The sequence below is a fragment of the Fischerella thermalis PCC 7521 genome (genome assembly GCF_000317225.1).
GTDB lineage: Bacteria > Cyanobacteriota > Cyanobacteriia > Cyanobacteriales > Nostocaceae > Fischerella > Fischerella thermalis.
This window is the reverse complement of record NZ_AJLL01000023.1, coordinates 57,672-115,342: the sequence shown is the minus strand read 5'-3', so window position 1 is coordinate 115,342 and position 57,671 is coordinate 57,672. Positions and strand designations below refer to the sequence as shown.

Genomic DNA, 57,671 nt, shown 5'->3' with positions numbered 1-57,671 from the left:
ATTAATTAGCTACAATACGTGGGCAACGCAGCGTGCAGACACAGGGCAAAAAACCGCTTTCACAGTGATCAATAACTGATAACTGATTGAAACAGTTTAGTTACAGGCAAGTTGCGGGCAACTCAATTGCTTAGTCTGATAATATTTATCGAAATCGTGTTAAGTATGAAATTAGGCTTTTCAAACTTTTTTTAATGACTGAGTACGTAAGTATATATACTTTTCAAAGATAAATGTAAAAGATAATTGAAATTAGTTGTCAAATTAATTTATTAAGTTAGAAACTAGAGTTATAAATACAAGCAATTATTTATTTACCATGAATACTGTTTCTAGTTTCGGCTTCAAGCGTCCGACTTTGCAATCAATTGTGATGCTAACTTTGGGCTTCTGGCTCAGTGCTAGTTTGCTTTTAGACTGGGTGATTATGCCTAGTCTTTATGTGTCTGGTATGATCACACAAGCCAGTTTTGCTACAGCAGGTTACGTTATTTTCTGGAATTTTAACCGTATAGAATTATTGGCTGCTGGTTTGGTGTTAACTTGTGTTTTAGCTCTTAATCAAACTCAATCTAACTGGCGGTCTGGTAGCCTGATTTTATCAATACTGCTGTTAGCTATATCACTCACTACCACCTATTGGTTAACACCGGAAATGTCTGCTATCGGAATGCAACTAAACCTATTTGAGACGACAACAAAAGTCCCAGCGAATATGAATTTATTGCATGGTGGTTATTGGCTATTGGAAGTTATCAAATTAGTAGCAGGTGGTACGCTTTTAAGCTGGTGCTGGCGGCAATAGAATTTGTAGAAACGCACTATATATAGTAGGGCGTCTCTACAATTCATCTTGAGAAGTTTCATCTTTAAACCACAGCAGGCGTACAGCAAGTATGGCAAATCCCACAGCTGCGATCGCTTTCAACAACCTCGTGGGTAAAAATTCTGCCACAGCCCCACCTGCTAATGCTCCCAACAAACTAGTTAACAGTAACGCCCCAGCAGTTCCAAAGAACACAGCGCGAGGAGATTGGCTACGACCAGAAAGAGCGATCGCGGCTAGTTGACTTTTGTCGCCTAACTCAGATAGAAAAACGGTGATAAAGCTCAATCCTAAAAGATGCCAGTTCATAAATTTTGTTGGTTGGTGATTGGTAGTTGGTGGTTGTTTGAAGTTTTGCAACCAACAAAGAACAATTAAGAAATTACATCCCAAAACAGCATCAGGGAAATCAACAGCAGCATTACTCCTGCTGCTTTTTCGACAGTTTTTGGAGAAAGGCGACTAGCAATCCAACTACCTAGAAGTACACCTAATAAACTAGTAGTAATCAGTGCTGCTGCGGAACCGACAAAAACAACCCACGGTGAATGTGATTCTGCACTCATGAGTAAAGTGGATAGCTGTGTCTTATCACCAATTTCCGCTAGAAAAATGGTTAAGAAAGTGGTGGCGAAAATAGTTATGGGTGACTGCTTTTGAGTACAATCAGCAACAGCAGGTGATGGTGAAGTGACTGTAGTAATACTCGTATTGCTATCAAGATTTTCTGTTATTTGTTGCTGACTTTTAGAATATAGAGATGCGCTAGGGCGAGTCTCCACAGAGTTGTACTGAGATGTACTAGCAGCACTCATGGGTAGGGAATCAAGTTTCACAGGCAGTAGTTTGATCTAATTATTTTTCATATTCTTCTCATTTTCTCAGATTGTTGTTACAAATTGCAACCCTGCAATTAGAAAATTATTGCCTCTCACCACATCTGTCCTAAGGAACAAAGGCGGGGATTGATATCATATCCGACTAATTGCCTATGATATAAAGCTTGGGCATTAAGCATTACCATTACCTATTACCCATTACCCATTACCGACTCCAACGAATAATATGAGTGTTCAACTAGCAAGGTGTTAACTCACCAGCACTCACAAACCGTTCCACTGTAGAAACCAGTTCCTGTTCTACATAAGGTTTGGTAAGATAGGCGATCGCTCCCAGATGTTGGGCCATTTGACCGTAAATTTGCACACTGCGAGATGTCAGAATAATGACAGGTCTACGTCCTACCTGAGGATGCTGTTGCAGGCGACTGAGGAATTCCAGTCCATTCATATGTGGCATTTCTAAATCAGAAATCACTAGCTGAATTTCAGGATGTTGTTGTAATTTTTCTAGTGCTTCTAGACCATTTTCTGCTTGCAAGACTTGATAACCAAATTTTTGCAAAGTCAGGGAGAGAGTTTGACGAAAGCTAAGGTTGTCGTCCACAATCAGTATGACTTTGGATGCAGATGGTGACACTGAGTTTAACAATGGCAGAGATTGGGTCGTGTCCGTAGAGAGTTGGAAGCAACTGTTTTGTTGCAGAATCTCTGCTACTGGTAGTCGCATGTAGTCTAACTGCGGTTGTATTCTTTGTTGTGTTTGTGTTAACAAAGCGCCATCAATTACTAAAACCAGCGTCCCATCTGCCAAGGTTGTACAGCCATAAACGTATTTTGGTGGTGCGATCGCGCTTCCCAAAGGTCTAATTACTAGTTCTTGTTCACCAATGATTTGGTCAACAACTAAAGCTAAAATTTCTTGTTGACAACGTAATAACAATACAGGTGAATTAAGCGATTCTAGAACAGGAGATTCGCGATCGCAGTCACTATAAGGCATTAACTGTGCCATTTGCTGTAAAGTGACTATGTACTCATTTTGTTCTGTTTGCAAGTAAAGAACTTGTTTACCATCAAATACTTTGATTTGCTCAGGAGTTGGTATGAGGATTTTCTCGATACTATCCAATAGTAGTGCGTAAGTCACACCCTCTGCTTGCACCAGCATCAGTTTTTCTGTAGTCATAGAAAAAGGAATCGTCAGGATAAATGTTGTTCCCTGTCCGGGTAGAGATTGCACTGTCACTGAACCATTGAGTGCTTGTAATTGCGATCGCACAATATCTAAACCTACTCCCCGTCCGGAAATTTCGCTGACTTGATCAGTGGTAGAAAATCCTGGTTGAAACAAGAATTCGAGGAGTTGATTTAATGTAATAGAAGTGTTGTCTGCACTCACCAAACCAAGTTGTACGGCTTTGGTGTAAATCTTGTGGAAATTTAATCCTTGTCCATCATCTCGGACTTCAATCACTGTTTGGCTACCGCGATGGTAAGCAGAAATTTCAATTACACCTTGTTCTGGTTTACCTTGTTGACGGCGGACTTCTGGAAGTTCAATACCGTGGTCAAAAGCATTACGCAATAATTGCAGCAGGGGATCATATAATTTTTCAGCGATCGCCTTATCGACTAAAACTTGTGTACCAGTCAGTTGCAACTGCACCTGCTTGCCATATACTTGGCTCAGATGTTGCAACATGTGGGGAAAACGCTCTACAACGTATCCCACAGGTAACATCCGTGCTGATACCAGCTGATCAATCACATTGAGTACTAAAGATTGCTGCTTGTGTTGCATTTGCTGGGATTGTTGTAACACTGCATTGAGAGAATCTGCTGTCTTTTGTAATTGCAATGTGTCTTCTAATCCATTTTGATGTTGATGTAATTGCTGCAACAACTGTTTGATAATGTCTTTGAGTTTTTCATTTTGCAAATTGTAGCGTTGTTCGCTAATCAATAATTCTCCAACTAAATAATCAAGGCGTTGTAAATCTTCAACATCCACACGCACGAAGGTTTTTTGACGCGAAATGCTTAACACATCTGGTTTCACGTCACTTTTGGGAATAATTTTAGACTCTGCCGTGACAGTAGAACAAATATTTTTTGGTGTTTCTGGTATTGGAATTGAAAATTTTTCTAAGTCTAATTTTTGTATCTGGTTACTCTGATAACTCTCGTTATCGATAACTAATTCTTGTAATTGATAATTTTCTTCTATAATTTTATTATTAATGCTAGGTAATATAATTTGCGAATTTTTAATTAAATCCTGTAATTTCCGACTTGTAAACCATTGTTTTTCTTGACAATTTACAGGCGGATATTGCTTGTATTCTTGGGCTATAGCTTTAATTTGTTCGGCAAGTATTTCTAATACAACATTTTGAACTTTTCCTTTTTGAGCTTGTAGGCGTGTCACTGCTAAAATAACAGTCAAAATTACGCCTTGGCGATAAAGATTTAGGCTATAACTATCTTCCTTATCAGCGATAAATTGCCAAAATTTTTGTAGCCACTCGGGCAAATTATCGTGTGTATGAAGATTGACAAATTGGGGAACAAGTAATGATAAATTAAGTTCAGAAGTAGGAATTTTGAATTCCTGTTCAAACCAAGCTAAAAGATAGTAGACAATTTGGACATATAACTTTGCTGTTTGAGGTTTTAAACACTTACCTTTAACTTGAAAGTGTTGAGTTAAAAATTGATATAATTCTTCAATTTCTGCATTTAAATCAATTTCATTTGCTGGTTGGATTTTTGTTGTCAATTGTTGCAAAGCCTGAGAAAGTGTGCCACCTTGAGTGCGATCGCCTGCTAACACATCACTTTGGGCTTGTTGTAAATCAGCTAATGCTGCTGCTGCTATTTGGAAAACTTCCTGTGGATGGGTTTCTAATGCCTTGATGATAGCTTCAGCAATATTACATAATCCTGGTAAACTTAACGACTCACCCAAGCCAAGGAATACCTCTGCTTCGGAACGTAATAACTCAGCGATCGCTTCAGCATCTGTAGTGGATTGCAATGCTGTTGCGATCGTCTCTAGCCTTTGTTGGACACCAGTTTCAAAAATTGACTGAATAATGTCAAATCCTAATTCTGCGGATGTGGGAATATGATTACTATCTGTAAATGCATCTCCTAGTTTTTCTTGTAACTTCGCGAACACTGTTGCTGAACGTTGCAAAATCTCTTGTTCATCGATTGTCGTTCCTGTCAATTCTGCTGTAATTGGTAAACGTAGACACTCATAAGCCTCTACCAGCAATGTTTGCAGTTGGGCATCTATAACAACATCAGGATGATAGAGAGATTTGACTACATCTTCTAGGTAATGGGCTACTTTACTAATGACGTCCAATCCGACATTAGCAGCTCCACCTTTGATTGTATGGGTTGCCCGCATCAAATTATGTACTTTGGCATTACTAAAATCAGTTGATAAACTCAACAGTTCTTGTTCAACTTGATGCAGTAATTCTGGTGCTTCTGCCAGGAAATAGATGTAACCTTGTTCGCGAATTGCAGGGTCTGTGATCATGGTATCACTCGGGAGGTGGGGAGGTGGGGAGGTGTGGGGAGGTGTGAGGAGTGGGGGGAGTAAGTAGTTTAAAGAACAAGTAACTACTAACCACTAACCAATGTACAGACGTGCCATAGCACGTCTGGTACAACCAACAATCAATAACCAACAATCAACAACTAACTAACTTTAAATTGACTGGCTGTTGTGAGTAATTCTTTGGCTGTTGCGAGAAGTTGTTGAAATACGGCGGCTAAAGCTTGGGCTTGGGCGACGGTATTATGGGAAATTTCAGCGACTTGTTGCATGGAGGTGGTAACAGAAACAGATCGTGTGGTTTGAGTTTGGGTAGCTGCGATAATTTGTGCAATTAATTGACTGATATTTGTTGTGGCTGCTACTATCTCGTTGAGGTTATGGCGGGTATTGTTAACTAGGTTGGTTCCTTCTAGTACTTGTTGAATACCTGTTTGCATTGCCATTGCTACGTCTGTGGTTTCTGCTTGAATCTCTTGCACCAGTTTTTCAATTTCGGTTGTAGCCGCCGCTGATTGGCGAGACAGAGAACGAACTTCATCGGCAACGACTGCGAAACCTTTGCCGTATTCGCCAGCGCGAGTGGCTTCTATGGCTGCGTTCAAGGCTAGGACATTTGTTTGGGTGGCAAAGTTACTAATTAAGTTGACTACTTTGGAGATATTCTGAGAAGATTCGCTTAAACGCTGAATTTTTCTGCTGGTTTGGGCGACGGTTTCGCGAATTGCTTGAATTGCTTCAACTGTCTGGTTCATGGCGCGATCGCCAGCTGTCAAAGTTTGGTTTGCTTTCTCTACAGCGACTTGGACTAAATCAGCACTGTTAGCGACTGCTTGGCTGGAATCTCCCATCAGTTGAATTTCAGCTAAGGCTACAGAGATTTCCTGGGACTGTTGCTGTGCCAAATTGATCACGTCTACAAGGGATGCGTCGCTATCTTGAGAAGTTTGGGCGACTTGCTGGGCGGCTTTTTGTACTTGTATGACTATCTGTCGCAGTGCTTGCAAGGTGTTGTTATAAGCATCGGCAATTGTCCCCAACTCATCATCTGTGATCGGGGCGCGGACAGTCAAATCTCCTCCTAAGGCTGGACGAAGGGCTGTGAGGGTTTGAATGCAACGTTGTTGGAATAACTCTTTTGCTGCTTTTTCTTTGGCAGCTAATGCTGCTAGTTGGGTTGACTGGGTTTGGAGTTGTTGCAGATATTCAACTTGTTGTAACGCCAGTCCTAACTGATCGCCGACTCTGGCAAGTAAGTTGATTTCCCACTCTTGCCAATGGCGGGGTTGGGAATTTTGATAGGCGGCGAGAATACCCCACAATTTGTCCCCAAAGAAGATCGGTGAAACTACATAGGCTTTGGCTTCAAATTCTTCTAGTAGTTCGATGTAACAAGCTGACAATCCTTGTTGATGGATATCATGAATGGCAAGGCTTTCACCCTTTGCCAGTCGTCCCCCTTTGGTTTCCTGCAAATAGGTGTCTTCCCAGAACTTGTTAACTTCTGTACCTACCAAGCGCCCCCAAGCACTAGCAACAGATTCGGCAATAAATTCGCCACTCCAATCATCACGGAAACGGTACACAGCCACGCGATCGCAACGTAATTGTTGGCGGAGTTCTTGAGTTGTGGTTTTGAAAATCGTGTCTACATCTGGTGATTGCCGCAGGCGATTGGTAATCTTACTGTAAGCTTTTTCTTGTTCGGCAATTTGGGTTAACTGGTCTGATTTTTCTTGCAACTTTTCCAAGTACTCAGTCTGAATGATGGCGACACCAAACCCCATACCGATCTGAGCTAAAAAACTAATTTCCCATTCTTGCCATTTTCTCGCGCCAGAGTTTTGATAAGCTGCTAGCAGTCCCCATAATTTTTCTCCAGAAAATACGGGCGCGATCATGTAAGCTTTGGCTTCAAATTGTTCTAAAATATCTATATGACACTGGGATAATCCTGCTTTGTAGATGTCCTCAACTGTAAAGCTTTCACTACGAGCATAACGTCCGCCTTTGGTATCTTGGAGATGGGTATCTGCCCAGACTGTTCTAATATCAGGTCCTACCAAACGCACCCAGCCATTACCAACCGATTCCGCAATAAATTCACCACTCCAGTCAGACTTAAATTGATAAAGGGCAACGCGATCGCAACGCAGTAAGTTACGCACTTCTTGAGTGGAAGTTTGGAAAAACTGATCAACGTTGGCAACGCGGACAATTTTATCAATCACCTTACCAACAGCTTTTTTTGCCTGGGCTTGCTGTTGCTGTTCCTTTTGAAATTGAAACCTCTGCAAGGCATAGGTCAATTCTGTCGCCACTTGTGTCAGTAAATTAATTTCTGCTTCTTGCCATTGGCGCGACATCCCACATTGATGAACTGCTAACAATCCCCACAATTCATCTTCTACAAGAATCGGTACTGACACACTAGCTTTGACTTGAAATTTTTCCCACAACTGACGTTGATAAGGAGTAGGTTCTACCTGGTTGATATCTGTAATTGTGATCGGTTCTGAGTAATCTGGAGTTGGGTCAACACCAAAGACAATGGTAGGCAAGTTTTCACCAAATGCAGGTGTCCAACCAATAGTTTTGGACTCAGCCAACACCACACCTGTATCTAAATTGTGCCAACGATAAATTAAGGCCCGATCGCCTGCGATGATTTCCCGTACTGCTTTGGTTGTGACTTGAAACAGTGTATCTGCATCTGTGGCTTGTCGCATCTGCTTTGCGATCGCTTGCCATTGTTTTCGCCAATTTTTAAATGCTTGAGAGATATCTGTTGTTTCTAAAATTTCTTCTTGATTAACAACAAAACTATTTTCTTGATAATTGTCATAGGTAATTGTCATGAATAGAACCTCTATTTATATGAATATGTTTATTAACCTTCAGCATCTATAAGCAGTCCATGAAATACCTTTCCTTGTCATCCTTCTGGTTTCCTACCCCAACCTGTGCTTGAAATATTGCTTTTGTATTCAAACTAATTAATATTTCTTCACTAGGACTGATAAAGTAACCTTGTACAAAAGGAGATAATTCCAGAGAAAATAAATGTTCATCTGGTGATTTCATAAACTGTATATCCAGATTTTCAATATCTCGAATTTCACGTACCAAAATTCCCAAAGACTTGCCTTGATACTGGAGTTTTATCACCATCAATTTAGAAAATAAATCTGTTTGTGATCCTAAAGGAAGATAGCCAAACATCCTTTCCAAATCAACTAGCCATAGCATCTCACCACGCCAATTGTATACACCGACAACACAACTAGGCATCTGTGGTACTCGACAAATATTTGTCAAGTCAATGGTGAATATTTCCTGGACATGTTCTAAGGTGATAAGTGCTATGTATTGATCCTTTAAAGTCAAGCTTAGATATCTTTGCTTGTTTTCTGTTTTCATCTCTTGCCGATCACTTAATTAATTGCTTCACTGTAACCACAAGCTCATCTTGATTGATTGGTTTACTGAGATAAGCATCACCGCCTAACATATTGCCCCATAACTTATCAACTTCGCTATTTTTCGTAGAACAAAAAATTACAGGAATTTTATTTGTGGCAGGGTTACTTTTAATTTCTCGACATATCTCAAAACCACTTTTACCTGGTAAGATTACATCGAGAAAAATTAAATCTGGCTGACTTTGTAACAGCTTTTCTTCTGCTTCTTCACTACTTTTTGCTTTAATAACGGAATATCCAGCTTGTTGTAAGCAATTACAAATTAGTTCTAAATCAGTTAATCCATCTTCTACAACTAAAACAGTATTCATAGCAAAATCAAATCTTTTTTGCAAAAAGATCAATAACATGTATTAGCAACAGTTTGGAGATATTATAGTAGGGTGATAGGAAAAAATATTTATCATATCTCCACTGATTTTTTTATTCTGAGATATTTGTTGTTAAATAGGTTCAGTATCAATACGTATAATTTATAAAGTTTACATTTTTTAATACAGATAATAATCTATTTTATTCAGATATCCTAATTAAGTATTTTCCTAGATTCAAAATTATGAATAACTTCTTGAATTGATATTTAACACATAACCAATTTATAACTTACTAAGATTAGCAAAAGACTGCACTGGCAAATATTTGTTTAGCATAGCCATAACTTGATCAACTACAATTGGCTTATTGAGAAAATCTGTAGAGCCTACGACTTTAGCGCGAGTTCTGTCAAAAATTCCATTGCTACCAGTTAAAATAATTATTGGCGTCTTAGCAAAAAAAGAAATTTTTCTTAATTGAGCGCAAATTTCATAACCACTAGTGTATGGCATTATTAAATCTAAAAAAATTAAATCTGGCTTTTGCTCAATTAAATTAACTAAAGCTTGTGTAGAGTCTTGAATATGAATAAATCTCAAACCATGATCAATAATAATTTTTCCCAATGTCTGACCTAATTGTGGACTATCATCTACATAAGCAACTAGTTGATTTCTCTTTGGTATTAGATATTTATCTACAGATGTTGCAGCGTTATTAGATAAATTTAAGTACCAGTCTTTAACTTCTTTTAGTTGAATTTTTCCTTGGTTTATATGTGGTGATAAATAAAGAGTAATAGGCAAAATATTTTGTTTTGTTTTTATTGCAATATCATACAAAGTATAGTTACCATTAAGCAAATTTATAAAACTTTTGTATGCACTTTGACTAACTTGGTGTTGCAGTTGTTCTGGTTGATTTAGGGAAGGTGCTAAATTAGGAGAAATTGCTGCTAAACCCGCTTTTGCCCAATTCTGCCATAATTGATATGTGCGACGCAAAATAATTTCTGTGTTTGTAAGAATAATCGGTGCATCTAAAACAATTTCTGAACAGCGATCGCAGAATACGTGGGTACAATGTGCCTCTTGGATGATATCAAATAATATTTCTGTAACGGTATTCTCTACAATTGTATTTATTTGTGACCATTCTATTTTTTGCATTTGATGTAAGGTTCTCAATAACTGGTAATCCCAGTTATTGATTGATAGATTTTGCCAACGCCATTGTAGACTCTGTAAATCAACTTGTGGAAAATTTTGAGCCATATGTCTGCGAAAGCGCCGATGGGGGTGAACACCACCTGTTCCCCAAATAATACTTCCTTGATGATAGTAAATACGAAATTTCTGAAGATAACTAGTTGTAATATCTAATGTGCCACTATAGAGCGTCTGATTAAAGTGTAAGAATTCCAATAGTAAATTCTTCACATTCATCTGTTGAGGAAAATTCATTTTTACTTTCTCCTAAGTATATGTATGTTGTATTACATCAGAATTATTGATAACAAAAATAAGGTAATTTATAGTTGCTTTCTCTAGCTTATACAAATTTTTGGATGTAGATTATTGATATATAAAATGTTTTCAAAAATAGAAAGTTTTGGGAAATTTATTCACACCTCTAACTCTGTCATACCGTACCTGAACTACAACAACCTAAGCCTAATCAGCCTTGTAAATTTAGTAGTTCTAGCTTATTATGTTTTACACAGAAAAGTTATATTTGTTTATAATTTGATTATTGCAATTGTGTTAAAAAATATATATCCGTAGAACTTCTGATTTTTCAATCTAACTCTATTGTTACAGCTATGAGCTACTAGTAGTTATCTAGGTAATTTTATTTAAAAAATACTATGCAAACATTGATTTGCCCTAATAGCAAAAATTTTAGTATTTAGTTAAATAATTGCGGATAAATAAAAATTATATCTCCAAATTTTTCTAGCTTTTATACTTTTTTCTGTAGTAAATCATTTACATCACCAGAATAATTAATTGATTGCAGGATGTAGATATTTGCGTATTAAAGCCATAGTTTTATCAACGGTAATAGGTTTGGAAATAAATTCTGTTGCACCTATTACCCTAGTACGAATTCTGTCTAAAAGACCATCTTGGCTGGTAAGAATAATAATTGGTGTGTTTGTAAAGGTAGAAATACGTCGTATTTGTGTACACATTTCATAACCATTAATTACTGGCATGATCAGATCTAAAAATATTAAATCTGGTTTATTTTGAATTAAATTAGGTAATGCTTGAATAGGGTCTTGAATTTTAAGACATCTAAAGCCATTTGGTACCAGCATTTGCTCTAGCATTTGACAAACTTGTGGACTATCATCTATGCAGGCTACAAGTGGGCGTTTTGGCACATTTGGTGTAGATGATGAAACATTTTTGCCATGAATTAGTTGCAACATCGGTAGATCAGGAACTTCTACAAGTTCTATCACACCTTTAAGGATAAAGGGTAGTAGAGAACGTGTAACTGGTAAAACATTTTGTTTAAGTTTGATTGCTAAATCACGTAATGTATGCTTACCTGTCATTAAAGAAATAAACTTCTGATATATTTGGGGGCTAACTTGTTGTTGTAGCTCCTCTGGTTGGCATACTATTGGTGCTAAATTAGGAGAAAATTTTGCTAAACCTGCTGCTAACCAAGCTTGCCATAATTGTTGTACTTCCTGCAAAGCCATCTGTACATTTGTAAAACTCATTGGTGAATTTAAAATAATTTGCTGTTGGCGTTCATAGTCAATTTCACCATATTTTGCTTCTTGTATTAAATCAAACAGCAATTCGTTAATAGTGCTTTCAGTAATGGTGTTAATCTGTTCTCTGTTGATTTTCTGTTGAGAATACAAAGTTTCTAGGACACAATAATCCCAATAATCTATTGATAAATTAATTAATTGCGATCGCACTTGTGTAATATCAATTTGTGGACAATATTGTGCCATTAGTCTACGCCAACGCCGGAAAGGATGAGAACCCCCAGTTGCCCATACAATCCTACCTAAACGATAGTAAAAAGTATAGACTTGTCCCTTAACTATTTTGATTTTTAATTCACCGTTATATTGTAATTTTATGCAATTGTTAAATTCGCAAATCAGTTGTGAGAAATTACTTTTTTCTATAAAACTCATCATTTTACTATCCATTGTTTTAATATAGAGTTATTAAACAATTACTAGACACAAAATTACCTTTGATTCATTAATAAATATGAATCAAAAATAAGTTTATTTTAATTAAAAACTGTTTATTTTACTTAATTTTATGATGGATATTTTGTCTCATCTTTTGACTAGATTTATAGAGTCAGCCGTTACTTGAAGATGAACTATAGTCGAGTACAATTTATTATATTATTCAATTATTACAACTGTAATAACAGTAAAAATACTGTATTTTTTTATCACTTGCTTAACAAAAGTATTTATTTGCAAGGGTTTTTGCCAAAAACTTGGAAGAATCTTCAGCTTTCAACCGTTGTATAAAAATATTATATTTCTTTTTCAGTCTAATTGCATACTTACCTAGCGATCGCTTAATGTTGCAGATTCTGCCTAATTCTACCCGTGTGAGGAAGGTACATAGAACTGCAGAGAAAGCGGGATGATTTTATTTTCTCTTTTAGTTGAAAAACTTAATTCTTGGCGCTCTTGGCGGTTCATCATTCATCTCCATTTTATGCAACGCCCATAATTAATGTGCGATCGCAGATATTTACAAATTTTAACGCCTCTTATACTTTTGAATGTTGAATTTTGAACTTTGAATTCCCTTGCTTTTCCGATCCTTCTAAAGGTAAGAAGACTGTTAAAACCTCTCCATAACGAGGACGCTCACGCACAATCAATTTGCCACCAATAGCCTGAAATAAATGCTTAGTGGCATTGAGATTCAAGCTGATTGTACCTGTTTCTGGTTGGAACATCAGTAACTGACCAAGAGCCTTGCGAATTGGTGGTGTACAGTTCGATACAAACGCTGCGTCATTATCCCCCACCAGAGGCAGTAATTGCAACTTTAGTTGATCGCCAGCAGGAATAACCTGTACTTGAATATGGCTACCCGCAGGTAAATTACGGGTGAAATTTTCTATTAAACCTGTGAGAACCCGGTCGAGCATGGTAGGATTGCTAACTACAGTCGGCAAATCCTGGGGTAAAACTACATCCAACTTCAAGTTACGCCGACTAGCTGCTTCTTGCCAACGGGGAATACTCGCCTGTAACACCTGCTCCAGACTCATTGCTGTCAGTTGATGGCTTGTAGCTTTATCTGTAGCAGATGTTTCTAGTTCGGCTGCTCTAAACAGCAATTCCATCCTGTCTATCTGCTCGGTACACTCACGATCAATAACTTTCAATCGCTTAATGACATTGGCAGGTAAATCGCGCTGTTTCAGCAATAGTCTAGTGATAGTGCGAATAGTTGTCAAAGGAGTACGGACTTCATGAGCAAAAGCTTGCAGCATTTCCACATCAGGATTTGGTGATGCAGAGTAACAGGAATTCATCTCAGCTTTTTGTTCCTGCTCAAGCGATCCCTCTATTGCTTCCCTTGTTCCTAGACCCCAGTCCCTTGTCCCTTCTTGCTCCGGTAATTCCGCTAGCAACAATTGGCTAAACTGCATGACTGTGCGATAATCAGGTGCAGTAGGGTAATAGTTCTGTACTGTCTCCTCAAGTTCAGCAAACAAATCAGGATTACTCAACATTACCCGTGCGCTCAATGCTCGCCACGCCTGCTGCACCACCTCTGAATCAAAGGAAAATAAAAAGGTTTTTTGACCGTTTTCTTCTGCTAAAACTAGAACTAATCTAAATTTTTTCGTAAAAATCAGACAAAACTGCTCTTTTGCTAACGGATCTGTTTTTAGCAAAGGTAAAATTGACTTATTAAAGATAGTTGCTTCTGCTGCGATCGCAACTTCCTGATCTGACATCTGAAATGGCATTAATGCCAAATGATTAAAGGGTTCTGCTGTAAAAGCTATTGACTGCAACTTTTGAGTCAACTTAGGATCATCAAACACAGGTGCTGGCGCAGCTAAAACCAATCCTTGCGTTACATCTCCGTCAAGCGTTAAGGTATCTAACAGCAATTGTTGTGTAGCCGCCACGCATAAGCGCCACTGTTGTTGAGCCTTTGTAGATGAACAAGAACCCATAGTTGATTGACTATCGGCTAATACTTCGCTCAGACTAGGCAAGATCCATTTGTACACAGGTATTCACCCCTTAGTTCAACAGCGACATCCAGCGTTTAAGGCAGAGTTTTCACTACTTTTTCACTGTTACTTACGAGGTTATCGATCTTTGTGCAATGGTGAAAGTCGTATAACCGAACAATAGAGGCGCAATTTCCGTTGATGTTATTTGTAGTGGTTGATTGTTGATTGTTGGTTGTTACTTATTCTTTAAACGGCGTTGCTGAATCAAAATATGAATTTACAATTTACGGGTGTGACCAGACGTAGCAATGGGTACAGACGTAGCAATGGGTACAGACGTAGCAATGGGTACAGACGTAGCAATGGGTACAGACGTAGCAATGGGTACAGACGTAGCAATGGGTACAGACGTAGCAATGGGTACAGACGTAGCAATGGGTACAGACGTAGCAATGGGTACAGACGTAGCAATGGGTACAGACGTAGCAATGGGTACAGACGTAGCAATGCTACGTCTCTACAAAATGTAGACAAACACCATTCATGACCAAATTCAGCAATCTCCTTTAAACTATTTACTCCCCCCATCACCCCATCACCCCACCTCCCCACCTCCAAATAACCTTTCTGTTGATAAATAAACTGCGATCGCACCTTAAAATGGGAACAACAAACAGAACGACGAGGACAACGCCTTGTGGTAGAAAATTTGCTCAAGGCGCGTTTTGGTGAACTCAATGATCAGCTTTAGCTATTTCTCCTCCAACACTAACGTAGACTCCGCCACCCGTGCAAACTCCTCTGGCGCATATTGCAGGTGCGCTTCCGCACCAGGATAGCTGAAAGTAACGGGTATCACAGAAAGCACTAAGTAATGCAAATTATAAACCCCAGGTTCCAAGTGATCTGCATAAGCAACAATGCGATCGCGATTAGCATATGCGTCTAGGTAACTGGACTTTGGAAGTTAAAAATGGCGATATGACTGACAGGGTAACTTTTCAAGTGGAGTTAGCTAAGACAACACCCATGCGTCGAGGCTTTTCTGTCGTTAATTCTCAGAGGTCGAGCGATCGCTAGTAATCTATAATCTTTTATGCCAGAAAAACGTTATTTTCCTCACAAACTCAAGTTTATTTAATCGTTTTTCCGGAAACAGACGTTCAACAACGGATGATATACATTGAGGATGAAGATTCTCAGCTCATGCACATCTGTAGGTATAACCCTGTTGTTAGACACAGTGACATCACAATCTGCCTCAATTTTCATAGCTAAGGTACATGCGTGAATTTAAGTAGAGTATTGACTATTGATTTTGAGATTTATTTAGTTAAAATTACTGTTTTCTCTAAAAAACTAAGGTGATTACAATAACAACTACACAAACTGACATAAACACAAAAGCACCCAAATCCACAAGGAAAAAACAGTCTTTTCGGAACGTGGATATTGGTACTCCTTTAAAACCAGTACGCCAGCGCCAGAAAAAGCAGGAATATGAAACACTTAGCGACTGGTCACATGCTAGTTAAGATGTTGGTAAATGGTTGTTGACCGTTGGTGGTTGGAACGAACAACAAACAATATCTCAAACAATATCTAATTAATATGCAGGTGTTGCAGTGGTGGCTAACCACAAACTTAACACCAAAATGACCAGGCTAATTTTAACAATCAAGTAAATGATGTTATCAGGTATGGGAATATCGTACATCACTTTCACCCCCTTTCCTGCACACGACTCTCAAGAGCTCGTAGTGATGACTAAATTCTTCCTATGAACTCTTGAAAACTTGTATATTTATATTCTCTACTCAAATTGAATTGAGCAAGATATGAAGTAATACTTAGTAAATATTTTTAACAGATTTACACATAATCAAGCAACCTAATGCCCACTAGCTATATAACTTAATCAATATTTTTATCCATACAATAACGAACACAAAGGGTGATAGCACAGCTGCATAGGCGCTAAGCGGCTTGTCGTTAGACATCGCTCGGCGTAGAACCTGATTTATACTAGTTATTTACAACTCAACAAAATGGACATTACCTGATTTCTGAGTAACTCTCATACCTATCAGAGTTGGTATAAGGTTCCACGTTGGGATCAGCATAAGGTTCAGGATTGGGATCTACATAGGGTTCCACATTCGGATCAGCATAAGGTTCACTATCAGGGTTTGTATAGGGATCTATATTAGGATCTTCGTAAGGTTCTATATTGTAATTGCGACCTGAGATATTCATATGCTTAAATCTGAGTCTATGCCGTCTTTGAGCATGAAACTATGAGTTTAATCACACTAAAACTCAAAAAATTACGTAAAAGTTTTACTAACACACTATTATTTGACAGTGAGGGTTTATTGGCATCTATCAATAGGCTGTTTTTTCACTTTTTGAAGAAGGCAGATCTAGTAATCCCCACTGCTTTTTTAATAAAAATATTATGATGTTTGGGCGATCGCCACAACAAATTTGCATTCTACTTTGCTCAGGCGATCGCTTGATATGCAAGCAAGTATGAGATACAGCAGTTATTCTGCTACATCAACCCAGATACTTCCATCCTCCACACGCACAGGATAAACTGGGAGTGTTTTCTCTTGTGATACTACACTCATTGCCTTACTAACAACAGGGGGCCATGTAATCCAGTCTTTGACTTCACCAGTGCAGAGATCAAAAGCACTACGATGCCAAGGACAAACAATTGCCCCATCTACAATTTTACCCTTTTTCAGAGACAACTTTAGATGAGGACAAGCATTGTCTACTGCATAAACTTGACCTTCATGATTCAGCAACAGGATTTTCCGGCTACCAACTTTTACTACTTCTCGCGCACCAGGGAAAAGTGTATCAGCTGCTAGAACTTTCGTCCAACTCATAGATTCTCCTCTCTTTAGCATTCTGCTTTTATAGTTTCCCGCAATTGTGACCAAAATGTAGTTGATTGTTGATTGTTGGTGGTTGGTTGGTGGTTAATGGTTGATAATAATTTCTCTACTTTCCCACTCCCCATCACCCCATCACCCCACCTCCCCACAAACCCCCGGCGAACATAATATAAAATTTTGTTGGTATAACTTAGACCTTAACAAATGGCACAGGGAAAAATATTACTGCCAGCTGGCACATTCTGGACAAGAATTAAACAGCAGACTGAACATGCTCTTGCTACTAATGCTTTGGTTTCAATCCCGACAGAATCGGAATTTATCGAGCAAAACGGTGTTTGCTTTTTGGTACGGATTGTGTCTAGCCTAGCTCGTAAGGATGAACTCAAGCAGAAACAAGAAAAACAAAACAATTCCTCTGCCAAAGATTTTAATCCTTTTCTTCCCTACGAACAGGATCTATTTGTTGCAGATATTTCTGATACCCACGTGTGTATTTTAAATAAATACAACGTTGCTAAATATCACTTGCTATTGATTACCCGTGCCTTTGAAGAACAAGAAAGTTTACTGACTTTAGCAGATTTTGCCGCTATGTGGGCGTGCATGGCTGAATTTGATGGGTTAGCATTTTATAATTCTGGTAAGATTGCTGGTGCTAGTCAGCGACACAAACACTTGCAACTTGTACCATTACCACTGACACCTACAGCAGGATTGCAGCTACCAATTGCACCTCTGATCAAATTTGCACAATTTCATAACTCGATCGCAACTCTACCAGGATTTGATTTTGTACATGCTTTTGCACCGCTAAATTCTCTGTGGCAGAAGTCGCCATTTACAGCTGCTCAAGTAACGTTAGAGTATTATCATACTCTACTAAAGGCAGTAGGCTTAGGAGAAAAACAATCGAAAGCTTACAATCTTTTGGTAACACGAGAATGGATGCTGCTCGTACCGAGGTCGCAAGAATGTTTTGCATCTATACCAGTCAACTCACTAGGATTTGCTGGGACTTTTTTTGTGCGAAACGAGCAACAAATGCAGACTCTCAAACAACACGGACCGATGAATGTGCTGAAAAATGTCGCTGTACCGATTAACTAGCGATCGCCTATGATGAAAAAGTTGGCCAATTCAGCTTTTCTCCAGTAATTTGAGTCAACGATTCATTGACATCAAATTGCTAAAGATTTTAAACGTGTTATATGTTCTGTGAGGAATGCATCTAGTTAAGATACATCCTCAAACAAATAAATTCCTCCCGTTTCTCCATCATTAGAATTTTCTATCCATATTTTCCACAACAAACCTGGAGTTTCGGAAAGTTTGTGCCCCAGTTCCGAATATGCTTGCGTCATTTCCCCAAGGCCCATTAAAAGGGAAATTAATCTGCAAAAGCTTAAACCCATAGTTAATCACCTTTTTACTTCATCGGTGTCCATCTGTGTGCATCTGTGTTCGTTTTCTCAAATATCTAAGTGCCTATGCAAATTATGGCGTCGCAGAGAAAGCGGGATGATTTTATTTTCTCTTTTAGTTGAAAAACTTAATTCTTGGCGCTCTTGGCGTCTATGGCGGTTCATCATTCATCTCCATTTTATGCAACACCCAAATTATTTCATTCAAATCGACTCCAAAGCTTATTAATTTGCAAGTCACGATGAAATTAATTTTGCCAGCTACTTACACCCAATTGCAAACCGCTATAATTTTGCTAAGCAAGAAATTGTAATCCATACTTACTGACAGCAACTTCAATCGCCTTTTCAATGTCATGGTAATTCTCCTGTGGGTGCGATCGCTTCACTTCTAACCGAGGGACACAAAGCTTAGTGTTCCTTGGTTAGTTATTTGGTAGTACATAGGTATACAGATAGGAACATGACAAGAAAAATGCTATAAGTCAAAATAATAATAAGCTTTAATCAGGAGGCAGTGCCATGTCTGGTTTAATGCAAATCATTAGAAACTTCTTTATTCGCCTAGAAGGTCTTTTATATCAGTTCTTTAGTTTGATGAGAAACATCTTTTCTCAAATATTTGGTTTTTTGGCTAGGATATTCGGGTTCTCCAATCCTGGCTATTTCTTAGAAAGCGACGACGCCAACACCATCAAATCATCTCAGAGCCAGAAAGTTAGTGAACCTAAATCAAAGATTACGCCAGAACCTACAATCACAGCTCGTCGCCGTCCCGACCCCAAGATGGATTATTTTCGTAAAATGGCCCAAGAGGTAAATAAAGCCCCTCAAAGATGAGTGTAAAGGTGTGGAGGTATAGAAGAAAATCAAATTCACGCTTACATCCTCATTCCCTCACATCCCTAGTAATCAAGTAACCTCCACGAACTGCATACACTAGGGTGAAAAATTTTGGGCGTTGCATAAAATCGGGATGGATTCTTGAACCGCGTTAAACGCGAAGTGCGCGAAGAAGTTAAATTTTTTCGTTTACAACAATTCAAAAACATCTTGCTTTCTCTGCAACGCACCCCTTTTTCAAATAAAATAATAGACTTCCGATGTCTAATGGACATTGCAGATATAGTTGTTATTGGTAGCGGGATTGGTGGTTTGAGTTGTGCAGCATTGCTAGCACGATATGGCTTTGATGTCATCGTTTGTGAGAGCCATTCTATCGCTGGTGGTGCTGCTCATGCTTTTGAGCGTCATGGATTCAAGTTTGACTCTGGACCATCCCTTTATTCTGGACTATCTTACAAACCCTCTGCCAACCCCCTGCGACAAGTACTAGATGCGATCGCAGAGGATTTAACATGGGTGACATACGATACATGGGGTTGTTGTCTCCCAGAAGGAGATTTTGACACCACCGTCGGCGATGACCAATTTTTTGAAGTTCTTTCCCAACTGCGTGGTCAGGATGCTGTAGCTGAATGGCGTCATCTGCAACGTATAATGGAACCCCTAGCTAAGGCAGCTGTAGCAATTCCCCCAGCAGCAGTGCGCTATGATTTGGGTGCAACAATCACAGTGGGTCAATTTGCATTATCTATGGCGCGCCATGGGCCTAATATCACCAAATTGACCAGGGCTTTTAGCCAAATCATAGATGGTGTTGTTCGTGATCCTTTTATTCGTAACTGGCTAGATTTGCTTTGTTTTCTGCTTTCTGGAATACCAGCAAATGGAACTAGTGCCGCAGAGATGGCATTTATGTTTGCAGATTGGTATCGACCAGGTGTGGTACTGGATTATCCAGTGGGTGGTAGTGGTGCGATTGTAGATGCACTGGTACGAGGACTGCAACGATATGGCGGTCAGTTAATACTCAATGCTCATGTCGAACAAGTGCTTGTAGAAAATAACCGTGCTACAGGTGTGCGTTTGCGTCATGGCAAGGTGATCCGGGCGCGTCGGGCTGTCATATCTAATGCATCGGTATGGGATACACTGAAATTATTGCCCAAAACAGCTTTGCCAAAATCGTTTCAACAACGAGCCAACACACCAGAATGTGATAGCTTTATGCATCTACATCTAGGTATTGATGCCCAAGAACTGCGCCCTAATTTGGCTTGTCATCATATCATAGTCAACGATTGGGAAAGAGGTGTTACCGCCGAGCAAAACGTTGTTTTGGTATCGATTCCATCTATTTTAGACCCATCGCTCGCACCCCCAGGAAAGCATGTGATTCACGCCTACACTCCTGGTAATGAACCGTATGCATTGTGGCAGGGAATGAACAGAAACAGCCAAGAATATCAGCAACAAAAGCAAAAACGCGCAGAGGTGATGTGGAAAGCCTTAGAACGAATTATTCCCGATGTGCGATCGCGTTGTAATGTTACTCTTGTGGGTACACCCCTCACCCACGAACGATTTTTACGCCGTCACCGAGGTTCCTATGGCCCAGCCATCCCAGCCGGAAAAGGTTTCTTTCCTGGTTCCACTACACCTCTAAAAGGGCTGCTATGTTGTGGAGATTCGACATTTCCTGGTATTGGTCTACCAGCAGTTGCCGCTAGCGGTATGATTACTGCCAATACACTTGCACCTGTTAGTAAGCATTTACAAATGCTTCAGGATATTGGTTATGTTATGTCCGCTTGAATACTTGTATTATTAGTTGAGATCGGTAATGGGTAATTGGTTATTTTTTAGCCATACCCAATGTTCAAGCTTTATATCGTAAGCAATTAGCCAGCTTTGATATTATTGGTCTTTTTTTATTTTCAAATAAAAAGCTGTAGGGGTATGGCTATACACCCCTACAAAACATAGTGATCCAAAGTGATATCAAGTTCGGTTAATTGCTTACAATTTTACGCTTCGGTGTTGGTCATTGGTTTTTCCGATTACCCTTCGGGTTCGCTACTTTGCCATCTCGACAGAAGCCAAGACGGCAAGAAGTAGTCTCACCAATTACCCATTACCTATTACCAGCCCACAGGACAGTATAAGTATTTAAGCGAACATGATATGTTAACTACTTAGCTGCTTTCTCTTGGATTCTTTGCTTAGCAGCTTTGAATTGGGTAGCTAATTGCTCACTTTCATCGCTACTCAAGTTATTGCGAATAGCAGCAAACATTGTGCTTTCTTCTTGACGAATGTGGTCGCCGACAACATCCATGAGCTGTCTAATTTTATCTTTGAATTGAGAAGAAGAGGGATCAATAGCTTTAATTTCCTCTAATCTCCGCTTCATATCGGCTTGTTCGTCATACAATTCTTGAGTTTCACTTGCACCGTAGAAAGAACGCACTCTTGGGTAGACTACTTCTTCTTCAGCTACAGCATGAGCGGTCAAGTCTTTGTAAATTTGACCGAAGTATTCTTGGATTTTTTGAGGATTATTACTTGCCAATAATTCAGTGAACAAGGTGTTAACTTTGTTGTGATCCAAGCGAATAACATCTTGGATGTTCATATCGCTTTTATCACTACTTTGGGTAACAGCACTACCTACAACACCGCTTAATGCTGCCATAGCATCTTGTACGCGTCCCCAAATGCCTTGGTCTGCGTCTTGTCCAGTGAGTTCACGAACACCTAAGATTTCCAAGATACCTTTGAGTTGTTCTTGGTGAGCGCGGTTCTCAAAGTTAACAGTATTTAAAGGCCCAATCGCCATCATCACATCCGCACCAACTTTTTGTGCTGCTTTGTGAATTGTCAAGCCGGACATTACTTGTTGATGCTTTAATAATTCATGCTGAAATACTTTTTCATACAAGCTTAATTCAGAGCCTTGCATCAATTGCCGAACCTTATTAATCATTTCTGTAAATGTTTTTTCTGGCTCGGCTTGAATGCCATATTGCACATTAACTGTTTCCAGAACGCCCTTATTTTTGCGATCATCTTCGAGCATTTTCCGGAAGTGATCGGCAATTTCGTTATCGTTAATTTCCTTTAAAAACTGTTCTTCATTTTGAATTAGCAACTCTTGAATTGTTTTCATATCCGCCAGTTTCATGGCAATAGCAGAACGCTTAGCATCATCCAGAGCGACAACCATTTTGTATTCCCCTCTAAAATAAATTTGTCTCCTTACTTTTCTTAGGTTACATAAAGGTTTCAGGGAGTACCATCTTTCTTTTGAACGATAACCTCAAAACCAAGGAGATAAAAATTTCATTTTTAGGATAATTTTAAAAAGAAAAATATATCTATACATTGAGATAGATAACTACGAAAACTATACCTCCACCGCCAGATAGATAAAATTCCTTTTTCACTTTTCTAGATTGACTCAAGGATAGTTGAACTGGAGATTGATTCGTAATGTCTGAAACTCAAGAAAGAAGCTCTACACCCTATCCTAATATTCCAGCCTTTTTGGAAAGTGACGATAGAGAATTTCGTGACACTGGTGTACCTAGTACTGTAGCAGTTGCAGGTCATCCCATCCATCCTATTCTTGTACAATTCCCAATTGCTTTTCTTGTAGGGGCCTTGTTAACTGATGCAGTCTTCTGGTTCACAGATGATAGTTTTTGGGCAAGGGGTTCTTTTTGGTTAATCGCTGCTGGCTTGGTGGGTGGTGTAGCAGCAGCCCTAACCGGGCTTATGGACTTTTTAAGAATCGGACGAGTCCGTAAGCGTACTGCTGGTTGGGCGCACTTAATCCTGAACGTGAGTGCTTTGGTGCTGACGATTATCAACCTAGTATTACGTTGGAATAACCCCATATCTGCTGTACTACCTTGGGGACTCGTAATCTCAGTACTTGTAGCTACACTTCTTGGCATTTCCGGTTGGTACGGCGGTGAATTAGTATACCGACATAAAATTTCTGTGATTGGCAACGGGAATCCAAACCAACCTTAAGTGCAGCTTTGCCTAAAATCATACCGTTTTTAAACGCACAGGGACGTAGAGTCAACACAAAGGAACGTAGAGTTTCTGTGCCTACATCCATTTTTTTCATAGGAGGGGCTAAAAAAAATTAAGAATTGTAAAGTTTATATTTTTAATTTTCAATTTTTAATTTTTAATTGACTTGTCCCGAACCCTGAGAAAAGCGTGTCAAAAAAAACACAAGACCTCTATATAATAATTTCTTTGCTCATCGTTACAGGGATTGGCTTTTTATTTAAAAACTATACTGGTTTTGCTCAAAAATGGTTCAATGATTATGGGGCTGCTGTTTTCTACGAAATATTTTGGTGCTTGTTTGCATTTTTATTTTTACGGAGTTCAAAAGCTACTATTCAAATTCCCTTATGGGTCTTTATCATTACCTGTATATTAGAGTTTCTACAACTATGGCATCCTCCTTTTTTAGAGCAAATTCGCGCTACTTTGGTAGGTAAACTACTTCTAGGTACAACCTTTGCTTGGTGGGATTTTCCTCATTACGTAGTAGGCTGTTTTTTAGGTTGGTTGTGGCTGCGACAATTACAAGGAAAGAGTTATGCAAATAAAGGTCAAAGTTAAACCAAACTCAAAGATGCAAAAAATAGAAGAAGCTGCCGATCGCAGTCTGATTGTTTATTTAAAATCACCACCTGTTGATGGTAAAGCAAATGAAGAATTAATAAAAGTTTTATCTGAAAATTTTCATGTCCCACAATCTAGGATTAGAATTAAGTCTGGGTTATCATCAAGACAAAAACTAATTGAAATAGACACTGATTTATAAAGCCACATAACATTCAAACAAAATTAAGCAAGAATCAGAATCGGTGAAAAATTTCAATGAGAGAATGGGAGTAAACCAAACATAGCTTTATAAGCTCGGCAATACCCGCTATGGTTGACATTCACCAGATATGATGCTTATCACAACAACCCAATAAACGATTAAAACTACTCTGAAATACAACAAACTCGTTTTCTCTGCTGATGCTAGAAAACGAGTTGGTAGATGCAAATTATATGAACAAATCAATGCTGTAATTCTTCTTTAATTGAGATATATCTTGGTTGTGCTTTTACTCTTTCAATCCATGCTTGGATAGCAGGAAATTGTTTCAAATCGTATCCACCTTCATCAGCTACATGAGTGTAAGCAAACAATGCAATATCTGCAATAGTATAACGTTCGCCAACAAAAAAGTTATGACTCTGTAAATGATTTTCCATCAGTTTTAAGGCTGCATAACCAGATTCACGTTTTTGCTCTATGGCTTCCTTGTATTCTTCTGCTTTACCTAGTATAGAAATCCAAAATCTTAATGGCTCAATAAAAGGCTTGAGGCTACACTGTTCAAAAAACAACCATTGCATTACTTGCGCTCGTAAAAAGCGGTCATAAGGTAAAAATTCTGTGCCTTCACTCAAATAAACTAATATGGCATTTGATTCTGCCAAATATTTATCTGGTTTCACCTCCAATAATGGAATTTTACCATTCGGATTTTTACTTAAAAACTCTGGTGTTCGGGTCTCATTTTTCAAGATATTCACCTCTACCCTCTCAAATGGCATACCAATTTGTGATAATAAAAGACGTATCTTGTAGCCATTTCCTGAAGGTAAAAAATCGTACAATCTTAGCGTTTCCATGCCAATATATTGTGAGATGAAGGTTTTGATTATTTATGATGCAGCAAAATACAATGGTTTTTCAAAAAAACTAATAAACAGAATAAAATTTTTATAAATGCCGCAATTCTAGACGAAATAAATTCTCTGAAAAACAAATTTTATTTAAGTATTATTTTTATCATTGAAATGTTTAATTCGAGTCAGTCATTAAGGATCAAACAATGTGTGGAAGATTTACTTTAAGCGTATTTCCAGAAGTTTTAACCCAAATATTTGAGGTCGAAAAAATTCCTGATTTCAAGCCGCAATATAACATTGCACCTACGCAAATGGTTTTGGTGGTTTTGTATAATTCTGAAGGTAATAAGCGCGAAATTCAGCGATTACGTTGGGGTTTAATACCCTCATGGGCGAAAGATCAGAGCATGGGAGCAAGGCTGATCAATGCTAGAGCAGAAACCGTAGCCGAAAAACCAGCGTTTCGTCGTGCTTTCAAGCGCCAACGCTGTTTAGTGGTAGCAGATGGCTTTTACGAATGGCAACAACAAGACGGTAAAAAACAGCCATATTATTTTCGTCTGTCGAATGGAAAACCTTTTAGTTTTGCAGGATTATGGGAGGAATGGCAATCTCCAGAACAAGAACGAATAAAATCTTGTACAATTTTGACAACCCAAGCTAACGAATTACTGCAAATGGTTCATGATCGTATGCCAGTAATTCTCCAACAGGAAAGTTATGATTTATGGCTCGATCCCCAAGTTCATGACGTGGAATTGCTACAACCACTACTGCACCCCTACCCATCAGAAGCGATGACTAGCTATCCTGTAACAACCTTGGTGAACAGCCCTAAAAATAATAGCGCTGAGTGCATTACCCCAGTCAAAATTTGAGTCTAATCAATAGTCACACAACCGACAACTGACAACTGACAACTGATAACTGTTAAATTAGCTAATAGTTAAAAAAAGCCCAGCCAGTAGCCCAACCTCAATAGAGGCGTCCTATGCCAAGAACTCAGAAAAACGATAATTTTATCGATAAATCTTTTACAGTCATGGCAGATCTGATCCTGAAGATTTTGCCGGCTAACAAAAGAGCCAAAGAAGCCTTTGTTTATTACAGAGATGGAATGTCGGCGCAGTCAGAAGGAGAATACGCCGAAGCTTTAGATAACTATAAACAAGCCTTAGAACTAGAAGATGATTCCCTCGATCGCGGTTACATACTCTACAACATGGGATTAATCTACGCTAGTAACGGCGAACACGAAAAGGCTCTAGAGTTATATCACCAAGCACTGGAGTACAATCCCCGCTTACCACAAGCCTTAAATAACATTGCGGTAATTTACCACTATTTGGGTGAAAAAGCCAAAGAAGCAGGAGACGAAGACGGTGGCGAAGCACTGTTTGACAAAGCTGCTGATTATTGGATCAGAGCCATTCGCCTTGCTCCCAACAACTACATTGAAGCCCAAAACTGGCTAAAAACCACAGGCAGAATGCAAATTGATGTATTCTTTTAGTCCAGGGTCAATTGTCAATTGTCCAGAGTTTTTACAAATGACCATTGACCATTGACCATTGACCATTGACCATTGACCATTGACTATCTATGCTTGATCGCGAACAAGTCCGTAAAGTAGCCCATCTTGCTCGTTTAGAATTGACACCAGAAGAGGAAGAGCAATTCACTACCCAACTGGCAAGCATTCTAGATTACTTTGAGCAACTCAGTGAATTGGATGTTAGTGATGTACCACCCACAACACGGGCTATTGATGTTAGCAACGTGACACGCCCTGACGATCTACAACCTTACAGCGATCGCGAAGCTATTCTTCAGAGTGCGCCAGAACAAGAAGGCGAATTTTTCAAAGTCCCGAAAATTCTCAATGAAGAATAGGTTGATGGTTGGTTGTTGATGGCTAATTGTTGGTGGTTTAGGATAATTTCCTACCAACAAAAAACTCACAACAAACAACAAACAACCACCAGCACACATCCATCAAAGGAGGATAACTATGGGTTTGGGAATTCTCAAGGGATGCTCTTGAGCATTGGGAAAAAATCTTAGGGGAGCAACGCTATCTATGTGGGGAGCAAATTACCGAAGCAGACTGGTGTATGTTCACAACTTTGTATCGCTTTGACCCAGTTTATTATGTGCATTTCAAATGCAACTTGCGCCGGATTGTAGATTATCCTAACTTGTGGAATTATCTCAAAGACTTGTACCAACAACCTGGTGTCAAGCAGACTTGTAACTTAGACCACATCAAGCGACATTATTACCGCAGTCATCCCAAAGTTAACCCGACTCGGATTGTTCCGAAAGGATTACTGATTGATTTTGATGCTCCCCATCATCGCGATCGCCTGTTTGCAAAATAAATCAAAATTCCCATTAATTCAGCTAAATTTGCCATATTGCACCAGCATTGCTACCGACACGCTCTAACTTATGGAGTAGACTAATCTCATGGTGTGAGGAGTGGGAATATGGCTAATCCACGACCAGGGGTAAAATTACTTTCTTTGGCTTTTGTTGGTGTATGTTTTTGTGTAGGCATTAGTATAGGATTGAGCATCCGCTCGAAGCGATCCCAAGCCACAGATACGAACAGCCTACCTAGTGAAATTGTCCCTGAGTCGAACTCACCTCCACTGATTAAAGAGCCTAGTTACATAGACACTATTACCATTCAAGCAGTAGGAGATGTGATTCCTGGTACAAATTTTCCTAACAACAGATTACCACGCGATCGCAACCAATTAATCCCAAAGTCGGTAAGGACACACCTCAAAAAAGCTGATATCTTATTTGGTAACTTTGAAACCAGTTTAACAAAGTATCCCTACACTACCAAAGACATCAGTCGTAGACAGGTGTTTGCATTTCGCTCTCCACCTTCCTATGCTCAGTTATTTGCTGACGTCGGCTTTGATGTATTCAATATAGCTAACAATCATGCGATGGATTTTGGTTTAGTGGGATTTGCAGATACGATCAAGAATCTCTCTGCGGTTGGTATCAAAACACTAGGTCATAAAAATCAAATACTTTTGCTGCAAGCTAAAAATATTCCAGTTGCAATGATCGGGTTTGCACCCTATGAACGTTACAACTCGATTCACGATTTCCAAACAGCCAAAGCCCTTGTACAACAAGCCAGAAAACGTGCAGATGTAGTAATTGTATCAATGCACGCAGGAGCAGAGGGAACAAAAGCATTGCGAGTGAAAAATCGGACAGAAACTTTTTACGGGGAAAATCGCGGTAATGTGGTAAAGTTTGCTAGGACAATGATTGATGCTGGAGCAGATGTAGTGCTTGGTCATGGTCCACATGTTCCCAGAGCCATAGAAGTTTATCAAGGAAAACTGATTGCTTACTCTTTAGGAAATTTTTTAGGATATCGAACTTTATCTACACAAGCCGAGACTGGTTACTCAATGATTTTAGAAGTTAAGTTAAATTCTCAAGGGGATTTAGTAGGAAGTAAAATTATTCCTGTACATATGGATCGGCAGGGAATTCCCCATCTTGATAAGCAATTACGAACTGTAAAACTTGTACGCAACTTGATTGCAAAAGATTTTCCCAAAACACCAGTTAAGATTGATAAAAAAGGAGAAATTACAGTCACAAATTAAATTCATTCTTCATCCTTCACCCTTCACACTTTCCCTGAATTTCAGATACCTGAGATTCTGAATCTTCCATTACTAAGCCAGTAGCTTTTTGCCATTCATCAACAGTGAAATTATAGCCTTGTTGTTGCGCCATTTTTACAAAAGTTTCTAGGTCTGATGCCGAATTAAGTATTTCCCTTAAATTAGGATTAGTTTGAGCAGCTCTAAATAGTCTAATAACTTCTTGTTTGGACATAGCTCTTCTAAGATTTCTAAATTTAGTCATTAGTAAATAGAATTTGTAAGTGAGGTGCAAAAATTTGAAGAAAATATATATCGGGATAGGCAGTATTGTTTTATATGCCTACTCCAAGCTCTAAAATTTAAAATTAGTATAAGTTTTTCATTTGCTAAGTAGGTCGGTGTTGAAAATTGTCGTTATGACAAGGCAGGAGGCAGAGAGCAGCTATGCTGAAGGGAAGAGCTTTTTGGGCAACTTTACTTTCCGTTACATAGTTCGGTTTTTTTGCACCGTTCTACTTAATCAATTCCTAATTATTTTGTTCTTACACCCAATCAAGGTGTTTATTAATTTTTTGTATATTTATCAATAAACACGCTCCTTCGGCACAACAGCCATGGTTCTGCATAGTAAAAGCAGCATTTAGAATGATATTGCTACCTGCTTGTAGAGTCAAAGTAGCTGTACGATTAGTTTGGGTTGTTAATTGTGTGCTGTCCACATTCACTAGTACGGTAGATTGTGAAATTATTTGTAGATTCAGTATCACCTTGAGGACAGATATAATGATTACTCAGTTAACCGTTATTTTACTGAAAATAATCGACTATATGTGTCAAAATATTTAATGATAATCATGTAATTTTTTTTGAATATCTCTACTTTACGCCATAATGGTTTGATTGTCTACAGTATTAGTCCATGATAATACTGAGAATATATAAAATTTAAGTTAAAAATATAACAATTTATTGAGCGCAAGAGTGTAGTTATGGAAATTAGGTAGGACAATCACAATCAGAGGTGCAGATGATCGTGATCGCAATAGCATGACATTCGTTTATTCAATCTGTTGAAAGAGGGAATTTGTTTTGCTCACAGAGCCAATAATCTGTAATTTTTTCAACTGTGTTGGTACAGAAAACAAGCCCTTTGGTGGTGGGTAAAAAAACCTCAAAAATTTTCCCGAATTTTGGTCTTTTCACCTTTGTGTCTTAGAGCCTTGGTGGTAAAAAATTATTTTATTAAACACCAAGACACTAAGACACCAAGAAAAATAGCACAGAAAACCTAGACTGTTTGTTATTTTACGGTTTCAAACTCAAATCTGTAGGCGATCGCGACTTCATCGTTATCATATATATCCAAAGCTTATTTATTCTATTTAGATTTCTATCTATCCAAAATCTTTAAAAAATATTAAAATAGAGAAAAATTGTTTATATTGGGGTAGAGAAAATGCCAACCCCAAAAATGTAGTTTCACAAACACTGTATTCAAAATCTCATTATTTGGAGTTGCTCTCAAACAGTCACAACGAACTCACTCTTAACCCTGGATCAATCCAGCCTCATGGTGTACTACTAGCGCTGAGTACCCAGTTGGAGATACTACAGGTTAGCAGCAATACTCAAGACTATCTGGGTAAACAACCAGAGGAGTTGCTGGGTCAACCCCTCAGTTATCTAATTGATGCTTTGGATTTAGAAGCGATCGCTCAACTTCCAACAGAAGAAATTGATACTCTCAATTACCTGAAGCTATCAGTCTGTACAAAGGAAGGTAAGCGAGAATTTGATGCTTTTGTGCATCGCGTAGGTGACAAAATTATTCTGGAGTTAGAATTAACAGAATCGCCAGCCCAAGTAAATTTCTTCAACATCCACGCCTTAATTAAAAGAGCGATCGCCAAACTTAAATGCACAAATAACCTGATAGATTTCTTACAACTTGCAGCCCAACAAGTACGCGAAATTACAGGGTTTGATCGAGTCATGGTCTACCAATTTGACCACCAAGGGGCGGGGGAAGTAATTGCTGAAGCAAAAACACAAGAGTTGTCACCTTATTTGGGACTTCATTATCCAGCCACAGATATCCCAGAACCAGCTAGGGAGTTATACAGACGTAATTCGTTACGACTTATACCCAGATTCAATGCTCAGCCTGCGGAATTGATTGCTACCACAGATGATACTCCCCTGGATTTGAGTCTATCTGTGCTGCGGAGTGTTCATCCTTGTTGTGTGGAATTTCATCAAAATATGGGTGTAGCAGCTTTGATGGTTATTCCGTTAATTAAGAATGGTAACCTGTGGGGATTAATTTCCTGTCATCATCAAACTCCCAAATATGTGCCTTATGAAATCCGAAGTGGGTGTGAATTTTTAGGACAGATTGTGTCCTCGGAGTTAGCTAATAAAGTTATTCAGGAGGAAGTGGATTATAAAGCCAGATTAGAATCTCTGCGGTCTGGTGTTGTAGAATCTATTTCCCAAGCAGATAATTTAAAAGATGCATTAATCCAGCCTGAACCCCGTTTGTTAGGTCTTGTCGGTGCGACAGGGGCGGCGGTTTGTCTGGATGGTGAAATTTCCCTAGTGGGGACAACACCGGATTTAGAGGACGTGCGATCGCTAATTACCTGGGCAGATACTCAGGTGAACGACAATATATTTTGTACTGATTCTCTGCCAAAGCTTTACCCAGAAGCTGAGACATTTAAAGACATCGCCAGTGGTCTGTTGCTGTTGCGGATTTCTAAATTAAGACACTATTACATTCTCTGGTTTCGCCCCGAAGTCATTCGCACAGTTACCTGGGCTGGTAATCCTCATGAATCCATCCAGGTTCACTCAGATGGTAGTGTCACCCTTTGTCCCAGAAAATCCTTTGAACAATGGCAGGAAATTGTCAGATTGACATCTGCACCTTGGCAAGAATGTGAAATTGATAGCGCCTTGAGTTTGCGAAATGCGATCGTTGGGATTGTCCTCAAAAAAGCAGAAGAATTAGCCAAGATTAACCAAGAGTTAGAACGCAGTAACCGCGAATTAGCTTCCTTTGCCTATGCAGCTTCCCATGACCTCAAAGAACCGTTGCGCGGTATATATAATTACTCTGTTATTCTCCTTGAAGATTATGCATCCGCACTCGATGAAGATGCTACAGAGTTTTTACAGACTGTGATTTCCTTATCGATACGTATGGAAGCCTTGATTAATGGTTTGCTACGACTGTCGCAATTAGGACAAGCAGCACTACAATTACAAGCGGTTAATTTAAATGAATTGCTTGATCAAGTTATAAATGTCTTTCATGCTAGCCGTCAACAACATAATCTCGAACTTCGCATTCCCAGACCTCTACCCACAATTCGGTGTGACCCAGTTCTGATGAACGAGGTCTTTAGTAACCTCATCACTAATGCTTTTAAATACAACGATAAAGCAGAACGATGGGTAGAGATTGGGTATTTGGATCAACATTGGGGACAGGGAGGACAAGGGGGACAAGGAAGTAATTTTTCTACTGTATCTTCTCCCGATTCCCACTCCCCAATCACTTTCTACGTACGAGATAACGGTATTGGCATTCCACCCCATCACCACCAAACCATCTTCAAACTTTTCAAACGGCTGCATACTCAAGAAAAATACGGCGGTGGTACAGGTGCAGGACTTGCTATTGCCAAGAAAATAGTTGAACGCCACGGTGGTCAAATTTGGGTAGAGTCTACCCCAGGCGAAGGATCAACGTTTTACTTGACACTGGAATAAGTTAAGATATATTAAAAAAACTTTCATTTTTAATAAACAATACATTTTTAACATAACTTCACTGATGGCAACGAAACTTAACGAACCACTATTGGTTGTTGAGGACAGCAACGAAGATTTTCGGATGCTTCAGCGCTTGATGCGGCGCATGGCTGTCCAAAACCCCATACATCGCTGTACTAGTGGGGATGAAGTTTTAGACTACCTATATCAAGAAGGAAAAAACCCCGATGGCTCATCCCGACCTTCTGTAATTTTACTAGACCTGAATCTACCAGGTATTGATGGTCGTGATATCTTAGAGCAACTTAAGCAAGACCAAAGTTTTAAAGAAATTCCCATAGTAATCTTTACCACTTCATCTAACCCCAAAGATATTGAATTTTGTTATCAAAAGGGGGCAAATGGCTATCTCGTCAAGCCAATGGATGTCCAAGAACTGCAAAAGACCATTCAAGCGTTTGTGGATTATTGGTTGGAAGTGAATGTTCCGCCAGCTTCTGGGTGATGGGGAGTGTGGGGAGTGTGGGGAGTGTGGGGAGTGTGAGGGGTGTGAGGGGTGTGTAGACGCGCTCATAGGCTTCCCGTAGGGTGGAGTAGTGAATAACTAACTACTCCACCAACAATCAACATTTGTATTTTTTTTACAATTTTTTTAGTTTTTCTTAATGTTTTCGTAATTTATGACAATCTTGAGGAAGAGTATTAGACCTCTGCCCCATTTTCTTATGCCGAATGCCTGGAAGCTACTCATCATTGATGATTGTGCAACGGATCGGAAAATCTATCGTCGCTTTCTTTTGAAAGATCCTCACCACTATTACCAAATTCTGGAGGCAGACTCAGCAGAAGTTGGGCTTGGCTTGTGTCAACACATGGCCTGTGATCTGATTTTGCTAGATTTTTGCTTACCAGATATGAGCGGAATCGAATTTTTAGATGAGCTGAGACAGAAAACCTTTGGTTCTTCCGTACCCGTGATTATGCTTACCGGGCGTGGTGATGAAGAGATTGCTGTGCAAGCGATGAAAAGGGGTGTCCAAGATTATCTAGTTAAGCAACACTTGAAAGCGGATGTATTGCAGCTAGCAGTTCGTAATGTGATCAAGCAATTATGTCTGCAAACTCAGTTACAAAGGACTCAGGAACGACAGCGCTTGATTGCTACTATGTTGCTACGCATTCGTCAGTCTCTTGATTTGGAGGAAATTTTATACACGGCTGTTAGGGAAGTACAGCAATTGCTCAAGTGCGATCGCGTCATGGTATGTCAGTCACATCCAAAAATTGATGATCAACAAACTTGGCAAAATCACACTACAGACCAAAATTTATTATGTTATTGGGCTGGCTCAGATGATTGCAATTTAAACCTGTTAGAACCATTAGATAGTAAAGCAAATCTGGTGGTTCCCATTACTTTAAGTCAAAAAGAAGTAGTATCAAAACCTTGGGGCTTTTTGATTGCTCACCAGTGTACAGGAAAACGCGAGTGGCAATCTGACGAACTAGAAATACTTTATGAAGTATCTGTGCAGTTAGCGATCGCAATTCAACAAGCAGAATTACTAGCACAGACAAAAGCTGCTCTAGAAAAAGAAAAACAGCTCAACGCATTTAAATCTCAAATCGTCGCGACTATTTCCCATGAGTACCGCACACCGTTGGCTTCAATTTTAGCTGCTGCATCTACACTCAAGCAACATGGCGATCATTTAGATGAATTTAAAAAACAAAAGTTTCTACACATCATTGAGCAAAAATCACGACACATGTCCAAACTGATAGATGACATGCTTGTGATGAATCAATTTGAACTCAATAAAACTAAATTTAAAACTACTCCCCTCGACTTAGAGCAATTTTTCTCTGTTCTGATTAGCGAACAGCAACAATTCTTTGGCGATCGCCACGAATTTATTTTTAAGAGTGGTGGAAATCATAAAGGCTTCTCGGGCGATCAAGGACTGTTAAGGCTTATTTTCAGTAATTTGATTTCTAATGCAATCAAATATTCTCCCGAAGGAGGTAAAGTCGAGCTGCACTTGATGGGTCAAGAGTCTAAAATTGTATTTTGTATTCAAGACCAAGGTATAGGCATACCAATAGAAGATCAAACCAACCTGTTTCAACCATTCTGTCGTGGAAGTAACGTGGACACGATTCCTGGAACAGGTCTAGGATTGGCAATTACAAAAGCTTGCGTAGAATTACATGGTGGTAAAATTACCTTAGAAAGCCAACCCAATCAAGGCACTAAAGTTACAGTGTGTCTACCAAAACAACATATACAAGAAAGTAGTTGATTGTTGGTTGATGGTTGTTGGTGATTGTAACAGACGTGCCATGGCAAGTCCGGTACATTGTTTAGTAGTTAGTGTTTAGTAGTTAGTAGTTATTCATATCAAGTCCGGCTAATTACTTACGATATGGTTGGTCTTGTAGGTAACAGGTAATTGGTTTTTCCCATTACCTATTACCCATTACCAATTACCGCTCATATTTAACTACAGCTTGCCGTGCCAAAATAGAATTAACGCAATCTACGCTGCCTGTAAATAATTTACAAGGTTTTCTTGCCTCTGATACCCCAACTACAACTCGAACATATAACCCATCATCTAAGTCAATTTTTGACACTTCATAGAGAAATTTTTTGCGAGGATGTACGGCTAATGCAGCGGATAGCGCAGGTGTCGCACAGATAATGGCTTGTTTACCAGCAGGTACGTAATGATCGATAAAAAAATCATGGTCTTTCGGATTGTTGCTCCAACCACTGTTCAAAGTTTTTGAAGGCCAAGATAGACATCTCAAATCGATTCCTTTGTCACTAAATCCTTGGGAAAAAAGTACTTTAGTAACACCAAAAGAATTATTTTTTTGTTTTTTTGCTTCTAAAAGTTGATTTGCTTTATCAATGTCTATGACTCTAGCTCTAAAAATACCAACTGAAAAGAAAGTTATTCCACTGATCAAACCCATCAAGAAGAATGTAGTTAGTATCAGTAAACGTCCTTGAAAATTAACAAGTATTTTTTTTGTTTTCATACTAGTTATTTAATCAATACAACATTAATTTACTTAGCCCTCGACTGGTAATAGGTTATAGATAATAAAACTACCAATTACCAATTGCCATAGTCTTAATGTAATTCAGTCTAAATCATAGTTATGAATACCAGGTATATTGAGTAATTTTCGTGATATGCTGTAGTTTATTTGAAAACCAAAAGATTTTTTAAATTAAAATAAGAATGCTAAATATCACAAATCTCAAATACCGTGAGCCAACCATTTATTTCTGGGAACAAAATTCTCAAACAACTAGGAATAGCACGTTATGATTTTTTAACTAAAATGCACTTCAATGAAGCAAATATCATTTATTAACCGATTTTTTGAGTATCCTAATCAACTAAATTTTTCTAATTTGCTGGGAGCAGGTTTATCTGGCTTAGATTTAGCAGGGGTAAACCTCATCCGGGAAAATTTATAAGGAAGTAGTTTAGTGGATGCAGATCTAATTTTTGCCAATTTTACAGATGCAGACATCACAAAAGCAAATTTACGGGAAGCTACACTTAATGAAACTATATGGATAAATGCTTTAGTTAATAAATGTGAGTTTGGTGAAGGAATTGGTTTAAGCAATCAACAACGTCAAGATTTACTTTTGGGTGGTGTAATATTTAGCTCTTCAAAATTAGATTAAAATGGTTAACCGCACCAAGCGTAGAATATACAGAGATAGACAATGAATAAATTTATAGGTAATTCGATCCAACTACCACAAAAATTAATGTTGCTGGGTTCGGGAGAACTAGGAAAAGAATTTGTAATTGCTGCTCAACGTCTTGGTAATTATGTCATTGCTGTTGATCGTTACGAAAATGCTCCAGCAATGCAAGTTGCTGATTGTGCAGAAGTAATTTCTATGCTGAGTGCTGATGATTTGGAAAGAATTGTTGAAAAATATCGACCGGATTTCATCATACCAGAAATTGAAGCAATTAGAACAGAAAAGTTACTAGAATTTGAAGCAAGGGGAATTACAGTTATCCCAACAGCAGCAGCGACGAACTATACGATGAATCGCGATCGCATCCGGGAACTCGCACACCAAGAATTAGGCATCAGAACTGCAAAATATGGTTATGCTTCTACTCTAGAAGAATTAATTGCGATTTCTGATGAAATTGGTTTTCCCAACGTGATCAAACCTGTAATGTCTTCTTCTGGTAAAGGTCAGTCAGTTGTTAAAGAAAAAGCGGAAGTAGAAAAAGCGTGGAATTATGCGATTGCAGGTTCTAGAGGTGACACTCAAAAGGTAATCGTAGAAGAATTTATTAATTTTGAAATTGAGATTACTTTGCTTACTATTAAGCAATGGAATGCACCCACAATTTTCTGTTCTCCTATCGGTCATCGCCAAGAAAGAGGAGATTATCAAGAATCTTGGCAACCAGCGGGTATTTCCGAACAAATGACAGCACAAGCGCAGGAGATAGCCAAAAAAGTTACTGATGCTTTGGGGGGTGCGGGAATTTTTGGTGTGGAATTTTTTATTACTCAAGATGAGGTAATATTTTCAGAACTTTCACCTAGACCCCATGATACGGGAATGGTAACATTAATTTCGCAAAATTTGAATGAATTTGAACTGCATCTGCGAGCAATTTTAGGCTTACCAATTCCTTGTATAGAACAGTTAGGGGCTTCGGCAAGTGCTGTTATCTTAGCTTCAGAAAAATTAGATGCGATCGCTTATACAGGTGTAGCTGAGGCTTTATCAGAAAAAGATGTAGACATTAGAATATTTGGTAAACCAACTGCCCATCCTTATCGTCGCATGGGAGTAGCTTTAGCGAAAGGCAGCAATATTCAACACGCACGGGAAAAAGCTACAACAGCCGCAAGTAAAGTCAAGTTGATTGAACCAAGGCAGCTATGCTGAGGACATAAGAACTAAAGTTTACCAGATCCCCGACTTTCTTAAAAAAGTCGGGGATCTATGTGATCGAGTATTAGTTTTTCAAATCGAATAATAAAGCGGAAAAGACTTCGCATCCTTCGGCTTCACATACACTTTTTGCTGCGGTTCTAAATTCAATTCATCAAAGCGATCGCGTGTCAAATGTGCTGTTACCACTTGTCCATCATCTAAAGTCAATTCTGCTTGAATTTCCCAACCTAGATGTATCAACCGACTCACCCTTGCAGCTACAGTAGTGCCGTTAGGGGATGTTTCGATAATCACATCTTGGGGGCGCAGGAACATTTCTGGATGTGCCGAATCAAACCCATTATTTTGGAAAATATTTGAAGTACTCGGTAATACGTTTACAGGCCCGATAAAACTCATTACAAATGCTGTGGCGGGATGATCGTAAATTTCCGCAGGTGTTCCAACTTGTTCTACACGCCCTTTATTCATCACCACGATTTCATCAGAAACTTCCATCGCTTCTTCTTGGTCGTGGGTTACGAAAACAGTTGTTACATGTACTTCATCATGCAAGCGTCGTAACCAAGCGCGTAGGTCTTTACGGACTTTCGCATCCAATGCTCCAAAAGGTTCATCTAATAACAATACATTCGGTTCTGCTGCTAGCGCTCTAGCTAAGGCTACCCTTTGGCGTTGTCCACCGGATAGCTGCGATGGATAGCGATCGCCTAGTCCACTCAGCTGTACCAATTCTAATAATTGTTCTACCCGCGCTTTCACCTTTGCTCTTGGCAACTTGCGAATCTCCATACCAAAAGCAACATTTTGCCGCACTGTCATGTGCTTAAATAAAGCATAGTGCTGAAACACAAACCCAATATTGCGTTCCTGCACACTTTGATTGGTGGCATCTTTGCCAGTCAAAATTATTTTGCCACTATCTGGCATTTCCAAACCAGCGATGAGCCGTAGCAATGTTGATTTACCAGAACCTGATGGCCCCAATAAAGCGACCAGAGAGCCACTTTTAATTTCGAGACTCACCCGATCAACCGCTTGGAAACTGCCAAACTGCTTAGATACGTTTTCAACTACTATGCCCACTGCTAGGAACCTCTACAAATCTACGGTTGTTTGATAGGGTTTGTGTATTTCATATATATCATAAAAGTGAAGCACTTTTATGAATGTAAAAATTTTGCTCTAGGGCAGCATAAAATCAATATCAACATAGGAAAAGAAATTAAATTTTATACAAAATATTTTTATAATTTCCTGCCTGCTTGTACTAGTTACCACAGCTACCGCCATCGAGAGAACCACAATCAGCCCCGCTACAATCAAAAGAACCGCAGTCAGGTAAATTACAATCACAATTCCCTAAATCACCAATAGCATTGGCAAAGTCACAGCTCATCTCAGGACACGAACTACAGTCTTGTAAGCTGTTACCGCAGTCTACATTATCACAATTTTTGTGTCTATTGTAACTTTTATTAGAACAGTATTTTCCTGTAGATGAGGATTTATATTTAGATTTATTTGTATTTTCTAATACTTCTTCCTCTTCTTCATCTTCTTCCCCAGACTCAGAGTTAACAAATTGCATTTTTGCCCTTGCCGTCTTCACTCTTTGACAAGAGAGCAAAATTTGGCTAGCCTCTTTACAAGCAGCAAAGCGATCGCGAGACATCAAAAGTCCTGCTTGTAACCCTTCAGTGGCAATTACCCGCTTGATGTACCCAGAACAAGACTCACCACCGTAGAGTACTCGATGAGCGCAAGCAAAGCCTTTGTGAGGAGAAATATACTTTTGATATGCGGTAATTGCAACAACAATAATTTTTCTACTGAGAGAGTCTAACGGGGAAAATTGCATATTTGGAAATTGATCGTGCAAGACTTAGGAATGGATGCACATCCATCTGCAACACCAACAACTCGTTATCGAAGTTTCACAAGTAAGCTTAAGTTTCTTCTTAGAGAAACGTGTGGTTATTTCATCTATCTTTTATTGAGACTGTGATAGTAGTGTTCTATTTTGCTGCTCCTTCCTCCTGCTGTTGTTTTCCGTATTCACGTAATTTCTGCAATAGTTTTTCTTGTGAGGGCGAGGTAGTAAATTCAATAGCTGTTGGTTGAATTTCTTGAGTTGCACTTTTGAAATTTGTAGGTGGAATATTAAATTTCAACTGTGATTGATTGTTTGTTGTTAATGTTGTGGCGTTGGGATTTTTCACTGCTGTTTTGACTGCATTGAGTGTAGATGCGACTTCAATTTGTTGTTCCATTTGTTGAGTGGAAGACAGCAATTGACCTAGACCATTTACCAACTGCCTAAAATTTTCTCGAAAAGTTGGATCACCGGTCAACTCGTCTAAATCTGATGTAATTTTCTGGGCGTTTTCAAATGTTACCCTGGCAGAATCCAGGGTTTGTTGTAACACCAACAAGTTATTAGGATTGTTGAGTGCTTGGCTGGCGTCCCGCAAATTAGCTGAAGCTTGTGCAGCATTGGCGGAGAGGGTTTCTAGGTTTTGGATTAACTCTCCCTGTGTTAAGCGATTGAGAGTAGGTGATAAACTACTAACTGTAGTTCTGAGTTCAGTGGTGGTTGCCGTAATATTATTTAAAGTGCCAACCAAAGAAGAGCGATTACTTTTTAGCAAGGTATCCAAATTTTTAATCAGTTGACTTGCTTGATTCGCTGTGAGGCTGAGATCCTTTGCTGTGGAACTAAAAGCATTCGCTGTATTACTAAATTGATTGGTTGTTTTAGTTGTAGATGCACTGATTTGCTCTGCTGCATTTGCAACTGAATTTGTGGCAGTTGACAAACCACTTAATTGCTTTTGCGTAGTTTTAGTCAAGTTGGAAAGATCGCGGCTGAGAACAACGACTTGAGCTGCTGCCTTAGAGGCGTTTACTAATGTATTGTTGAGGTTATCGTAGATTTGAGGCTGAGTATAAATGTTGGCAAAAACAGTACTGCTACGAATTAACTCATCCAAACTGATACCAATTTGACCTTTTAACCGTGAACCATTACAAACGATGAGGCTCGGATCGCAATCTCTGTCTAATGGTTTAGAAACATCTACGCCACTCGGTAATGGTGATTTAGGCGTAATGTCAATTATACTTTCGCTAATCAGACCCGATTGATTCGCTTCTACCTTGACATCACGGGGAATAATTAGGTTCGGATTGGCAATTTCGATTTCCACTTCTACATTATTTGGCCCCGGTCGGATTGCAGCAATATTGCCTACTTTGACGCCGCGAAAGCGAACTATTGCTCCTTTTTGCATCCCGCCAGCATTGGCAAATTCCACAAAAGCTTTGTATGAACTTGCAGCAGCCGTAAATCTTGTTAACCAGAGGATAATCATTCCAAACACACCCACTCCTAAGAGCAGTAGTAAACCCACAGAACCTTCTCGAAATGTGCGCGATCGCATTTTTTATCCTCCGTCTTAGATTTCTAGATTTTAGATTAGGTTGTGGTTTGTTGGTTGTTGGTTGTTGGTTGTTGGTGGTTAGCAGTTATTTAGTCAGTAATTAATTTATTTATTATTAACCCCCGATACCCCACCCTGCGGGAAGCCGCGCAAAGCGTGTCTACACACTCCCCACACTCCTCATCCTGCTACCTGAATTGGTCCAGATATACTACCACTCATAAATTGCCTGATTAAAGGATTATCTGTATGGTCTAGTTCAGCAACTGTACCTTGCCACTGTACTTTACCCTGATACAGGAATACTAGCCTATCAGCTGTGCGACGGATGGTACTCTCTTGGTGAGTCACAATTGCGTAGGTGCTACAGACTCCTTGTGTAAATCGCAACCGTCGAATTAAATCTTCGATCACGGTTGAGGCGATGGGGTCGAGTCCAGCAGTAGGTTCATCGTATAGTAAAACCTCTGGTCCTTCTTTGGGATTTTCGGGATTAGACATAATTGCACGCGCAAAACTTACCCGTTTTCGCATTCCTCCAGATAGTTCCGCAGGATAGCGATCGCCTATTCCTGGTAATCCCACCATTTCTAATTTTTCCTCAACTAACTTGCGAACTTGCGATCGCGACAGTTTTGAGTGCTGATAGAGAAAGAACCCGACATTTTCATCAACTGTGAGTGAATCAAATAATGCTGCCTGCTGAAACACCATACCAATGCCAACCGGATCAGCACCATCCTCTATCAATCCTTTGCGGCGTACGCCTTGTACAATAACTTCTCCAGTATCTGGAGCAATTAAACCTGCAATCACACGTAAAATTGTTGATTTACCAGTACCACTAGGACCAATTATCCCTAATGCTTCTCCTCGGTAAATCCTCAAATCCATGTTATCTAAAACCTTATTGTCACCAAAGGACTTGGAAACACCTTTTAATTCAATTAATGGTTCGTCATGGGTCATTGGTTAATGGTCAATACTCAAGGGTCAATGGTCAATACTCAAGGGTAATTGATCATTTGTTATTAGTATTAGACAAGAGACAAAGGACAAATGACAAATGACAAAGGATAAATATGATGTCATCGTCATCGGCAGCGGTATTGGTGGGTTGTGTGCTGCGGCCTTACTGGGGCGTTATGGTAAACGCGTAATTGTCTGCGAAAGTCACACAATTGCTGGTGGTGCAGCTCATAATTTTAGACGTCGGGGATTTGAATTTGATTCTGGGCCTTCATTTTATTGTGGTTTGACAGATATCCAGAGTTTAAATCCCCTAAAACAAGTTCTGGATGTAATCGGCGAATCTGTGGCAGCGGTTCGCTATGACCCATTAGGACATTACCATTTTCCCGAAGGAACTTTGGCAGTTTACAGTGATGGCGATCGCTATCGGCAAGAAGTAGCTAAAATTACTCCTGTTGGTGCCGGGGAATTAGAACAGTTTGAACAGCGTCTGTTGCCTTTATATGATGCCATCAAAGGTATCCCCGCCCTGGCACTGAGAGCAGATTGGCAATTACTACCTGTGCTGCTGGGGCGTTATTTACCCTCTTTGTTAAAGATGTTACCTAATTTGCCCCTTGTCCAGGCTTCTGTAGGTAATGTCATGGATGCTACTGTCAAAGACCCTTGGGTAAGACGGTTGATTGACCTAGAATGCTTTTTATTATCGGGTTTAAAAGCACACGGGACAATTGCCCCCGAAGTAGCTTTTATGTTAGGTGAACGTTCTCGTGCTGGCGTTGAGTACCCTGTGGGTGGCAGTGGAGGAATTGTGAACGCCTTAGTGCGGGGATTAGAACGCTGGGGTGGTAAGTTGCTATTGGGGTGTCATGTTGAGCAAATTTTGGTGGAATCGGGAAAAGTTGTAGGTGTACGGTTGCGATCGCGAAGGAAGGATAATGAGACAAAAGGACAACAGAGCAGTCTTGATTTATCGGAGTCTTCTATTCTGAAAGCGCCTATAGTAATTTCTAATGCCAGTATTTGGGATACCTATACTCAGCTATTAGATCCTGATCATTTACCTGCATCTGAACGTCAAGCAGCTTTAGCTACACCAACTGTCGATAGCTTTATGCATTTACACTTAGGTATACGTGCCGATGGTTTAGATAATTTAACGGGACATCACGTAGTAATTCACGAAGCTAATCAAGATATCACTACACCAGGGAATACCTGTATGGTATCAATTCCCAGCGTCTGGGATGCAAAACTTGCCCCCCAAGGACATCATGTAGTCCACGCTTACACTCTAGAACCTTATACTGGATGGGAACGCAGTGATGGATATGAACAAAAGAAACGGCAGAAAGCAGAAACTTTATACCGCGCCCTAGAAAAAATAATCCCAGATATCAAACAGCGTGTGGTGTTAGAACTGATTGGTACACCCCTAACCCATGCTTATTATTTACGAAGATATCAGGGAACCTACGGCCCTGCGATCGCAGCAGGTAAGGGCATGTTTCCAGGAACCCACACACCCATCCAGGGTTTGTATCGTGTAGGTGATAGCACTATGCCAGGAATTGGTGTCCCTGCGGTAGCCGCATCTGGGATTTTGTGTGCGAATACGTTGGTGGGAGTAAAGCAAATGCAGGAATTGTTGAAATTTTTATAGCTGACAAATTACTTTGGGAGTGTGTAATAAATCCATCCTCCTCGACATCACCTAACCACTACCCCTGTTAAGGTGGGTGTAAAAGAATTTAAATTCTTTGTGTCTTAGTGTCTTGGTGTTTCAAAAATCATCTTTTTCACCACCAAGACACCAAGACACCAAGAAAGGTGACAAAACAATACAGCAAGCTTTTTTACAAAAATACATTGTAGAAATGAATATATGTTGCACAGACAAATTCATCAATGGTTTGTGCAGGGTAATCAAACAAGTAATAAAGTTTACGCCGAACTGTTTTTAACTCCCAGTTCCGATCCTTGGTTAGGACTCGCACCCGATGATATCTATAGTGCAATTGATCATGATGGGGTGAAGTGACAGTTATCAGATAAGTTCATCCTCCGCCTCAAACCAGGGTATTTTGTGGTAATAAGTAATAATGCTCATTACCGATTACCGATTACCAAAGTTGGCGGGCTATCAAAACTCCTACCCCTCGAAACAGATTAGTTCTCCCGCCGACTTTTGGTGAAATCATAAGACAATTTTGGGAGTTGTGCCAAAATCCTGATGAATTGCCTATGCTGGAAGCATATGGCAAGGAAAGTGGCATGACCAGTCAGACAACTAATTCAAAAACATTGAAAATCGCTGTAGTTGGAGATGTTCACGACCAATGGGAAGTGGAGGATGGCAATGCACTTAAGCATCTTGGTGTTGATTTAGTGCTGTTTGTCGGGGATTTTGGTAACGAGTCGGTAGAAGTGGTAAGAGCGATCGCATCCCTTGATATTCCCAAGGCAGCAGTGATGGGAAACCACGATGCATGGTACACTGCCACAGAATGGGGACGGAAAAAGTGTCCCTACGACCGTTCTCAAGAAGATTGGGTGCAGGAACAGCTAGATTTATTAGGTGCAGCCCATGTTGGTTATGGGAAACTGGATATTCCTGCTTTTAACTTGACAGTGGTGGGGGGACGTCCCTTTAGCTGGGGTGGGCCAGAATGGCGATTCGCTGATATCTGCAAAGAACGATATGGTGTCACGGATCTGGATGAGTCCGCCGCCCGGATTTTTGCCGCAGTCAAAAAGGCTGCTTATGAAACAATTATTTTTGTTGGTCATAATGGCCCTTCTGGGTTAGGCGATCGCCCCGAAGATCCCTGTGGTAAAGATTGGCATCCTATCGGTGGTGATTTTGGCGATCCAGATTTAGCTGAGGCGATTTCTCTGACTCTCACTGCTGGTAAAACCGTTCCTTTGGTGACATTTGGTCATATGCACCACACGTTACGACACACCAAAAAAGTGTTGCGCAAGCGCGTGTTTAGAAGTCCAGAGGGGACAGTTTACTTAAATGCAGCAGCTGTGCCGAGAATTGTAGATACTGATGGTCAAAAACTGCGGAATTTTTCAATTGTGCTAATGGGAAATGGTGTCGTTTCCCAAGCTTCTAGTATCTGGGTTGGCAACGACTACAAAGTAGCTGAAGAAATTTTGTATGAAAAATCCCGTTCAGTAGTGCAAACTGCATGAATTTGAGTTATAATGACTTACTGGTCAGCTTTTTTAGCTGACGGCTGACGAATATATTTCGGCAGCTTTTTTTGGAGAGGTGGCAGAGTGGTCGAATGCGCTCGACTTGAAATCGAGTGATGTGAAAGCATCCGTGGGTTCGAATCCCACCCTCTCCGTTAAGGAATTAAAAATGAAAAATTAAAAATTAAAAATTGAGGAAGTTAAGAATTAGATGGGTGGCGTCGGTCACTATTTTTGGAGACTATAATAGCGCCCAAAATTCTTGTCAGTTCTTCGGCTTCGGTTTGGAGGTGGCTAATCCTTTCTTGAGGTATTATTTCAGATGCAACGAGTAATTTTAGCCAATACCGAGTTTCACGTGATTCTTTGAGCGCAATCATCATTTTGCCAATCAAATCTGCTTTACTTTGTGCAGCTTGCGCTTGTTCTACATTATATCATGTTCGCTTAAATACTTATACTGTCGCGTGGGCTGGTAATAGGTAATGGGTAATCGGTGAGACTACTTCTTGCCGTCTTGGCTTCTGCCGAGATGGCAAAGTAGCGAACCCGAAGGGTAATCGGAAAAACCAATGACCAACACCGAAGCATAAAATTGTAAGCAATTAACCGAACTTGATATTAGCTCCGATAGATGTTCCTGATCTTAATAATTGTTGAGCAAGGGTTCGCGCTACTCCTGGTTTGTCATCAAGAAACTGGCACAATTTGACTATGCGAATTGAGAAAGTAAACGTGCGATCGCAACTTTTAATTGCTGTCGTAGTCTGTCTCTGTGAATAGCTACTCTCAAAGCATTTCCCTTGCGTGTTATTTCCACATACGATTCCACAGTTGCGGGCGCGCTCTACCAAATAACTTTTATTAAATAATTTAAGCCAGCCGCACCAACTGCGACCATAGCCAAAGTGGTTGCTTGCGAACGACAATGATAATAGAGTAATCTTATCCCTATTCCCAAACAAATCAGAAGCAAGAATACGGGTTCACCTAGAAAAGTGATACCCAGGATTATGCGATCGCCTATGGGTGTATGTATCTGCCGAATTGCCAGTAAAATGCTTTGGTCGAACGTTTGAGTTTCTTGTTATAGAACTTCCGTCGGCGATTTGAGCAAATACCCACAAAGCTAGGGCTGATAGTAACAGCCCCATCAACCGAATGCTGAATATCAAGGAAAAATCCGCGATCACATCTAATACCAAACTACTCTTCTACTACTTCAACCAAGTCTTCAATCATCACATCCAATGCCCGCGCCATTTTCAAAATTGAGGTAAAATCTACCATTGCTAACCCTGGCGATCGCGCGTAAGCTCTCACTGAACTATAGGCTACTCCCGAACGGTCAGAGACATCTTTTAACGTCCAACCTTTTTCACCTGCAAATTCCCTAATTCGTAGCCTAATCAATCCCATCTTAATCTTGACAAATGATGAAATTCTATCGTTTAATTATTACACTTTAAATTAAAAAACGATCTCCCCCCGGTGTAGGAAACTGAAGGGCGATCGCATTCGCATTCAATCAAATCTCTTTTTTCAACGGATACAGCATCCGTAAAAAGCTATCCACGAAGGGATTTGGATGTATCCATCTCAAAAGGATTTGTCTATATGTTATCATTACCCACACCAAAAGCGATTGTCATCCGTGAATCAAAAATTGTCCACAAATCCCTAACCATCAACCCATTAGCCAGATTTGTCACAGAAGAAGCTGTTTGCTTGATGTTCAATCTCAAGCCAGAAAGTATTTATGTTATAGAATGCTGGCGCTACATGGTTTACGTCCATGCCAAGGGTGTGAGTAAGTTTGTCAGTTATGCAGATTTTCCGCCGATTGTGGGAGTCCGCCCACCAACTCAAGCAGAAAGGGCCAAATGGCGCAGGCGTTGGCGAAAGCAGTTAAACCCAGAATACAGAAAGCAAGCTCCTAAATGGTGGACAGAGTTTTTTGCTGAGGAATTTTGGCAAGCCCCAGGAGAACCTGCACTTGCTTTGTTGGCGTGATTTAGTAGAGTCAATTAAATTTGCATTTAATGAAGAAAGTTTGCAGAAATTACGAAAAGAGTTGTTATATATTTCCGCTTGAATATTTATATTATCCGTCCTTGTCGGTAATTGGTAATGGGTAATGGGTAATTGGGCATTGGAAATAACCAACAACTAACCACTAACCACTAACCACTAACTAAAACTATTCAGTAATCTTCTTCCTGGCTCTTTCTGCACGTGCTTCGGCACTTGCCATCACTTCGGTCATATTCTCCAATACTTCACCAGGGAAGTTTTCTAAGACTCTGGTAGAGACAGCAACCCGATTTTTCCCCTCATCTAAATCAATAATTACAGCTTTAATTGACTGGCCAACTTGGAATACTTTTTCCAAATTGTCAATAAATTTTTGAGTGATCTGCTTGATATGAAGTAAAGCACTCACGCCATCTATATCTACAAATACACCAAAAGGTCTGATACCACTAATTTTTCCTTCTACCAACTGGCCTAGTTCAAAGGTACTGAAGCTAGCGGAACGAGTCGCTAAACGCTGGGAAAGTATAAGTTTTTTGTTATTGCGATCAATTTCTAAAAAACTAACAGTCAGAGTTTGTCCTTTGAGAGATTCTAAATTATCACGTTCTAGCAGGTGCGATCGCGGAATAAATCCTCGTAAACCTTGCAGATCAACAGTAACACCACCTTTATTGACATTTAATACCCGCACTTCTACGGTCTGAGAATTCTCCCGCATTTGGGCTAATCGTTCCCAAATGTGTTTAATTTCCAACTGTCGCCGTGAGAGAGTGACTTGACCTTCGGCGTCTTGTTCGCGAATGATTAAAAATTCTAATTCCTCATTTAGCGGTAGCACCTCAGACAAATCTGTGACATTTCTCAAAGCAGCCTCTTCACGAGGAATAAAGGCAGACGATTTGCCACCAATATCCACATAAGCACCATCAGGATCTAACTGGAATACTTTCCCATGTACTACCTGTCCTTTTTGAAACTGGTAGTCGTGTTTTTCCAGTGCTTTGGCAAAATCATCTAGTGAAAACGATGAATCGGCTTTGTGAGAAAGTTTAGTTTCAGAATTCATGACCTGTGAAGACAAATTGTTAATTAGTCTAGAGTCTAGAGTCCATTGTTCATTGTCAAGAGTTTTTCATGACTCTGACAATTGACCCTTGACAGTTGACTATTTTTGTAGTTGCTGTGCAAACAGTTGTTTTACCTGTTCCCAAGCATCGGCGGCAGCTTTAGGATTATAGCTGCCACGTTGGTCACAGAAAAATCCGTGATCAGCTCCATCGTAGCGAAACACGCGATGAGGAATTTTATATTTTTCTAACTCTGCTTCAATTTGGTCTACCTGTTCAGCAGGAATGCTAGCGTCCTCCATGCCAAAGAAAGCATAGAGAGTGCCGGAAATGTCTTTTGTACGGGTAATGGTGGGATCGCCGCCTCCTGGTGTGGCGTTAGTAATGCGTGCGCCGTAGAAGGAAGCAGTAGCTTTAATATCTGGCAGAGTGGCTGCTAGATAGGCGACGTGACCGCCAAAGCAGAAACCTATACAGCCGAAACCATCTTTTTTTACGTGCGGTAAAGTTTTGAGGTAGTCGATCGCACTTTGAATATCACTTAATAATTCCGATGCTTGGCTTTGTCCCCAAGCATAGACTCTACCCACCTCTATATCTGCTGGTGTGTAACCTGTTTCAAAACCGGGGGCGACACGTTGAAACAGTGCGGGAGCGATCGCTACATAACCTTCACGAGCGATACGTTCTGTAACATCCCGGATGTGGGAGTTAACGCCAAAAATTTCCTGCAATACTATAATTCCTGGGTAAGAACCTGGTTCTTGGGGCTGGGCTAAGTAAGCAGCTATTTCCAAATCCGCTTGTGAGAGATTAACTGTTGCGGTATCGATTGCTCGTGCCATAACAAATTTTACCAGTACTATGTATTATTTTAGATATACCTATGCAAGTACCTCTAGGTTATTCCAAATCAAATTATCAACTACTGGTAATGAACGCACTATCGTACTATAAATTTCCCTCGAATAATTTGAATATATAAATAAAATATTTAACAAGTAAAATTTGTAGCTGGTTACAGTATGCTCTAATGCAGTGTGGCAAAAATAACTATGCAGTCAAAAAGGCTAAAAAACCAAATTATATAAGCTTTGTAGCTTTCTGCTTGCAGCCTAGCTGCCTTCTTATACCAGCATCTTGGGAGGCTCGGTGATGATTCAGTTCCGTATTCAGCCAGACAGTGAAATTCCCGCATCTACTCAACTGTTTAATCAAATTAGGTTTGCGATCGCCTCTCGGCAATATCCCCCTGGTTATAAATTGCCGAGTACACGGGCGCTGGCTATGCAAACTGGGCTACACCGTAATACCATTAGCAAGGTTTATCGCCAACTCGAAGATGACGGACTGGTAGAAAGTCTTGCTGGTTCAGGTATTTACGTCCGCGCCCAAGGCCATGAAGGTGGTAGCAAACTGCAATCACCGATTCTCAAAGAAAATCCTCAAGCATACAAGGTTGTGCAACAAGCACTAGATGAGTTACTGTCTCACGGCTGTTCACTCAATCAAGCACGAGAGATCTTTTTGGCAGAAATAGACTGGCGCTTGCGTTGTAGCGCCCGAGTATTAGTAGCTGTTCCAGCTGGTGATATTGGTGCTGGAGAATTAATGGTGTATGAATTAGAACAAAGCCTCAAAATACCAGTACAGCTAGTCACAATGGAAGAATTACCTGCTGTACTTGATAAAACCTCCTCTGCTACCGTTGTTACCAGTCGATATTTTATCGGTGAAGTAGAAGTGATTGCTGCTCCTAAAGCGGTGCGGGTAATTCCCTTAGATATCCAAGACTACGCTAAAGAGTTCAATCTTTTGAAAAACCTACCAAAAGACAGCTGTATTGGTATAGTCAGTTTAAGTTCTGGCTGGCTTCGAGCCGCAGAAGTTATTCTCCACGGTCTACGGGGAGATGAAATACTCGTGATGACTTCACAACCAAAAGATAGTTACAAACTTCAAGCAATGGTCAAGCGGGCGCAGGTAATTTTTAGCACAGACAAACCTAGTTTTGCTGCGGCACAAGCAGCTTTACACAACTGTGTTGAAGATATTATTCGTCCACCCAAACTCATGTGTGGTGAAAATTATATCGGTACTACATCGATTAATTTGCTCAAAAGAGAATTAGGATTGGGTTAATGGTTGTTTGTTGTTTGTTCCAACCAACTACCAATAAACAACAACCAAACACATAAAATGAATATTAACCATTAACCCTTGACAAAAATTCCCGCACCCGTTGCAGGTAAGTTGGTGCATCTTCCAACATTGGAAAATGGGCAGTTCCAGGAATCATCACATATTCAACTGCTTGATTCAGTTTTGCTGCCTGACGTCCCATCTCGGCAGGAATAATTTTGTCATATTCTCCTGACACTAGCAGCGTCGGCACAGTGATTTTAGTAAATTCCTGGGGCATTAATTCAGCAGCAGCTTTACTGACAGAAGTAAAAATTGTGCCTAAAGCTGCATCGTAATCAGCGAGGAGAAAATCTTGTAAGAAAGCACGCCTTTCTGCTGTTGGTATAGGGCGATGCAGAAACCGTGCCATAAACATTCTATCTACTAAAGGTATTTTTGCTAACCATTGGGGACGAAATTTGACGACGTAGCTACCGAACTTATGAAAGGCTGCAAAGGCTTTTTCGTCGTACTCAAAAACACCACTACAGGTGAGAATTGCTTTTTCTACTCGTTCTGGGTAGCGGTTAATAAATAGAGTAGCGATGGAAGCACCCATAGAATGGGCATGAATGTAAGCGCGTTGAATTTGTAATTGATTCAACAACGCTGCTAAGTCGTGGGCGTATTCTTCTAATTCGTAGGTTAATTGTGTAAGTGCTTGTAATTCTTCCTGGGGAGAATCGGACTCAGCAACGACTTCACTAGCTTTAGTGACAGCAGTCGGCTTACCACGCGAACGTCCAAACCCTCGTAAATCATAAAGCAGACAATCAAATTCTTCCAATAAAGCTGTTGCAGTACTTTGCCAGTACCTAGCGGAACCAGCCCAACCGTGTACAAAAACCATCACTGGTTTAGGTTGAGAAATAATGGATGGTTTTCGTATCCACTCGTAATAATGCTCTACGCCACGGACATTAATGTAAGACATCTCCAAGAGGAGGTGGTGAGGAGTAGTCAGAGGTGGGGAACTCGGGGCATTGGGAAATGGGGAGGCTCAGAATCTTTTTTCCCTGTGTCACCTTGTCGCCGTGTCCCCGTATCTTTAGTTTATGCTGATTCTGGCTTGGGTAGGGAAGAAGGATGCACTAATAGCTCAGCAGTGGAACGCTTCTCTACCATTTCCCGTGTGACTGTGCAGCGACTGACGTCTTTACGAGACGGCAACTCATACATGACTTCCAGCATTAGCTCTTCGACAATACCCCGTAATGCCCTTGCACCAGTTTTACGACGATAGGCTTCTTGAGCGATCGCTCGTAAAGCTTCCGGTTTAAACTCTAACTGGACGTTATCCATCTTCAGCAGTTTTTGGTACTGCTTGACTAAGGCACTACGTGGTTGAGTCAATATCGCCATCAGTGCTTCTTCATCCAGCGGATCTACCACTGCCACCATTGGTACACGCCCAATGAATTCGGGTATCATGCCAAATTTGACTAGATCATCTGGTTCTAAATGCCGCAGAGTATCTGCTGCCCGCTTTTCTTTTGTTTGACCTTCCCCTGGTTGCACAAAGCCTATTGACTTTTTACCAGTTCTCTGCTCCACCACTTTCTCTAAGCCAACAAAAGCACCACCGCAGATGAACAAGATATTGCTAGTGTCAATCTGGATGCAGTCTTGGTAGGGGTGCTTACGTCCGCCTTGGGGGGGTACGTTGGCAACTGTCCCTTCCAGCATTTTCAACAAAGCTTGCTGTACGCCTTCACCAGATACATCCCTTGTAATCGAGGGATTTTCACTCTTGCGAGCAATTTTATCGATTTCGTCGATGTAGATAATTCCCCGTTGCGCTTCTTCGACATCCAAATCTGCTACTTGCAGCAGTCGCAACAAAATATTTTCCACATCTTCGCCCACATACCCTGCTTCTGTTAGGGTAGTAGCGTCAGCCACAGCAAAGGGTACATCCAGAATTTTTGCCAGAGTTTGGGCAAGAAGAGTTTTGCCACAACCTGTAGGGCCAATTAGAAGAATATTGGACTTTTGCAGTTCAACGGCATCATCAGTTGCTCCTTTGCCATTGTTTTTAGACTGAACGATCGCCAGTCGCTTATAGTGATTGTAAACTGCTACTGATAATACTTTTTTGGCTTCGTCTTGCCCGATTACATGTTCGTCTAGATACTTTTTAATCTCTCGTGGTTTGGGGATTTGGTTGAACGAGAGACTGGTGGAGCGGGCACGGCGTTTTTGAGGAGCTTCTGACCGTTGTGCTGGTTGCGACGCAGCACTATTTGTGTCAAGCAACTCTTCATCTAGAATTTCATTACACAAGTCAACGCATTCATCGCAGATATAGACTCCCGGTCCAGCGATTAATTTACGCACCTGCTCCTGAGACTTACCACAAAACGAACATTTTAAATGGGAGTCGTACTTAGACATACCAGCCTCTTATTTCAGAATGGTGACGTTTTCCCCTGCTGCGGGAAGATTTTGCCTGGTGATGACCTGATCGATCAGTCCATAATTTTTTGCTTCTTCAGCCGACATGAAAAAGTCCCGGTCAGTATCAGCTTCTATTCTTTCTAATGGTTGACCAGTATGGTGTGCCAGTAACTGATTCAATTTGCCCTTAATGTAAAGAATTTCCCTTGCTTGAATTTCTATGTCAATTGCTTGCCCTTGAGCGCCACCAAGGGGTTGGTGAATCATTATCCGCGAATCAGGTAAAGACATACGTTTACCCGCAGTTCCTGCTGCTAGTAAAAATGCTCCCATGCTAGCGGCTAATCCAAAGCAAATGGTCACAACATCCGGGCGAATTTGCTGGATTGTATCATATATCGCCATCCCTGCATATACTGAGCCACCAGGAGAATTAATGTATAGCTGAATATCTTTTTCGGGATCTTCAGCGTCTAGGAAAAGTAATTGAGCAACGATGGAGTTAGCAACGGTATCATCTATTGGCGTTCCCAAGAAAATAATTCGTTCTCGCAGTAGGCGGGAGTAGATATCAAAAGCCCGTTCTCCCATGCCAGATTGCTCTACCACCATCGGCACGATGTTACTCGGGCCGTTCTGGGCGCGAATTTCAAAAGGACTCAAACTGCTAATTGGGTAATTCCCCGACTGCGATACAAGCATACAGACAAATGTTTGACTTTTAATTTAACAGTGGGTGAGACAGCATATGCTGCCTGTGATGAGCGAATGGTTTTTTATTTTAGGTATGTGTTAACCATTATGCCTCATATAATTTCTTATCGTGTGAATACAGTATGAATATGGGGGAAAGGAGAGAACTAATTCAGTTACCAGTTATCAAATTAAACTGTTAACTGTTAACTGAATTCATGCCCAATCCCCGATCCCTGATCCTCTATCCCCAAATTTATTCTGCCTCTTCTGTTGGGGGGGTTGCCTCTTGTGCTATTTCCTCAGCATCTGTGGTAATCTGTTCCTCGCTTTCGGCTGTTGGGGCTGGTGATTCTTCTTTTGCACTCAAAGAACCTTCGGGTACTAGTTCAACTGTTGCATGTTCCAGCAGCCAGTTGATTGTTTTTTCGGTCAGCAGTTCGTCTTTGACGTATTCTTGCAGTCGGTCTGGGTCATAATCTTGCCCAGATAACTGTTCGGTAAGTTCTTTGACTTTGCTGGCGACCTCTTCATCAGTAACTTGAATAGACTCGCGTTTGCTGATTTCTTCTAGGGCTAGGGTTCGCTTGAGGCGTTCTATGGCTTCATCACGAGAACGCTGACGTAATTGCGGAATCACATCGGCAGTAAAAAACCTCTTGACATCTAGCCCTTGCTGTGCAAGACGCATAGCTGTTTGTGTGAGCATGTTATCGACTTCCCGTTCAATCATTGTTTCTGGCAAGTCAATTTCTACATGCTTGAGCAGTTCCTTTAACAGGGCTTCCTGCTTGTTCTCTTTAGTTTTTTGTTCCGCTTCTTTTTGGAATTTCTCTTCTAGGTCAGTGCGTAATTCAGCCAAAGTCTCTTTTTCACTGACATCTTTGGCGAAGTCATCATTCAACTCTGGCAGTTCTTTTTCTTTGATTTCTTTGAGGGTTACAGTGAAAATAGCTGGTTTTCCAGCTAAATCTTCATTGGCATAGGGTTCTGGAAAAGTTGCAGAAATTTCCTTGGTTTCTGTGGGCTTCATTCCCACTATGCCTGTGACAAAACCAGGGATAAACTTGTCTTCCTGTAACTCTACTTGAAAATCAGTGGCTTCACCGCCAGGTATTGCTTCTGGTTCTGCTGCTTCGTCTTCACCTTCAGCTTTGGCTAGTACGCCTTTAAAGTCAACTACGACAATATCACCCAACTGTGCTGGGCGTCCTTCTACAGGAATCAATGTCGCCATTTGTTGGCGTTCATTTTCCAGGACTTGATCCACTTTGGCGGGGTCGTAGGTGATTTCTTCAGCTTTGATATGTAAATCAGTGTACTGATTCAACTTGACTTCTGGTGGCACATCGACAGTCGCCGAAAAAGTCAAGGGCTTACCTGGTTCATAATTATTAATCAAGTCATCAAACGATGAACGTAATTGTGGTTGTCCGATCGCCTTGATATCTTCTTGTTTGACGGCTTCTGTAATGCCATCTTGAATAAGTTCTTCTAGCGCTGCTGCCTTAATTCGAGTTGTCCCTAGGCGCTGTAGCAGTATCTGCCGTGGCACCTTGCCTTTACGAAACCCAGGAATGTTGGCAGAACGGCTTAAATTTTGGATGACTTGTTCGTAGGTTTGCTTGGTTTTTTCTGGTGTAATCTCTATTTCCAGACCGATTTGACTGGAGGGAAGTTTTTCCTGGGTAACTTTCATGCTTTAGTCTCTATTTGCTTTCTGCTAGTATTTTTTTACTTATTGCTTCTACAACAGACGTCAAACTTCTCGTTTGCTGGGCTGTTCCTCATTGGCAGAAAATCTACCCACAAGGCTTGATCAGCTTTATTGAATCTATGTTGATGAACAGAGATCCAGTTTACTGCTAATGCGAAAGCTCTTGACACTTTAGCGCAAATCAGTTTACGTATCTATAACCCTAACAAAGAGGTGTAGGGAAGTGAGGGTATTGGGGTGTCGTCAGAGTCATATTTTTATTCATCCTGTGTACACAGTTAATAATGGCTGCTTATAAGCATTTTGCTCAGTTAATATCGAGCCATAGTAAAATGACTAACACTAAAAAGGGATCTTGCTGTATAATATACGATCTATAAAATATTAAAGAAATTAATAGTTATTAATTGTTGTAAAGTACAATATAGGTTTTGTAACAGTAAAAAACAAATGTATTAAATTAATAAATAAACTTTATTAAGGTAAATCATCAAGGTTTGTAAAATTATTAAGAGTCTGTAGTTTTAATAGATGCGTAAATTGTAAATTGACTCAAAAATTCAAAAAGAAACTTCAAGGAGGAAGCCAGTTTGTCTAATTCCTATTGTGTAGCTATTTTGGGTGCGACTGGTGCTGTCGGCAGGGAGTTGTTGGAATTATTAGAAAGTCGTAATTTCCCGGTTTCAGAATTAAAGTTATTAGCATCAGAACGTAGTGCAGGGCAAAAACTAACGTTCAAAGGAGAAGATTTATTAGTAGAGCCAGTTAGCGATCGCGCCTTTGAAAATGTCGATATAGTGCTAGCGAGTGCTGGAGGTTCCACCTCCAAGACATGGGCGCCGATAGCCACAGAAAAAGGTGCAATTGTTATCGATAATTCCAGTGCGTTTCGCATGAAGGAAGAAGTACCTTTAGTTGTTCCTGAGGTTAACCCCCAAGTAGCAGCAAACCACAAAGGTATTATTGCTAACCCCAACTGCACCACAATTTTAATGGCGGTAGCAGTGTGGCCTCTACACCAAATCAAACCCATCAAACGTATTGTTGCAGCTACATATCAATCTGCCAGTGGTGCGGGTGCAAAAGCAATGGCAGAAGTCCAAGCTCAAGCTAGAGCTATATTAGAAGGCAAACAACCAGCTGCGGAAGTCTTTCCCTATCCCTTGGCTTTCAATTTATTTCCGCACAATTCCCCATTAAATGATTGGGGATACTGCGAAGAAGAAATGAAGATGGTCAACGAAACACGGAAAATCTTCGGTGATCAACAGATAAGAATTACTGCTACCTGTGTACGGGTTCCCGTACTGCGCGCTCACTCAGAAGCGATTAATCTAGAATTTGAAAGTCCATTTAGTCCAGATGAAGCCAGAGAAATTTTAAGTAAATCTCCTGGTATAAAATTGGTGGAAGATTGGCAGAAAAATTACTTTCCCATGCCCTTTGATGCCACCGGAATTGATGAAGTTTTAGTTGGTAGAATACGTCAGGATATTTCCCATGCTTGCGGTTTAGAACTGTGGTTATGTGGTGATCAAATCCGCAAAGGAGCTGCATTGAATGCTGTACAAATTGCGGAATTATTAGTAGAAAAAAGTTTACTTAAACCAATTCCTTCATTGGTGAATGGGTAACGGGTAATTGGTAATTGGTAATTGGTAACCAACCAACAACCAACAAACAACAATCTACCCTTGAAAGTAATTTGCAAATAGGTTATTACAATAAAGAACCACCAAAACACAAAAACAAAAAAATCAGGAGTAAAAATAGGGTGGTAGATTTTGGTAGAGTTTTAACCGCAATGATTACGCCGTTTAAAGAAGACGGCAGTGTTAACTATGATGTAGCAGCAAAACTAGCAGAGCATCTAGCAAATAACGGTACTGATACAGTGGTGGTGTGTGGCACAACTGGAGAATCTCCTACATTAAGTTGGGAGGAAGAATATCAGCTATTTTCCGTTGTGTTAGAAGCGGTAGCAGGAAAAGCATTGGTAATAGCAGGATGCGGTTCCAATTCCACCAAAGAAGCGATCGCCGCTACTCAAAAAGCAGCTAAAATAGGAGTACACGGTGCTTTACAAGTTGTTCCGTACTACAATAAGCCACCACAAGAGGGACTTTACCAACATTTTCAAGCCATAGCCCAAGCAGCTGGTGACTTGCCTATTTTGTTATACAATGTACCGGGTCGTACAGGTCAAAACCTCAGTTCCGAAACAGTTGCTCGGTTAGCTGAAATTAAAAACATTGTTGGTATAAAAGAAGCAAGTGGAAATCTGGATCAAGCAAGTGAAATCCGTCGCTTGACACCAACAGAATTTCAGATTTACTCTGGAGATGATTCTTTAACATTGCCACTGTTAGCAGTTGGCGCTAAGGGTGTTGTTAGTGTAGCTTCTCATCTTGTAGGTAATGAACTACAACAGA

Annotated in this window: 54 protein-coding genes, 1 tRNA gene and 3 pseudogenes (1 of these 58 only partly in view); 28 read left to right on the top strand and 30 right to left on the bottom strand. The window is 40.1% G+C overall.

What is annotated here, in order from left to right; translation table 11 throughout:
• Positions 1 to 319 precede the first annotated feature (319 nt).
• Complete coding sequence (locus UYK_RS0105705; RefSeq protein ID WP_016871071.1) at positions 320 to 805, top strand: DUF4149 domain-containing protein; 486 nt, start codon at positions 320 to 322, stop codon at positions 803 to 805.
• A gap of 36 nt (positions 806 to 841) precedes the next feature.
• Here the strand turns inward: UYK_RS0105705 and UYK_RS0105700 are convergent, their stop codons facing one another.
• The 9 genes from UYK_RS0105700 to UYK_RS0105660 all read right to left on the bottom strand — a co-directional run bounded on the left by UYK_RS0105700 (position 842) and on the right by UYK_RS0105660 (position 14,295).
• On the bottom strand, positions 842 to 1,135 hold the full coding sequence (locus UYK_RS0105700) for a TMEM165/GDT1 family protein (protein ID WP_009457882.1): 294 nt from the start codon (positions 1,133 to 1,135) through the stop codon (positions 842 to 844).
• Between the two features lie 65 nt (positions 1,136 to 1,200).
• Positions 1,201 to 1,641, bottom strand: a complete 441-nt coding sequence (locus UYK_RS0105695) for a TMEM165/GDT1 family protein (RefSeq protein ID WP_009457884.1) — start codon at positions 1,639 to 1,641, stop codon at positions 1,201 to 1,203.
• Between the two features lie 262 nt (positions 1,642 to 1,903).
• The gene (locus UYK_RS0105690) at positions 1,904 to 5,221 is read right to left on the bottom strand and encodes a hybrid sensor histidine kinase/response regulator (RefSeq protein WP_016871069.1); all 3,318 of its coding nucleotides are present in this window, start codon (positions 5,219 to 5,221) and stop codon (positions 1,904 to 1,906) included.
• Positions 5,222 to 5,382: 161 nt separating this feature from the next.
• A complete protein-coding gene (locus tag UYK_RS0105685) occupies positions 5,383 to 8,097 on the bottom strand; it encodes a GAF domain-containing protein (protein WP_009457890.1) in 2,715 nt (904 codons plus the stop codon).
• Positions 8,098 to 8,143: 46 nt separating this feature from the next.
• The gene (locus UYK_RS0105680) at positions 8,144 to 8,659 is read right to left on the bottom strand and encodes a chemotaxis protein CheW (RefSeq protein WP_009457892.1); all 516 of its coding nucleotides are present in this window, start codon (positions 8,657 to 8,659) and stop codon (positions 8,144 to 8,146) included.
• A 10-nt stretch (positions 8,660 to 8,669) separates the two neighbouring features.
• Positions 8,670 to 9,032, bottom strand: a complete 363-nt coding sequence (locus UYK_RS0105675) for a response regulator transcription factor (protein ID WP_016864813.1) — start codon at positions 9,030 to 9,032, stop codon at positions 8,670 to 8,672.
• A 285-nt stretch (positions 9,033 to 9,317) separates the two neighbouring features.
• Positions 9,318 to 10,499, bottom strand: a complete 1,182-nt coding sequence (locus UYK_RS0105670) for a response regulator (protein ID WP_016871068.1) — start codon at positions 10,497 to 10,499, stop codon at positions 9,318 to 9,320.
• A 542-nt stretch (positions 10,500 to 11,041) separates the two neighbouring features.
• On the bottom strand, positions 11,042 to 12,220 hold the full coding sequence (locus UYK_RS0105665; RefSeq protein ID WP_016871067.1) for a response regulator: 1,179 nt from the start codon (positions 12,218 to 12,220) through the stop codon (positions 11,042 to 11,044).
• A 587-nt stretch (positions 12,221 to 12,807) separates the two neighbouring features.
• On the bottom strand, positions 12,808 to 14,295 hold the full coding sequence (locus UYK_RS0105660; protein WP_009457897.1) for a sensor histidine kinase: 1,488 nt from the start codon (positions 14,293 to 14,295) through the stop codon (positions 12,808 to 12,810).
• A gap of 254 nt (positions 14,296 to 14,549) precedes the next feature.
• On the opposite strand from UYK_RS0105660, the gene UYK_RS0105655 reads away from it, so the two are divergent.
• Positions 14,550 to 14,771, top strand: coding sequence for a hypothetical protein (locus UYK_RS0105655; RefSeq protein ID WP_016871066.1), 222 nt, complete (start codon positions 14,550 to 14,552; stop codon positions 14,769 to 14,771).
• A 221-nt stretch (positions 14,772 to 14,992) separates the two neighbouring features.
• Here the strand turns inward: UYK_RS0105655 and UYK_RS27745 are convergent.
• Positions 14,993 to 15,172 (bottom strand): annotated as a pseudogene (locus tag UYK_RS27745) (alpha-2-macroglobulin family protein); the annotation flags it as partial.
• Between the two features lie 8 nt (positions 15,173 to 15,180).
• On the opposite strand from UYK_RS27745, the gene UYK_RS25980 reads away from it, so the two are divergent.
• Entirely contained in the window at positions 15,181 to 15,321 is a 141-nt protein-coding gene (locus UYK_RS25980) for a hypothetical protein (protein ID WP_009457900.1), read from the top strand.
• A 975-nt stretch (positions 15,322 to 16,296) separates the two neighbouring features.
• Here UYK_RS25980 and UYK_RS0105645 read toward each other — a convergent pair.
• Entirely contained in the window at positions 16,297 to 16,497 is a 201-nt protein-coding gene (locus UYK_RS0105645) for a hypothetical protein (RefSeq protein WP_009457906.1), read from the bottom strand.
• A gap of 290 nt (positions 16,498 to 16,787) precedes the next feature.
• Positions 16,788 to 17,141 carry a Rieske (2Fe-2S) protein gene (locus UYK_RS0105635; protein WP_009457908.1) on the bottom strand — a complete coding sequence of 118 codons (354 nt, stop codon included), beginning with the start codon at positions 17,139 to 17,141 and terminating at the stop codon, positions 16,788 to 16,790.
• Positions 17,142 to 17,354: 213 nt separating this feature from the next.
• Between UYK_RS0105635 and UYK_RS0105630 the strand changes: the two genes are divergently transcribed.
• The gene (locus tag UYK_RS0105630) at positions 17,355 to 18,260 is read left to right on the top strand and encodes an ATP adenylyltransferase family protein (RefSeq protein WP_016871064.1); all 906 of its coding nucleotides are present in this window, start codon (positions 17,355 to 17,357) and stop codon (positions 18,258 to 18,260) included.
• Between the two features lie 125 nt (positions 18,261 to 18,385).
• Here the strand turns inward: UYK_RS0105630 and UYK_RS27135 are convergent, their stop codons facing one another.
• Complete coding sequence (locus UYK_RS27135) at positions 18,386 to 18,514, bottom strand: YdhR family protein (RefSeq protein ID WP_235182304.1); 129 nt, start codon at positions 18,512 to 18,514, stop codon at positions 18,386 to 18,388.
• 582 nt (positions 18,515 to 19,096) lie between these two features.
• Between UYK_RS27135 and UYK_RS0105620 the strand changes: the two genes are divergently transcribed.
• Entirely contained in the window at positions 19,097 to 19,414 is a 318-nt protein-coding gene (locus UYK_RS0105620; RefSeq protein WP_009457912.1) for a hypothetical protein, read from the top strand.
• Positions 19,415 to 19,684: 270 nt separating this feature from the next.
• On the top strand, positions 19,685 to 21,232 hold the full coding sequence (locus UYK_RS0105615) for a phytoene desaturase family protein (RefSeq protein WP_026086372.1): 1,548 nt from the start codon (positions 19,685 to 19,687) through the stop codon (positions 21,230 to 21,232).
• A 376-nt stretch (positions 21,233 to 21,608) separates the two neighbouring features.
• Here UYK_RS0105615 and UYK_RS0105610 read toward each other — a convergent pair whose 3' ends face one another.
• Positions 21,609 to 22,643 carry a hemerythrin domain-containing protein gene (locus tag UYK_RS0105610; protein WP_009457914.1) on the bottom strand — a complete coding sequence of 345 codons (1,035 nt, stop codon included), beginning with the start codon at positions 22,641 to 22,643 and terminating at the stop codon, positions 21,609 to 21,611.
• A gap of 266 nt (positions 22,644 to 22,909) precedes the next feature.
• On the opposite strand from UYK_RS0105610, the gene UYK_RS0105605 reads away from it, so the two are divergent.
• From UYK_RS0105605 to UYK_RS0105595, 3 genes are all read left to right on the top strand, one after another.
• A complete protein-coding gene (locus tag UYK_RS0105605) occupies positions 22,910 to 23,455 on the top strand; it encodes a DUF2231 domain-containing protein (RefSeq protein WP_009457918.1) in 546 nt (181 codons plus the stop codon).
• A 195-nt stretch (positions 23,456 to 23,650) separates the two neighbouring features.
• Positions 23,651 to 24,064: a ribosomal maturation YjgA family protein gene (locus tag UYK_RS0105600; RefSeq protein ID WP_009457921.1), complete on the top strand. Its 414-nt coding sequence runs from the start codon at positions 23,651 to 23,653 to the stop codon at positions 24,062 to 24,064.
• Positions 24,042 to 24,269: a DUF167 domain-containing protein gene (locus UYK_RS0105595; protein ID WP_009457922.1), complete on the top strand. Its 228-nt coding sequence runs from the start codon at positions 24,042 to 24,044 to the stop codon at positions 24,267 to 24,269. The genes UYK_RS0105600 and UYK_RS0105595 overlap by 23 nt, the downstream gene beginning before the upstream one ends.
• A 245-nt stretch (positions 24,270 to 24,514) precedes the next feature.
• Here UYK_RS0105595 and UYK_RS0105590 read toward each other — a convergent pair whose 3' ends face one another.
• Positions 24,515 to 25,135: a glutathione S-transferase family protein gene (locus tag UYK_RS0105590; RefSeq protein WP_016871062.1), complete on the bottom strand. Its 621-nt coding sequence runs from the start codon at positions 25,133 to 25,135 to the stop codon at positions 24,515 to 24,517.
• A gap of 203 nt (positions 25,136 to 25,338) precedes the next feature.
• On the opposite strand from UYK_RS0105590, the gene UYK_RS0105585 reads away from it, so the two are divergent.
• The 5 genes and pseudogenes from UYK_RS0105585 (at position 25,339) to UYK_RS0105565 (ending at position 28,779) form a co-directional block, all read left to right on the top strand.
• Positions 25,339 to 26,013 carry an SOS response-associated peptidase gene (locus UYK_RS0105585; protein WP_009457925.1) on the top strand — a complete coding sequence of 225 codons (675 nt, stop codon included), beginning with the start codon at positions 25,339 to 25,341 and terminating at the stop codon, positions 26,011 to 26,013.
• 113 nt (positions 26,014 to 26,126) lie between these two features.
• Positions 26,127 to 26,648 (top strand): photosystem I assembly protein Ycf3, encoded by a 522-nt coding sequence (locus UYK_RS0105580; RefSeq protein WP_009457927.1) that lies wholly within the window; start codon positions 26,127 to 26,129, stop codon positions 26,646 to 26,648.
• A gap of 89 nt (positions 26,649 to 26,737) precedes the next feature.
• Positions 26,738 to 27,028, top strand: coding sequence for an Asp-tRNA(Asn)/Glu-tRNA(Gln) amidotransferase subunit GatC (gene gatC / locus UYK_RS0105575; protein ID WP_009457928.1), 291 nt, complete (start codon positions 26,738 to 26,740; stop codon positions 27,026 to 27,028).
• Between the two features lie 143 nt (positions 27,029 to 27,171).
• Positions 27,172 to 27,516, top strand: a pseudogene (locus tag UYK_RS24060) (glutathione S-transferase C-terminal domain-containing protein); the annotation flags it as partial.
• Between the two features lie 108 nt (positions 27,517 to 27,624).
• The gene (locus tag UYK_RS0105565; RefSeq protein WP_009457932.1) at positions 27,625 to 28,779 is read left to right on the top strand and encodes a CapA family protein; all 1,155 of its coding nucleotides are present in this window, start codon (positions 27,625 to 27,627) and stop codon (positions 28,777 to 28,779) included.
• Between the two features lie 16 nt (positions 28,780 to 28,795).
• Here the strand turns inward: UYK_RS0105565 and UYK_RS0105560 are convergent, their stop codons facing one another.
• A complete protein-coding gene (locus tag UYK_RS0105560) occupies positions 28,796 to 29,044 on the bottom strand; it encodes a Nif11-like leader peptide family natural product precursor (protein ID WP_235182303.1) in 249 nt (82 codons plus the stop codon).
• A 1,247-nt stretch (positions 29,045 to 30,291) separates the two neighbouring features.
• Here UYK_RS0105560 and UYK_RS0105550 point away from each other — a divergent pair.
• The 3 genes from UYK_RS0105550 (at position 30,292) to UYK_RS0105540 (ending at position 34,865) form a co-directional block, all read left to right on the top strand.
• The gene (locus UYK_RS0105550) at positions 30,292 to 32,559 is read left to right on the top strand and encodes an ATP-binding protein (protein WP_009457936.1); all 2,268 of its coding nucleotides are present in this window, start codon (positions 30,292 to 30,294) and stop codon (positions 32,557 to 32,559) included.
• A gap of 64 nt (positions 32,560 to 32,623) precedes the next feature.
• Positions 32,624 to 33,067, top strand: coding sequence for a response regulator (locus tag UYK_RS0105545; protein ID WP_009457938.1), 444 nt, complete (start codon positions 32,624 to 32,626; stop codon positions 33,065 to 33,067).
• Between the two features lie 220 nt (positions 33,068 to 33,287).
• Positions 33,288 to 34,865: a hybrid sensor histidine kinase/response regulator gene (locus UYK_RS0105540; protein WP_016871060.1), complete on the top strand. Its 1,578-nt coding sequence runs from the start codon at positions 33,288 to 33,290 to the stop codon at positions 34,863 to 34,865.
• Between the two features lie 184 nt (positions 34,866 to 35,049).
• Here the strand turns inward: UYK_RS0105540 and UYK_RS0105535 are convergent, their stop codons facing one another.
• Positions 35,050 to 35,610, bottom strand: a complete 561-nt coding sequence (locus tag UYK_RS0105535) for a hypothetical protein (protein WP_009457941.1) — start codon at positions 35,608 to 35,610, stop codon at positions 35,050 to 35,052.
• Positions 35,611 to 35,929: 319 nt separating this feature from the next.
• On the opposite strand from UYK_RS0105535, the gene UYK_RS27505 reads away from it, so the two are divergent.
• From UYK_RS27505 to purT, 3 genes are read left to right on the top strand one after another with little or no spacing between them, the layout of a single operon-like run.
• Positions 35,930 to 36,058 (top strand): hypothetical protein, encoded by a 129-nt coding sequence (locus UYK_RS27505; RefSeq protein WP_009457943.1) that lies wholly within the window; start codon positions 35,930 to 35,932, stop codon positions 36,056 to 36,058.
• Positions 36,059 to 36,070: 12 nt separating this feature from the next.
• Positions 36,071 to 36,274 carry a pentapeptide repeat-containing protein gene (locus UYK_RS0105525; RefSeq protein WP_016871059.1) on the top strand — a complete coding sequence of 68 codons (204 nt, stop codon included), beginning with the start codon at positions 36,071 to 36,073 and terminating at the stop codon, positions 36,272 to 36,274.
• A 42-nt stretch (positions 36,275 to 36,316) separates the two neighbouring features.
• The gene (purT, locus tag UYK_RS0105520; protein WP_009457949.1) at positions 36,317 to 37,516 is read left to right on the top strand and encodes a formate-dependent phosphoribosylglycinamide formyltransferase; all 1,200 of its coding nucleotides are present in this window, start codon (positions 36,317 to 36,319) and stop codon (positions 37,514 to 37,516) included.
• Between the two features lie 78 nt (positions 37,517 to 37,594).
• Here purT and UYK_RS0105515 read toward each other — a convergent pair whose 3' ends face one another.
• From UYK_RS0105515 to UYK_RS0105500, 4 genes are all read right to left on the bottom strand, one after another.
• Complete coding sequence (locus UYK_RS0105515; RefSeq protein WP_009457950.1) at positions 37,595 to 38,611, bottom strand: sulfate/molybdate ABC transporter ATP-binding protein; 1,017 nt, start codon at positions 38,609 to 38,611, stop codon at positions 37,595 to 37,597.
• Positions 38,612 to 38,795: 184 nt separating this feature from the next.
• Positions 38,796 to 39,386 (bottom strand): membrane protein insertion efficiency factor YidD, encoded by a 591-nt coding sequence (gene yidD, locus UYK_RS0105510; protein ID WP_016871058.1) that lies wholly within the window; start codon positions 39,384 to 39,386, stop codon positions 38,796 to 38,798.
• A 157-nt stretch (positions 39,387 to 39,543) separates the two neighbouring features.
• Complete coding sequence (locus UYK_RS0105505; RefSeq protein ID WP_009457952.1) at positions 39,544 to 40,968, bottom strand: MlaD family protein; 1,425 nt, start codon at positions 40,966 to 40,968, stop codon at positions 39,544 to 39,546.
• Between the two features lie 180 nt (positions 40,969 to 41,148).
• Positions 41,149 to 41,937: an ABC transporter ATP-binding protein gene (locus tag UYK_RS0105500; protein WP_009457953.1), complete on the bottom strand. Its 789-nt coding sequence runs from the start codon at positions 41,935 to 41,937 to the stop codon at positions 41,149 to 41,151.
• Positions 41,938 to 42,034: 97 nt separating this feature from the next.
• Here UYK_RS0105500 and UYK_RS0105495 point away from each other — a divergent pair, with 97 nt between their 5' ends.
• The 4 genes from UYK_RS0105495 (at position 42,035) to UYK_RS0105480 (ending at position 45,299) form a co-directional block, all read left to right on the top strand.
• Entirely contained in the window at positions 42,035 to 43,603 is a 1,569-nt protein-coding gene (locus tag UYK_RS0105495) for a phytoene desaturase family protein (protein WP_009457954.1), read from the top strand.
• Positions 43,604 to 43,825: 222 nt separating this feature from the next.
• On the top strand, positions 43,826 to 43,981 hold the full coding sequence (locus UYK_RS26680) for a hypothetical protein (RefSeq protein WP_009457955.1): 156 nt from the start codon (positions 43,826 to 43,828) through the stop codon (positions 43,979 to 43,981).
• Between the two features lie 203 nt (positions 43,982 to 44,184).
• A complete protein-coding gene (locus tag UYK_RS0105485; protein WP_009457956.1) occupies positions 44,185 to 45,141 on the top strand; it encodes a TIGR04168 family protein in 957 nt (318 codons plus the stop codon).
• 73 nt (positions 45,142 to 45,214) lie between these two features.
• Positions 45,215 to 45,299 (top strand) — tRNA-Ser (locus tag UYK_RS0105480).
• Positions 45,300 to 45,344: 45 nt separating this feature from the next.
• On the opposite strand, the pseudogene UYK_RS0105475 reads toward UYK_RS0105480, so the two are convergent.
• The 3 genes and pseudogenes from UYK_RS0105475 to UYK_RS0105470 form a co-directional block, all read right to left on the bottom strand.
• Positions 45,345 to 45,566: pseudogene (locus tag UYK_RS0105475) on the bottom strand (four helix bundle protein); the annotation flags it as partial.
• Positions 45,567 to 45,749: 183 nt separating this feature from the next.
• The gene (locus UYK_RS24840; protein WP_373278490.1) at positions 45,750 to 45,851 is read right to left on the bottom strand and encodes a hypothetical protein; all 102 of its coding nucleotides are present in this window, start codon (positions 45,849 to 45,851) and stop codon (positions 45,750 to 45,752) included.
• Positions 45,852 to 46,350: 499 nt separating this feature from the next.
• Positions 46,351 to 46,563, bottom strand: coding sequence for a helix-turn-helix domain-containing protein (locus UYK_RS0105470; protein ID WP_009457959.1), 213 nt, complete (start codon positions 46,561 to 46,563; stop codon positions 46,351 to 46,353).
• A 198-nt stretch (positions 46,564 to 46,761) separates the two neighbouring features.
• On the opposite strand from UYK_RS0105470, the gene UYK_RS24050 reads away from it, so the two are divergent.
• A complete protein-coding gene (locus UYK_RS24050; protein ID WP_016871057.1) occupies positions 46,762 to 47,157 on the top strand; it encodes a hypothetical protein in 396 nt (131 codons plus the stop codon).
• A 187-nt stretch (positions 47,158 to 47,344) separates the two neighbouring features.
• Here the strand turns inward: UYK_RS24050 and UYK_RS0105460 are convergent, their stop codons facing one another.
• Together UYK_RS0105460 and UYK_RS0105455 are read right to left on the bottom strand one after the other, a co-directional pair.
• The gene (locus UYK_RS0105460) at positions 47,345 to 48,247 is read right to left on the bottom strand and encodes a S1 RNA-binding domain-containing protein (RefSeq protein ID WP_009457961.1); all 903 of its coding nucleotides are present in this window, start codon (positions 48,245 to 48,247) and stop codon (positions 47,345 to 47,347) included.
• Between the two features lie 99 nt (positions 48,248 to 48,346).
• Entirely contained in the window at positions 48,347 to 49,093 is a 747-nt protein-coding gene (locus UYK_RS0105455; RefSeq protein ID WP_009457962.1) for a dienelactone hydrolase family protein, read from the bottom strand.
• A 310-nt stretch (positions 49,094 to 49,403) separates the two neighbouring features.
• Between UYK_RS0105455 and UYK_RS0105450 the strand changes: the two genes are divergently transcribed.
• Positions 49,404 to 50,390, top strand: a complete 987-nt coding sequence (locus UYK_RS0105450) for a GntR family transcriptional regulator (RefSeq protein ID WP_009457963.1) — start codon at positions 49,404 to 49,406, stop codon at positions 50,388 to 50,390.
• 64 nt (positions 50,391 to 50,454) lie between these two features.
• On the opposite strand, the gene UYK_RS0105445 is transcribed toward UYK_RS0105450, so the two are convergent.
• From UYK_RS0105445 to tig, 4 genes are all read right to left on the bottom strand, one after another.
• Positions 50,455 to 51,366 carry an alpha/beta fold hydrolase gene (locus tag UYK_RS0105445; RefSeq protein WP_009457964.1) on the bottom strand — a complete coding sequence of 304 codons (912 nt, stop codon included), beginning with the start codon at positions 51,364 to 51,366 and terminating at the stop codon, positions 50,455 to 50,457.
• Between the two features lie 119 nt (positions 51,367 to 51,485).
• On the bottom strand, positions 51,486 to 52,826 hold the full coding sequence (gene clpX / locus UYK_RS0105440) for an ATP-dependent protease ATP-binding subunit ClpX (RefSeq protein WP_009457965.1): 1,341 nt from the start codon (positions 52,824 to 52,826) through the stop codon (positions 51,486 to 51,488).
• Between the two features lie 9 nt (positions 52,827 to 52,835).
• Positions 52,836 to 53,531 (bottom strand): ATP-dependent Clp endopeptidase proteolytic subunit ClpP, encoded by a 696-nt coding sequence (gene clpP, locus UYK_RS0105435; RefSeq protein WP_009457966.1) that lies wholly within the window; start codon positions 53,529 to 53,531, stop codon positions 52,836 to 52,838.
• A 247-nt stretch (positions 53,532 to 53,778) separates the two neighbouring features.
• On the bottom strand, positions 53,779 to 55,221 hold the full coding sequence (gene tig / locus UYK_RS0105430; protein ID WP_009457967.1) for a trigger factor: 1,443 nt from the start codon (positions 55,219 to 55,221) through the stop codon (positions 53,779 to 53,781).
• A gap of 608 nt (positions 55,222 to 55,829) precedes the next feature.
• Here tig and UYK_RS0105425 point away from each other — a divergent pair.
• A complete protein-coding gene (locus UYK_RS0105425) occupies positions 55,830 to 56,873 on the top strand; it encodes an aspartate-semialdehyde dehydrogenase (protein WP_016871055.1) in 1,044 nt (347 codons plus the stop codon).
• A 140-nt stretch (positions 56,874 to 57,013) separates the two neighbouring features.
• Positions 57,014 to 57,671 carry the 5' portion of a 4-hydroxy-tetrahydrodipicolinate synthase gene (gene dapA, locus UYK_RS0105420; RefSeq protein ID WP_009457969.1) on the top strand. Its footprint extends 227 nt past the window's final position, so 658 of the gene's 885 nt are visible here — the first part of the coding sequence; its start codon is at positions 57,014 to 57,016; its stop codon lies off the right edge, out of view.

What these genes read in the sequence shown, in the direction of transcription:
- UYK_RS0105500 (WP_009457953.1), bottom strand. Translation starts at nt 41,937, where the DNA reads ATGACCCATGACGAACCATTAATTGAATTAAAAGGTGTTTCCAAGTCC.
- clpX (WP_009457965.1), bottom strand. Translation starts at nt 52,826, where the DNA reads ATGTCTAAGTACGACTCCCATTTAAAATGTTCGTTTTGTGGTAAGTCT.
- UYK_RS0105705 (WP_016871071.1), top strand. Translation starts at nt 320, where the DNA reads ATGAATACTGTTTCTAGTTTCGGCTTCAAGCGTCCGACTTTGCAATCA.
- UYK_RS0105450 (WP_009457963.1), top strand. Translation starts at nt 49,404, where the DNA reads ATGATTCAGTTCCGTATTCAGCCAGACAGTGAAATTCCCGCATCTACT.
- UYK_RS0105695 (WP_009457884.1), bottom strand. Translation starts at nt 1,641, where the DNA reads ATGAGTGCTGCTAGTACATCTCAGTACAACTCTGTGGAGACTCGCCCT.
- UYK_RS0105620 (WP_009457912.1), top strand. Translation starts at nt 19,097, where the DNA reads ATGTCTGGTTTAATGCAAATCATTAGAAACTTCTTTATTCGCCTAGAA.
- UYK_RS0105605 (WP_009457918.1), top strand. Translation starts at nt 22,910, where the DNA reads ATGTCTGAAACTCAAGAAAGAAGCTCTACACCCTATCCTAATATTCCA.
- UYK_RS0105560 (WP_235182303.1), bottom strand. Translation starts at nt 29,044, where the DNA reads ATGACTAAATTTAGAAATCTTAGAAGAGCTATGTCCAAACAAGAAGTT.
- UYK_RS0105460 (WP_009457961.1), bottom strand. Translation starts at nt 48,247, where the DNA reads ATGAATTCTGAAACTAAACTTTCTCACAAAGCCGATTCATCGTTTTCA.
- UYK_RS0105645 (WP_009457906.1), bottom strand. Translation starts at nt 16,497, where the DNA reads ATGAATATCTCAGGTCGCAATTACAATATAGAACCTTACGAAGATCCT.
- UYK_RS0105445 (WP_009457964.1), bottom strand. Translation starts at nt 51,366, where the DNA reads ATGTCTTACATTAATGTCCGTGGCGTAGAGCATTATTACGAGTGGATA.
- UYK_RS0105675 (WP_016864813.1), bottom strand. Translation starts at nt 9,032, where the DNA reads ATGAATACTGTTTTAGTTGTAGAAGATGGATTAACTGATTTAGAACTA.
- UYK_RS0105700 (WP_009457882.1), bottom strand. Translation starts at nt 1,135, where the DNA reads ATGAACTGGCATCTTTTAGGATTGAGCTTTATCACCGTTTTTCTATCT.
- tig (WP_009457967.1), bottom strand. Translation starts at nt 55,221, where the DNA reads ATGAAAGTTACCCAGGAAAAACTTCCCTCCAGTCAAATCGGTCTGGAA.
- UYK_RS0105495 (WP_009457954.1), top strand. Translation starts at nt 42,035, where the DNA reads ATGACAAAGGATAAATATGATGTCATCGTCATCGGCAGCGGTATTGGT.
- clpP (WP_009457966.1), bottom strand. Translation starts at nt 53,531, where the DNA reads ATGCTTGTATCGCAGTCGGGGAATTACCCAATTAGCAGTTTGAGTCCT.
- UYK_RS0105655 (WP_016871066.1), top strand. Translation starts at nt 14,550, where the DNA reads ATGGGTACAGACGTAGCAATGGGTACAGACGTAGCAATGGGTACAGAC.
- UYK_RS26680 (WP_009457955.1), top strand. Translation starts at nt 43,826, where the DNA reads ATGTTGCACAGACAAATTCATCAATGGTTTGTGCAGGGTAATCAAACA.
- UYK_RS0105505 (WP_009457952.1), bottom strand. Translation starts at nt 40,968, where the DNA reads ATGCGATCGCGCACATTTCGAGAAGGTTCTGTGGGTTTACTACTGCTC.
- yidD (WP_016871058.1), bottom strand. Translation starts at nt 39,386, where the DNA reads ATGCAATTTTCCCCGTTAGACTCTCTCAGTAGAAAAATTATTGTTGTT.
- purT (WP_009457949.1), top strand. Translation starts at nt 36,317, where the DNA reads ATGAATAAATTTATAGGTAATTCGATCCAACTACCACAAAAATTAATG.
- UYK_RS0105580 (WP_009457927.1), top strand. Translation starts at nt 26,127, where the DNA reads ATGCCAAGAACTCAGAAAAACGATAATTTTATCGATAAATCTTTTACA.
- UYK_RS0105540 (WP_016871060.1), top strand. Translation starts at nt 33,288, where the DNA reads ATGCCGAATGCCTGGAAGCTACTCATCATTGATGATTGTGCAACGGAT.
- UYK_RS24050 (WP_016871057.1), top strand. Translation starts at nt 46,762, where the DNA reads ATGTTATCATTACCCACACCAAAAGCGATTGTCATCCGTGAATCAAAA.
- UYK_RS27135 (WP_235182304.1), bottom strand. Translation starts at nt 18,514, where the DNA reads ATGACGCAAGCATATTCGGAACTGGGGCACAAACTTTCCGAAACTCCA.
- UYK_RS0105590 (WP_016871062.1), bottom strand. Translation starts at nt 25,135, where the DNA reads ATGGAAACGCTAAGATTGTACGATTTTTTACCTTCAGGAAATGGCTAC.
- UYK_RS25980 (WP_009457900.1), top strand. Translation starts at nt 15,181, where the DNA reads ATGCGTCTAGGTAACTGGACTTTGGAAGTTAAAAATGGCGATATGACT.
- UYK_RS27505 (WP_009457943.1), top strand. Translation starts at nt 35,930, where the DNA reads ATGAAGCAAATATCATTTATTAACCGATTTTTTGAGTATCCTAATCAA.
- UYK_RS0105470 (WP_009457959.1), bottom strand. Translation starts at nt 46,563, where the DNA reads ATGGGATTGATTAGGCTACGAATTAGGGAATTTGCAGGTGAAAAAGGT.
- UYK_RS0105680 (WP_009457892.1), bottom strand. Translation starts at nt 8,659, where the DNA reads ATGAAAACAGAAAACAAGCAAAGATATCTAAGCTTGACTTTAAAGGAT.
- UYK_RS0105685 (WP_009457890.1), bottom strand. Translation starts at nt 8,097, where the DNA reads ATGACAATTACCTATGACAATTATCAAGAAAATAGTTTTGTTGTTAAT.
- UYK_RS0105690 (WP_016871069.1), bottom strand. Translation starts at nt 5,221, where the DNA reads ATGATCACAGACCCTGCAATTCGCGAACAAGGTTACATCTATTTCCTG.
- UYK_RS0105585 (WP_009457925.1), top strand. Translation starts at nt 25,339, where the DNA reads ATGTGTGGAAGATTTACTTTAAGCGTATTTCCAGAAGTTTTAACCCAA.
- UYK_RS0105670 (WP_016871068.1), bottom strand. Translation starts at nt 10,499, where the DNA reads ATGAATTTTCCTCAACAGATGAATGTGAAGAATTTACTATTGGAATTC.
- UYK_RS0105485 (WP_009457956.1), top strand. Translation starts at nt 44,185, where the DNA reads ATGCTGGAAGCATATGGCAAGGAAAGTGGCATGACCAGTCAGACAACT.
- UYK_RS0105595 (WP_009457922.1), top strand. Translation starts at nt 24,042, where the DNA reads ATGCAAATAAAGGTCAAAGTTAAACCAAACTCAAAGATGCAAAAAATA.
- UYK_RS0105545 (WP_009457938.1), top strand. Translation starts at nt 32,624, where the DNA reads ATGGCAACGAAACTTAACGAACCACTATTGGTTGTTGAGGACAGCAAC.
- UYK_RS0105635 (WP_009457908.1), bottom strand. Translation starts at nt 17,141, where the DNA reads ATGAGTTGGACGAAAGTTCTAGCAGCTGATACACTTTTCCCTGGTGCG.
- UYK_RS0105565 (WP_009457932.1), top strand. Translation starts at nt 27,625, where the DNA reads ATGGCTAATCCACGACCAGGGGTAAAATTACTTTCTTTGGCTTTTGTT.
- UYK_RS0105455 (WP_009457962.1), bottom strand. Translation starts at nt 49,093, where the DNA reads ATGGCACGAGCAATCGATACCGCAACAGTTAATCTCTCACAAGCGGAT.
- UYK_RS0105615 (WP_026086372.1), top strand. Translation starts at nt 19,685, where the DNA reads ATGGACATTGCAGATATAGTTGTTATTGGTAGCGGGATTGGTGGTTTG.
- UYK_RS0105535 (WP_009457941.1), bottom strand. Translation starts at nt 35,610, where the DNA reads ATGAAAACAAAAAAAATACTTGTTAATTTTCAAGGACGTTTACTGATA.
- UYK_RS0105630 (WP_016871064.1), top strand. Translation starts at nt 17,355, where the DNA reads ATGGCACAGGGAAAAATATTACTGCCAGCTGGCACATTCTGGACAAGA.
- UYK_RS0105610 (WP_009457914.1), bottom strand. Translation starts at nt 22,643, where the DNA reads ATGGTTGTCGCTCTGGATGATGCTAAGCGTTCTGCTATTGCCATGAAA.
- gatC (WP_009457928.1), top strand. Translation starts at nt 26,738, where the DNA reads ATGCTTGATCGCGAACAAGTCCGTAAAGTAGCCCATCTTGCTCGTTTA.
- UYK_RS0105665 (WP_016871067.1), bottom strand. Translation starts at nt 12,220, where the DNA reads ATGGATAGTAAAATGATGAGTTTTATAGAAAAAAGTAATTTCTCACAA.